The following is a 54,868-nucleotide window of genomic DNA, read 5'->3' as shown; positions in this document are numbered from 1 at the left end:
CTCGGCGTCGAAGCCGGGGGCGATCACGCCGCCGTCGCGCACCAGCGCGGCGGGCTCTTCCAGCAGCGCGGCGCGCAGCAGGGCCGCGCAGTCCACGGGCGGGTGCAGGTCGCTGAAGATTTGAGCCAAAAACGGCTCCGGCGCTTGTGTGGAAAGCGCGAGCAGCTCTGCTTTTCGTAGCGTCTGGCCCAGCGCCACCAGCTCGCGCGGGCGCACCTGGCGCAGGGCGATGCGGGCGGTGATGCGCTCCACGTCGCTCACGCCGCGCAGCTCGCCGCGCAGCACCTGCCACGGCCCCTGGCCGCTGCCCGCGCCACGCAGGGCGGTGGTGGCGGACAGGCGCTGGCGCGCATCCGCGCGGTCGCGGCGGGGCTCCAGCAGCCAGGTCTTGAGCAGGCGGCTGCCCATGCCGGTCATGCAGGTGTCCAGCAGCGAAAAGAGCGTGGGCGCGTCCTCGCCGCGCAGCGTCTTGACCAGCTCCAGGTTGCGCCGCGTGGCCGCGGGCAGGTGGATGAGTTCATCGCTCTGCTGCACGCGCACGCCGTGCAAGTGGGTGAGGGCGCGGCCCTGCGTGTGCTCGGCGTACTGCAGCAGCGCGGCGGCGGCGGCGTGCGCGTGCTGCAGGCCCTCGGCGTTCCAGGCCTGCAGGCTGGCCGCACCCAGGTGTTCGAGCAGCTTGCGCTGGCCCAGGGCGCCGTCGAATTGCCAGTCGGGCCGCAGGCTCAGGGGCAGGCCAGCAGGCCGCCCTGGCGCAGCGCGGTCAGCTGCTCCTCGAAGCGCTGGGTGACGCCCGCGCTGTAGAGCACCTCGCTGGGCGCGATGCGCGCCAGCCAGCCGCCCACCTCGTCGTGCGCGCACTCGGCCAGGTGCACCACGCCCTGCGTGACGGACAGCCACGCCAGCCCGCAGCGCGCCCGCGCGCCCTGGTGCAGGGCGAGCAGCATGGATTCGCTCTTGTCCGAAAGCAGTTCGCTGTCGGTCAGCGTGCCGGGCGTGACCACGCGCACCACCTTGCGCTCCACCGGCCCCTTGGCCGCGCCGACCTCGCCCACCTGCTCGGCGATGGCGACCGACTCGCCCATTTTGATGAGCCGGCCCAGGTAGTTCTCCAGCGCATGGAAGGGCACGCCCGCCATCACCACCGGCTGCCCGCCCGACTGGCCGCGCTGCGTGAGGGTGATGTCCAGCAGGCGCGCGGCCTTCTCTGCATCGGCGTAGAACAGCTCGTAGAAGTCGCCCATGCGGTAGAGCAGCAGCGTGTCGGGGTGCTGGGCCTTGAGGGACAGGTACTGCTGCATCATCGGCGTGTGATGCGAGAAGTCGGCGGGCGCCGCCGCCTGGCCCCTGGGCGGGCGGGGGGCGGGGCTGGAGGGGGAGGGTGCTGGATTCGTCCACTGTCATTCTGGCCTTCACTGGGCGCGCACAGGGGCTGCCGGGGAGAGAGGGGCCACATTATCAAAGGTATCGCGGCCCCGGGCGCTCAGCGCATGCGCCGCCACACGGCCCACGCCGTGGCGAGCAGCAGGCCGGTGGCCAGCAGCAGCACGGCGGCAAAGCCCTTGTCGAAGGCCGCGCCGGCCGCCTGCGTGAGCGCGTGCGCCGCGGGCGGCGGCAGGCTTTCGGCGGCGCGCAGGGCCTCGTCCAGGCCGTCGCGCACCTGCAGGGGCAGGAGCGCCGCATCGGGCAGCGCCAGCGTGCGGGTGTAGACGGCCGAGAGCAGGCTGCCCATCACCGTCACGCCCAGCGCGCCGCCCAGCTCGTAGGAGACTTCTTCCACCGAGGCGGCCATGCCCGCGCGGTCGGGCGGCGCACTCGTCAGCAGCGTGGCCGAGGCCGCCGTCATCGCGGCGCCCACGCCCGCGCCCAGCAGCGCCAGGCTCGACGCCTGCCATAGGACCGGGGCCTGGTGCAGCGCCAGGTAGCCGCCCATGCCCAGGCCCGAGGCCAGCAGGGCGACAGCCAGCAGCCGCGCGCTGCCCCAGCGCGGCAGCAGCCGCCCTGCCACCGGCCCGGCGACGAAGGCCGCCAGCGGCAGCGGCAGCATCGCCCAGCCGGCGGCCAAAGGGCTGCGGCCCAGCACGAGCTGCAGGCGCTGGGTGAATACCAGCTCCATGCCCAGCAGTGCGGCGGAGGCCACGAGGGCCGACACCACGGCCATGCGGAAGCCCCGGTGCCTGAACAGCTCCAGATCCAGCAGCGGATGGGCGCTGCGGCGCTGGCGGCGCACGAAGACCCACAGGAAGATCGCGCCCGCCGCCAGGGCCAGCGCGGCCAGCGGCCAGTCGGGCGAGGGCTTGCCCAGTTCTTTTACGGCGAAGGTGCAGGCCACCAGTCCCACCATCACCTGGAGCGAGCCGGCCAGGTCCCAGGGCCGCGCGCCGTGGCCGGCGCTGGCAGGAATGCAGCGCCAGGCCAGCGGCAGGGCGACGAGCACGATGGGCACGTTGATCAGGAACACCGACCCCCACCAGAAATGTTCCAGCAGCACGCCGCCCACCACGGGGCCGAACGCCGCACCGCCGGAGGCCACCGAGGCCCAGATGCCGATGGCCAGCGCACGCTCGTGCTCGTCGTGGAAGCTCAGGCGGATCAGCGACAGCGTGGCCGGCATCATCATCGCCGCGCCCACGCCCAGCAGGGCGCGCGCCGCGATCAGCACACCGGTGGCCGGCGCGAAAGCCGCCGCCAGCGACGCGGCGCCGAACACGGCCAGCCCCGCCATGAAGAGGCGCTTGTGGCCCAGCCGGTCGCCCAGCGTGCCCATGCCCAGCAGCAGCCCCGAGACGACGAGCGAGTAGATGTTGATGATCCAGAGCTTGGCCGAGGCGCCTGCGGCCAGGTCGTGCGTGAGGCGCGGCAGGGCGGTGTAGAGCACTGTCATGTCGATGACGATGAGCAGCAGCGCGACGGACACGATGCCCAGCACCAGCCACCGGCTGGCCGGTGCGGCCGCAGACGGGGTGTGGCAGGGGGCGGCGGGGGTGTGCATGGAACTTCTCTTGGGTTGTAGACAGGCCGATGATCGATCTATTTTCAAGTTGATAAAAGTTCAGGCTAATCAATAAAATGGATGAATGGAGTGGACGCTAGACCGCCTGACCCAATTCGTCGCCGTGGCCGACTGCGGATCGATGACGCAGGCCGCCCGCCGGCTGGGCCGCGCACAGTCGGCGGTGAGCACGGCGGTGGGCCTGCTGGAGGCTGACCTGGGCCTGGCGCTGTTCCACCGCGTGGGGCGCTCCGTGCACCTCACCCCGGCGGGCGAGGTGATGCTGCTGGAGGCGCGGTCCCTGCTCCACCAGGCGCGGGCGCTGGACCTGCGCGCCCAGGCCCTGGCGGCGGGTCAGGCCGCGAGGCTGTGCATGTCGGTGGACGAGGCGCTGCCCTACCAGCCCGTCGCCCGCCTGCTGCGGGAGCTGGCGGGGCGGTTTCCCGCGCTGGAGCTGACCCTGCTGGGCGGCACGGCGGCGGAGGTCGCGCGCGACGTGGAGACCCGGCGCGCGCAGCTGGCCTTCCAGTTCGACCGGGGCACCGCCGACGCCTGCTTCGCCCAGAGCTACGTGGCCTCCGTGCCGCAGATGGTGTGCGTGGCGCGCGACCACCCGCTGGCGGGCCGTGCGCGCACCACGCGTGAGGACCTGGCCGGCCATCGGCAGCTGCTCATGCACATCGAGGGCGTGGAGGAACTGGTGCTCAGCCCCAGCGTCTGGCGCACGGACGGCTTCTACGTGCTGGCCGAAATGCTGGCGGACGGCCTGGGCTGGGGCATCCTGCCGCGCAACATCGCCCAGACCCCGGACATCGAGCGGCGCATCCTGGCGCTGGACTGCCAGGACCTGCGCCTGCCTCCGCTGGCCGTGCGCATGCTGAGCCTGCAGGGCGCGGTGCTGGACGACACGGCCCTGTGGATCCAGGCGCGGCTGGCGCAACTGCTGACGCAGGGGGAGTGAGCCTGCCCGTTCTGCTACGCTTTCCGCCACCATGCGCAACCTGATCGATTTCAGCTCCTGGCAGGGCATGCTGTCCACGCTGCTGGGGCTGGTGCTCGTCACGCTGGTGGCCGTGGGCATCCGGCTGCTGGTGATGCAGCGCATCCAGCAGCGCCGCGAGCGGCAGAACCGCCAGATCAACGAGCGGCTGAAAACGCTGATCGCCGCCTACAAGACGCTGGGCGGTTCCTTCACCGGCAACCTTGCCGTGGACCCCCGCCACCTGCGCGACCTGCGCACGCATGCCGCCGCGGCGGACGGCGCGCCCGGCGAGGCGGCGCCGGAGGAAGGCAACTCCGAGCGCCGGCGCCGCATCCGCGACGCGGTCGAGGCCGCGCTGTCCGACGTGGTCCTGCTGGGTACGGCCGAGCAGGTGCGGCTGGCAGTGCAGGCCGCCAACGACATGGTGGCCGGGCGCCAGGTAGAGACGGCCGCGCTGGTGGTCTCGCTGCGCGACTTCATCCGCGAGGTGCTGGAGCTGGAGGCCGTGCCGGCCGACCTGCCCATCCCCAAGCAGGGCCCGGTGCGCAGCCCGGCGGCGGGCGGGCGGGGCGGCGCCGCGAATGCGGGAGGCCGGGGCGGCGGCGGTGGCGGTGGGCAGGGCGGCGGTGTCGGCATGGCGGCTGGTGGCGCCCTGGGGCTGGGCGCGGGCCGGGCGTCGCAGGACGAGGGCGCTCCTCTGGTACCGGACGCGCGCGAACCCTGAGTTCGATATAAAAATAGCCGCTAGCGCTTATACAGCAAGCGCGAGCAGCTATCAAAATAAAAGCGGGGTGAACCCCGCCGGGCGCTCAGCCCTTGGCGATGAGCGCGGCGATGGCCTCGCCCATCTGCGTGGTGCTGGCCGTGCCGCCCAGGTCGGGCGTGCGCGGGCCGTTCTTGATGGCTTCCTCGATGGCGGACACGATGGCGTCGTGCGCGGCGCGGCCGGCGCCCTGGCCTTGGGTGAGGAAGTCCAGCATCAGCGCGCCGGACCAGATCATCGCGATGGGATTGGCGATGTTCTTGCCGTAGATGTCGGGCGCCGAGCCATGCACGGGCTCGAACAGGCTGGGGAAGGTGCGCTCGGGGTTCAGGTTGGCCGAGGGGGCCAGGCCGATGGTGCCGGTCGTCGCGGGGCCCAGGTCGGAGAGGATGTCGCCGAACAGGTTGGTGGCCGCCACCACGTCGAAGCGGCCCGGCTGCAGCACGAAGCGTGCGGTGAGGATGTCGATGTGCTGCTTGTCCAGCGCCACGCCGGGGTAGTCCTTGGCCACTTCTTCGGCGCGCTGGTCCCACCAGGGCATGCTGATGGCGATGCCGTTGCTCTTGGTGGCCAGGGTCACGTGCTTGCGCGGACGGCTGGCGGCCAGGTCGAACGCGAACTTCAGCAGGCGCTCGGCGCCCTTGCGCGAGTAGACCGATTCCTGGATCACGATCTCGCGGTCGGTGCCCTCGTACATGATGCCGCCGAGCGAGGTGTATTCGCCCTCGGTGTTCTCGCGCACGACGTAGTAGTCGATGTCGCCGGGCTTGCGGCCCGCGAGCGGGCAGGGCACGCCCTCGAACAGGCGCACGGGGCGCAGGTTGATGTACTGGTCGAACTCGCGGCGGAACTTGAGCAGCGAGCCCCAGAGCGACACGTGGTCCGGCACGGTGGCGGGCCAGCCCACGGCGCCGAAGAAGATGGCGTCCATGCCCTGCAGTTGCGCCTTCCAGTCGTCGGGCATCATCTTGCCGTGCTCGGCGTAGTAGTCGCAGCTCGCCCATTCGAAGTGGTGAACGTCGAGCGTCAGGCCGAAGCGCTGGGCGGCGGCCTGCACGGCGCGCAGGCCCTCGGGCATGACTTCCTTGCCGATGCCGTCCCCGGCGAGGACGGCGATTTTTTTCGTTTGGGACATGGTTGGCTTTCGGGTTGGTAACTGTTGGCCGGCATTGTCGATCCATTGTGGATTGAAGACAATCATGGTTACGTAGTGCTATTGTTCACAGATCGTGTCTAAAAACCTGTCGCCCGAGGATTTGCGCGTCTTCCTCTCCGTGGTGCGCCGCGCGGGCTTCGCGGCGGCGGCGCAGGAACTGGGCGCCTCGCCTGCCTACGTGAGCAAGCGCATTCGCCTGCTCGAAGAGGAGCTGGGCGTGAAGCTGCTGCACCGCACCACGCGGCGCGTGACCGTCACGCAGGAGGGCGAACGCGTCTTCCAGTGGGCGCAGCGCATCCTCGACGACATCGACCATCTGGTGCAGGAAGTGAGCACCGCGCAGGGCGAGCCGCGCGGCCTGCTGCGGGTGAGCAGCAGTTTCGGCTTTGGCCGCAACGTGGTGGCGCCCGCCATGTCGCAGCTGGTGGCTCGGTATCCGGGGCTGCAGGTGAGGCTGGACGTCTTCGACCGGCTGGTCGACGTGGCGGCGGAAGGCTTCGATCTGGACGTGCGCGTGGGCGACGAGATCGAGCCGCACCTGATCGCGCGCCAATTGGCTGAAAACCACCGCGTGCTGTGCGCGGCGCCCGCCTACCTCGCGCGCAAGGGCATGTTGCGCGGCATCGACGAGCTATCCGCGCACGACTGCCTGGTCATCAAGGAGCGCGACCATCCGTTCGGCGTCTGGAAGCTGCGCGCCGGCGCCGAGGAGCGCACGGTGAAGGTTACCGGGCCGCTGTCGGCCAACAATGGCGAGATGGCGGTGCAGTGGGCGGTGGACGGGCATGGCATCGTGCTGCGCTCGGTCTGGGACGTGGCCCGGGAACTGCAGACGGGCCGTCTGGTGCAGGTGCTGGCGCCGTGGGGCCAGAAGGCGAACATCTGGGCCGTGTACCCGGGCCGCCTGAGCCGTTCGGCGAAGGTGCGGGTTGCCGTGGAGTTCCTGCAGAATCACTTTGCCCGTCTGGGCGTGGCCGGGTCCGCCGAAGGCTGGAGCGCCGGACCCCTGCGCCGCCCGCCGGCGCTTTCCACCAGCAGGTCGTAGAAAAGCCGCGCCGCTGGCGCCAGCGGCTTGCCCCGGCGCGAGATCAGCCCCAGCGTGCGGGTGACCTGCGGATCGGTCAGGCGGATGGCATGCAGCCGGCCGTCGCCGTCGCCTGGCGGCAGCGCCATGCGCGGCAGCACGCCGATGCCCAGCCCCGCCTCGACCATGCTGACCAGCGCAGGCACGTGGTTGACCTCGCAGAACCATCGCGGGCGCCGCTCGCTGTGGGCCAGCGCCTGGTCGATCAGGAAGCGGTTGCCGCTGCCCTGGGCCAGCGTGATGTAGGCGTGGCCGGTCAGCTCATCCCAGCGCACGCGCTTCCTGCGCGCCAAGGGGTGGGCCGAAGTGCACGCGGCGACGAAGGCGTCCTCCATCAGCGGGCGGAACTCGATGTCCGCCTCCTGCGTGCCGATGTAGGTCACGCCGAAGTCCGCATCGCCACGCGTGACGGCCAGCAGCACGTCGCTCGACGCTTCGTCCAGCACGCGGATGCGGATCTGCGGGTAGCGCTGGTGATAGCTGCCGATGGCGGCGGGCAGGAAGTGCCCCACGGCCGAGGGCACGCAGGCCAGCGTCACCTCGCCGGACAGGCGCTGCGCCACGTCCTGGATGCCGAGCAGCGCGCTTTCCAGCTCGCCCAGCACGTTGCGCGCGCGGTGCACGAAGGCCCGGCCCACGGTCGTCAACTCTACCTTGCGTGTGGTGCGCGTGAACAGTTGCACGCCCAGCGCGTCCTCCAGCTTGTCCACGCGTCGCGACAGCGCCGATTGCGACAGGTGCAGCGCTTCGGATGCGGCGCGAAAGCTCGACAGATCGGCCACCGCGAGAAAGGCGCGCAAGTCGGCAAGGTCGAAATTCATGAGCTCGGCGTGGTCCGGATTGTTGTGGAAGACGCAATTATTCATCGAATATTTGCGCTTTACCTATGTAATGCCTGCGCCGATCATCCGCTCCATCCAAAGGAGACGACCGATGAACACACCACAACCGCAGCGCTTCTTGCGCTCTTTCTCACGCGTGGCCTTGCGCCGTCTGGGCGCGCCGCTGGCCGTGCTGATGATGGCCGCCGGGCTGGGAGCGGCCCATGCCGCGCGGGACTGGGAGCCCCAGCGCCCGATCCGCCTGATCGTGCCCTACGGGCCGGGCGGTAGCTCCGACGTGATTGCCCGCGCGCTGGCCGTGGAGATGGGCCAGAGCCTGGGCCAGACCGTGTTCGTGGACAACAAGGCCGGCGGCCAGGGCGCCATCGCCATGCAGGATGCCGCTCGCGCCGCGCCCGACGGCTACACCATCGTGCTGGGCCATGTGGGCACGCTGGCTGTCAACCCGGCGATGATGCCCAGGCTGCCCTACGACCCGCTCAAGGACTTCGCCCCGGTGGCGCTGCTGACCAAGGTTCCGATGCTGTTCGCCGTGGGGCCGGCCGACTCCTCAACGTCGTTGGCGCAGTTCGTGGCCCGGGCCAAGGCCGCACCAGGCCAGCTCAACTACGGGTCGGCCGGCAACGGCAGCGCGGGCCATCTCGCCTTCGAAATGCTGAAGCTGGCCGCCGGCATCAATGTGACCCACGTGCCCTACAAAGGCACTGGCGCGCAGATGACCGATCTGCTCGCCGGCAACATCGACGCCGCCGCCGCGGGCCTGCCGGGTTTCCTGCCGCACGTGAAGGCGGGCAAGCTGCGCATCCTGGCCGTGGGCGCGGCCCAGCGCCTGCCCGCGATTCCCGATGTGCCGACCGTGGCGGAAAGCGGCTATCCCGGCTTCGAAAGCTCGCAGTGGTTCGGCCTGCTCGTACCCGCCAAGACTCCGGCGGCCGTGGTCGAGCGCCTGCACGCCGAGGCGGTCAAGGCGCTGCAGTCGGCCTCGGTGCGCCGCCGGCTGGAGGAAGACTCCAGCACGCCCGCCCCCCTGGGGCCGAAGGATTTCTCGGCCTTCATCGTCGCCGAACAAAAGCGCTGGGGCGAGGTGGTGCGCCACGCCCGGCTGAGCGCGAACTGAGCCTGCCGCTTCTTCATCTCACGAACCGAGGGAAAACACACCATGAGCACTTCCTCCAAGACTCTCATCGCAGAGCCCGAACTGCAGGCCCTGGGCCAGCGCGCCTTCGAGGCGCTGGGCCTGCCGCCCGGCGATGCCGGCGATGTAGTGCAGGTCCTGCTGCTGGCCGACCTGTTCGGCCTGTCCACGCACGGCCTGAGCCGAATCGAGTCCTACGGTGAGCGCCTGGACATGGGGGGCATCTGCAAGACTCCCCGCATCGCCATCGAGCGTGCCGCACCGGGACTGGTTAAGGTCGATGGCGGGAACGGCGCCGGTCCGCTGGTGGGCATGCATGGCCTGCGCGCAGCGATGGAAGTGGCGCACGAATGCGGCATCGGCGCGGCCTTCGTTCGCGGCAGCAACCACTTCGGCCCCGTCTCGCCCTACAGCTACCTGGCGGCCGAACAGGGCTTCGCCAGCATGATCGGCAGCAACGCCACCACCACCATCGCCCCTTGGGGAGGGACCGATGCGCGCCTGGGCAACAGCCCGCTGGGCTTCGGCGTACCAGGCTCCCAGGGCGCGCACTTCATGCTCGACATGGCGATGAGCGTGGTGGCGCGCGCCAAGATCCGCAATGCGCTCAAGGCCGGCCAGCCGATCCCCGACACCTGGGCCACCGACAGCACTGGCCGCGCCACCACCGATCCCAAGGCGGCGCTCGACGGCTTCCTGCTGCCGATCGGCGGGCACAAGGGGTATGGATTGGCGCTGCTGGTCGATCTTTTCGCCGGGCTGCTGTCGGACGCCGCGTATCTGACGCACGTGAAATCCTGGGTCGATGCGCCCGACGAACCGCAGAACCTGGGCCACTTCTTCGTGCTGATCGACACGCGCCGGCTGGGCAGCACCGCGTGGCTGGCCGCACGCATGGCCGACTTCGCCGCCATCCTGCACGGCAGCACGCCCGCGCAAGAGGAGCGGCCGGTGATCGTTCCCGGCGAGATCGAACTGCGCAACATGGCACGCCAGCGCACCGCCGGCATCGAGTTCGACAACGCCACGCTGGCCCTGCTGCGCCAGCGTGCCGGCCTGTGAACCGCGCCGTGGCGAAAGGAGATACTTCCACCATGCAGAACATCGACAAGGACGCCGCCGCCGCGTTCACTCCAACGGGCCGGCTGCGCGCCTCCATCAATCTTGGCAATCCCATTCTTGCCGGGCGAGACGCGGCAGGCGCACCCTGCGGTGTGTCGGTCGATCTGGCGCGGGTCTTCGCAAAGCGGCTGGGCGCGGAGTTGGAGCTCGTGGTGTTCGACGCCGCAGGCAAATCGGTCGAGGCCGTGACCGGCGAGGTGGCGGACATCGGTTTCTTCGCCATCGACCCGCTGCGTGGCGCAGGCATCGCATTCACCGCGCCCTATGTGCTGATCGAAGGCGCGTACTTGGTGCGCGGCGATTCCCCCTTGCAAAGCAACGACGAGGTGGACCGCGCTGGCACCACGGTCACCGTCGGGCAGGGCAGCGCCTATGACTTGTATCTGACGCGCGCGCTGAAGGCTGCACGGATCGCGCGTGCGCCGACCTCGCCCACGGTGGTGGACGTATTCGTGCGCGAAGGGCATGGCGTGGCGGCCGGCGTGCGACAGCAGCTCGAGGCCGACGCCGCGCGCCTGGGCGGCCTGCGCCTGTTGCCGGGGCGCTTCATGGTGATCGAGCAGGCAATGGGCTTGCCCAGGAGCCGGGGCGAAGCGGCAGCGGCCGCACTGCGCGCCTTCGTCGAGGAGATGAAAGCCAGCGGATTCGTCGCCGATGCGCTGGCGCGCCATGGCATCCAGGGCGCTTCGGTGGCGCCTGCGGCGCATTCCTGACTGCAGCAGGCCCTGCGGGAGCCTCAGCCCGCCAGCGCGGCCTTCACGGCGGCGGAGACCTGGCCCATGTCGGCCTTGCCCGCCAGGCGTGTCTTGACCACGCCCATCACCTTGCCCATGTCGCCGGGGCCCTTGGCGCCCACCTCGGCCACGATGGCCTTCACCGCTTCGGCCACCTCGGCCTCGGACATGCGCTCGGGCAGGTAGGCGGCCAGCACCGCCATCTCGGCCTTTTCCTTGTCGGCCAGGTCCTGGCGGCCCGCGCCCTCAAAGGCGGAGATGCTGTCCTTGCGCTGCTTGATGAGCTTGTCCACGATGGCGACGACGGCCGCGTCGTCGAGCGTGATGCGCTCGTCCACTTCCTTTTGCTTCATCGCGGCCTGCAGCAGGCGGATGGTGCCCAGGCGCTCGCTGTCCTTGGCACGCATGGCGGTCTTCATGTCTTCGGTGATCTGGTCCTTCAGGCTCATGGCTTCTTCCTTCGGATGAAAAACAAAAAACCCGCGCTCGGCGTCCCTAGCGCGGGTTTTGCGGGCGTCGGTGAAACGCCGGGCTGCGATCAGTACAGCTTCTTGGGCAGTTGCATGCTGCGCACGCGCTTGTAGTGGCGCTTGACGGCAGCAGCCTTCTTGCGCTTGCGCTCGGCGGTGGGCTTCTCGTAGAACTCGCGGGCGCGCAGGTCGGTCAGCAGGCCCAGCTTCTCGATGGTGCGCTTGAAGCGGCGCAGGGCCACGTCAAAGGGTTCGTTTTCTTTTACACGGATGGTGGTCATTAGCTAATGTTTTCCAAATGTGCCCGCAGAGGGTTCCCGGGAAGATCGGGCCCGAAAGCCGTGCGCGGCGGTTTTCCCCGTCTGTAACTAGTATCCGGCCGACGGGGCATGCCAGCAGAGCCCGACATTATAGCGAGTTCATGTCGGGAGGCAATGCGGGGTGCGCATGGCTGGCGCGCGATTCGGCGGGCGCCTCGGTGCGCTCGTTCAGCCCGTAGTCGCGTAGCACGGTGGCCACGCGCAGCCGGTAGTGGGAGAACACGCCTGCGCGTCCTGCCGTCTGCGCCGCGCGGTGCTGCGGCAGCGCGCGCCAGCGGGCAACGGCCGCCTCGTCGCGCCAGAAGCTCAGCGACAGCAGCCGTCCGGGCGTGGACAGGCTCTCGAAGCGCTCCACGGAGAGAAAGCCGTCCATGGCCTGCAGTTGCTCGTACAGGCCGGCGGCGATGTCCAGGTAGGCCTGGCGCTGGCCGGCGGCGGGATCCACCTCGAAGATCACGGCGATCATGGCTGTGCGGGGCGGGCGAGGGTGCCGTCCACCACCTCGGTGAAGCTGCGCTGCTCGCGCAGGATGAAGCGCTGCCGCTGCGCCCGCTCGAAGTTGGCGCGGCCCTCCGGGTCGGCGCGCAGGCGGGCGCGGTAGGCCTCGTAGGCGGCCAGGCTGTCGAAGGCGATCAGGCCCCAGGCCTCGTAGCTGGTGCCTTCGCTGGGCAGGAAATAGCCGACGAGGTGGCCGCCGCAGCGCGGGATGATGCGGCCCCAGGCCTCGGCATAGGCGCGAAAGGCTTCGCGCTGGAATGGGTCGATCTCGTAGCGGATGAAGCAGGTGAGGGGCATGGGGTGGGGCTCCGGTGGTGGCGAATGCCGCCATCGTGCACCGCAGCCGGGGACCGATGCTTCGCTCTGAAACGAAGCACGGGCCATGCACATTCCGGCACACTGCCGGCATGAATACCAACCAGATCGCGCGCATTGCCGCCCTCGTGGGCGAGCCCGCCCGCACGGCCATGCTGCTCGCGCTGATGGACGGGCGGGCGCTCACGGCGCGCGAACTGGCCGAGGCGGGGTGCGTGTCGGCCGCCACGGCCAGCCGCCACCTGGGCCTGCTGGTGGAGGCGGGGCTGCTGGTGCAGGACCGGCAGGGACGCCACCGCTATCACCGCCTGGCCTCGGCCGAGGTGGCGCGCCTGCTCGAAGGGCTGATGCAGTTGGCCGTGCGGCAGGCGGACGCGCCTCGTCCCATGGCCTTGGGGCCGCGCGACGCCGCACTGCGCAGGGCGCGCACCTGCTACGACCACATCGCGGGGCGTCTGGGCGTAGCCATCGCCGCGCACTTGCTGGAAGAGGGCGCGATCGCGTTCGACGACGAGGCCGGTGGCCGTGTTACCGCGCGCGCAGCGGCCGTGCTGCGGCCGCTGGGGCTGGCCGTGCCGCAGGCCGGACCCGCGCGGCGTCCGCCGTGCCGCCCCTGCCTGGACTGGAGCGAGCGCCGTCCGCACGTGGCCGGGCGGCTTGGGGCCATGCTCTGCGTGCATTGCGTGGACAGCGGCTGGCTGCGGCGCGTGCCGGGCTCGCGCGCGCTGGAGGTCACGCCGCAGGGCGCCGTGGCGTTGCGTGACTGGCTCGGCATGGAGCGCTGGAGCGCCGTGGCGGGCGCTTGAGTGCGGATCAGCCGCAGCAGGCGCCGCCGGAGCAGCAGGAGTCTTCGGCCTGGGCCTGGGTGGCCTTCTTGGTGATCTCGATCTGCCACAACTGCGGGCCGGACTGCAGGTAGGTCCATTGGAACTGGCCCGGGGCGCGGCCTTCGAGCTGTATGTGCAGCGGCACGGGGTCGTGGTCGTTGACGATCTGCAGCGACTGGCCGGCATCCAGCGCGTCCAGGCGGCCGAAGATCAGCGCATGGCGCTCGAAGGGCACGATGGTGCGCACGTCGATCACGGAAACGGCTTGGCTCATGGTTCAACCTTTCAATAAGGGGAGTGGAAAAGGGGGAAGGGGCAGGCCGTCAGCCGTCCTTGCCGTCCAGGCGGGTGCGCATCAGCCAGGGGGTGTAGATCGCCAGGTAGATCGCGAAGGCGATGGCCCACAGGCAGGCGGCACCTTCCAGCGCCCAGGCATACCAGGCCGGCTGTACGGCGGGCACCAGCACGCGCAGCACGGCGGCAGCTATCACCAGCGCGTAGGCCGCCATCTCGCCGCGCGAGGCCTGCAGCAGCCTCCCGGTGTGGCCGCGCGCCGTGCGCGTGACCATGCCGATGATGAGGCCGCCGATCACGCCCACGGCAAAGGCATGTACCGCCAGGGTCGGCGGCACCCAGGCCAGTTGGGCCAGCGCCAGCAGCGCGAAGCCCACCGGCAGCCACGCATAGGAGGCATGCAGGATCCACAGGATGGGGCGCTTGCGGGTGACCAGCGGGTGCCAGCTCCACAGCCGCACGGCGTGCAGCACGGCGGCGGCCAGGCTGGCTGCCAGCACCACGGGCGCTGGCGCGGACAGCACCCACAGTGCCAGGGCCAGGGCTGTGCAGGCCAGCAGCGACAGCTCAAACCGGCGCGACACATGGATGACCAGGCCCGGCGTCACGTTGCGCGTGAACATGGGGACCACCCGGCCGGTGATGACGCACACCACCATGAGGATGAGCGCCAGTTCCGCGTACAAGGCCGTCATGGCGGGCAGGGCGATGGCGCCGAGCACCGACAGGTGGAACGCCAGGTTGGCCGCCGCCATCATCAGCAGCAGCGAGACCAGGGGAATGTTGCGCTTGTTGCCGGCCTTGAGCAGCACGCGCAGCAGCACGGCCGCCGCGGCCGGCAGCAGCGCCATGTCCAGCGCCGCGTAGACGGGATAGGGCGCGACCAGCGCCGCCAGCCGCGCCGCGAGCCAGAGCAGGGCCAGCGCCCCCAGCAGCGGGCCGCGTGCGGTCTCGAGCCCCGTCCAGGCCTTCACGGCAGTGAGCAGGAACCCCACCACCACGCCGGCGGCAAAGCCGAACAGCATCTCGTGCGCGTGCCACAGCAGCGCAGGCACCGGGAACTGCCATGACACGTGGCCCAGGAACACGGCGATCCACAGCGGCACCGAGAGGCAAGCCAGCAGGGCCGTGCCCAGGTAGAAGGGCCGAAAGCCCAGGCGCAGCAGCGGCCAGCCCTGGAGCGCCACGGCCGGCTGGGCTGTGGAAGAAGCGGAAACGAGTGGGGACGGGGTCATGGGGAAGCCTGTCTAAAAGGGTGTCAGCGGCTTAAGATTCATTTTAAATGAATATTTAAAATCCGCAAAAAGCAGCCATGGGCTGCTTTGCATGAGGGGATGGCGGCTTCAGCGCTGAGCGCAAAAGCCGAATTCCGCCGTCGCGCCGGGTGCCAGGGTCTTGTTCCAGTGCAGGCCGGAGGCCGTGAGCTGGCTGCCCTGCTGCGTCCACTGCGCGTTCCACAGGTTGTTGATGGTGCCGCTGACCTGGGTGGTGACCGTCCATTCGCCCGGCGCTCCGCCCATGTTGACGACGTTCACGCGCTGGCAGTAGCCGCTGGTCCAGTCGGTATAGATCGTCGCCATGACCGCAAAATTGGCGGCTGGTGGCGGTGGCGGTGGCGGTGGCGGTGGCGGTGGCGGTGGCGGTGGCGGTGGGTTCGTGGGCTCCGTGCCATCGCCCCACAGGCGCTGCAGCAGGCGCACCTTGTCGCTGCGCACGCTCTGCCAGTCGTCCTGCAGGATGCCGCCGGTGTCGCCGCTGTTGGGGTTCCACGACCAGTAGAAGCCGTTGCGCATGTCCTTGGCGATGAGGTAGTCCACCAGCGCGTCCTGCCAGGCCACGTCGTGTGCCAGGCCCTGTCCGTACTTGCCGCCGAATTCGCCCAAGGCCAGGGTATAGCCCTTTTGCACGAAGCGGCCGAACTGCTGTTCCCAGATGGCGGGCATGTTGGCGGGGAAGCCGGGCGCGTTGAAGTAGCTCTGCTCGTAGACGTCCGGGCCGTAGACGTGCGGCGACAGCAGCAGCCGGTTGGCGGGAATGTCCAGGGGCGTGCATTCGAGCGGCTCGATGTTGCCGCCCCAGAAATGGCCGCCCTGGCTGGAGCAGGTGTTGCTGGCGCCGATGCCTTCCACCGCGATCAGCCAGTGCGGCGCGGCCTGCAGCACGGCAGCCGCCGCGCGCTCGGCCGCGCGGTTCCAGTCGGTGGCGGGGTTGCCAGCGCCCCAGGTGGCGGCGCCGTGGGGCTCGTTCTTGATGTCGAGGCCGATCACGCCAGGCACCTGGGCATAGCGCTGGGCCACGAAGACCAGGTCGCTGATCCACTCCTGCTCGCTGTAGTTGGGCGTGTACCAGAGCTCGCTGATGTTCTGGCAGTCGGGCGTGTGGTGGTCCAGCAGCACGTACATGCCCCGGCCGCTGAGCTCATCGACCACGCGGTCCATCAGTTCGAGGGAATTGAGGCCGCGCAGGTCGGGGTTGCGGTAGTAGTCGATGCCGCCCGGGGTGACGCCGTCCAGCGTGGCGGGGCAGAAGGGCAGGCGCACGGCATTGAAGCCCAGCCCCTGCATCTGGTCGATCATGTCCTTCCAGTTGCGCGTCCACAGCCCGTGCACCACCTTGATGTCGGTGCCGAAGCCGAACCAGTTCACCCCGCGCAACTGCACGGTGCGGCCCGCGCCATCGAGGATCTTGCCGGCCTGCACTTCATAGGCCGAGGCAGGCAGGCTGGCGGCCAGCAGGCTGGCGGCCAGGGCCAGCGGGGGCAGGAGTTTTTTCTGCGCATTGGATCTCGCTGAAGGAATGTCAAACACCGTTAATGGCGGATAGGCGATTCTTGAACAAAAAGTCCGCTTTCTGACGTAACGGCCCGTTTTTTATTTGATACGCGTCAACTGAGCGGATTCAGGCCTGCATCGGAAGTGCCTGTGCACAGGCATGGGCGCTGGCCCAGGCCCACTGGAAGTTGTAGCCGCCCAGCCAGCCCGTCACGTCCACCACCTCGCCGATGAAATACAGGCCCGGCTGGGTTTTGCATTCCATGGTCTGCTGCGAGAGCGTTCGCGTGTCCACACCGCCCAGCGTGACCTCGGCCTTCTTGTATCCCTCGGTGCCCGTCGGCGTGATTTCCCAGCGCGCCAGCCGCTCGGCTAGGCGTGCGAGGGCCTTGTCCGAAGCCTCGTTGATGGGGCGCTGCCATTCCGGACTCTGGCCAGCCCAGGCATCGGCCAGGCGGCTGGGCACGAGGGTGGCGAGCTCGTTGGCAATGCGCTTCTTCGACCGTGCCTTGGCCTGGGCCAGCGCGGAGGGGAGTTGAACGCCAGGCGCGAGGTCGATGGCGATGGGCGTGCCCGGCTGCCAGTAGCTGGAAATCTGCAGCACGGCCGGGCCGGACAGGCCGCGGTGCGTGAACAGCAGGTCTTCGTGGAAGGCCATGCGCTCCTTCCTGGCGCCGGTGCTGATTTCCACCGGCAGTGCCAGGCCCGCGAGCTGGGCATAGGGCGCCCAGGCCTCACCGTCGAACGTGAGCGGCACCAGCCCCGGGTGCCTCTCCACCAGCGGCAGGCCGAACTGCTGGGCCAGTCGATAGCCGAAATCCGTCGCGCCGATCTTGGGAATGGACAGCCCGCCCGTGGCGATGACTAGGCTGCGTGCCTCCACCTGCCCCCGGTCGGTATCGATTTGATAGCTTCTGGCGCTTGGCTGGCAAGCGCTGGAGGCTGAAAAGGCTATGTTTTTCACGCCGCAGGGCTGCCAGCGCTCCACGCGCCCCTCGGCGCATTCGGCGAGCAGCATGGTGATGAGGTCCTCGGAGGAGCGGTCGCAAAACAGCTGGCCCTTGTGCTTCTCGTGGAAGGCGATGCCGTGCCTCTGCACTAGGGCGATGAATGTGGCGGGTGTGTAGCGCGCCAGCGCCGAGCGGCAGAACTGCGGGTTGCTGCCCACGAAGTGGCGCTGCGGCGCGCGTGGGTCGAGCTCGCGGTTGGTGAAGTTGCAGCGTCCGCCGCCGGAGATGCGGATCTTCTCGGCCACCTTCTCGGCATGGTCGATCAGCAGCACCTTCAGCCCGCGCTGGCCCGCCTGGGCGGCGCAGAACAGGCCGGCGGCGCCGGCGCCGACGATGACGGCATCAAAGCAGGGAGTGGACACGGGCAGGAGTTGCGGCGGGGCAAAGCCGCCGATTGTCGCGCACCCGTGCGCCAGCGCCTGTGCTCCTCAGCGCACCACCTGCGCCCGGTCCACGATGGCGCGCGCCTGCGCGGCGCGGGTGTTAGGCCCCAGCGTGCCCAGCAGCGTGCCCCAGTGGGTGCCGTTGCCGCCCAGGCGGGTGTGCATGAAGGCGTCCACGACCTCGGGCGTGGAGTGGCGCAGCAGTTCGGCGCCCTGGACGAGGCGCGCGATGGCCTCGCTGGCGGGGCGGGCGAGGTATTCGTCGTCCACCATGGCCTGCACGAGCGTGGCCACCTCGCCGGCGAAACGGTCGAAGCCCGCGTGCTGGCCGCGCACGTCGCGCGCGTCGGCCATCAGGGCCTCCAGGCAGTGCGCGTCCTTGCGCAGGGCGCGGCGCACGTCCATGCACATCATGTTGGCCGCGCCTTCCCACACGCTGTTGAGCGGCGCCTCGCGGTACACGCGGGCCATGGGGTTCTCCTCGATGAAGCCGTTGCCGCCGTGGCACTGCAGCGCCTCGTAGGCGATGGCGGGCGCGCGCGAGCAGTTGAAGAGCTTGGCCACGGGCGTGGCCACGCGGGCGAAGGCGGTTTCGCGCTCGTCCCGGCCGATGCCGTCGGTGGCTCGGGCCACGCGCAGCGCCAGCAGCGTGGCGGCCTCCACCTCCACCGCCATGTCGGCCAGCACGTTGGCCATCATGGGCTGGTGGGCCAGCGCGCCGCCGAAGGCAGCGCGCGTGGCGCAGTGGTTGAGCGCCAGCGTGAGCGACTGGCGCATCAGGCCTGCCGAGCCCACGGCGAAGTCCAGCCGCGTGAGGTGCGCGTGCGACAGGATCTCGCGGATGCCCTGGCCCTCGGTGCCGACGCGGATGGCCAGCGTGCCGCTGTATTCCACCTCGCTCGATGCGTTGGAGCGGTTGCCGCTTTTGTCCTTGAGCCGCTGGATGAAGAAGCGGTTGTGGCTGCCGTCGGGCAGCGTGCGCGGCAGGAAGAAGCAGGTCACGCCGCCCGCCACCTTGGCCAGGGTGAAGAAGCCGTCGGACTGGGGCACCGAGCAGAACCACTTGTGGCCCGTGAGCTCGTACCAGTGCGCCACCGCGCCGTGGTAGTCGGCCGCGTGCGAATAGGTGGCGGTCGTCTGCGTCTCGCGCAGGTCGGAGCCGCCCTGCTTCTCGGTCATGGCGTAGCCAATCACCACCGAAGGCTTGTGCGCCACCTCGGCGCGGCTGAATTCGTAGCGCGTGCCGCGCACCTTGTCCGCCCAGATCTTCAGGGCCGGCTCGGCCTGGAAGCCGGCGTAGGCGGCATAGGCCATGCCCGTGGGGCAGCCCACGCCGTGCTCCACCTGGTTCCACAGGTAGGACTGCACGGCGCGCGCGAGGTGAGGGTGCGCGCCCGTGGCGTTCCAGGCGAGCGAAGGCACCTCGTGTTCCCAGGCCAGGCCCATCAGCGTGTGCCATGCGGGGTGGAAGTCCACCCAGTCGATGCGGTTGCCGTAGCGGTCGTGCGTCTTCAGCTCGGGCGTGTGCTTGTTGGCCAGGCGCGCCAGCTCCTGCACGCCTTCGTCGCCCGCCAGCCGGCCCAGGCGGGAGGCGCCTTCGGCGGCCCAGGGCGCATGGCGCGCGACGGCGGCGGTGAGCACGGCGTCGCCGTCGAAGGCGTTGAAGCCAGTGGCGGGCGCGGCCTGGTTGCGCACCTCGTGGGTGGCGTAGCGGCTGGCGGAGGGCTGCAGTTGCTGGGCGGTGGCGGGGGCGTTCATGGGTGTGTCTCCTCGGGTGGGTGGTAAAGAAGGGCCGCGCAGCACAGCGCGGCGATCTGGCCGGCCAGGCCGCGCACGGCGGCGGCGTCCTGCTGGCCCGCGGGGCCGAAGTCGGCGTTCAGCGGCGACAGCGGGCCGATCAGCGCCTCCATGAAGCCGCCGACGATGACCGTGGCCGCGATGGCCGGATCCAGGGCGCGGGGGAAGTCGCCCGTCTCCTGGCCCGCGCGCACGATGCGCACGATCTGCGCGCTGATGGCGTGGCGGTAGGTGAGGCGGGCCTGGTCGATCTCGGGTTCGCAGGGTTCGGCAATGAGCGCGTAGGCCAGGCGCCGGTGGCGCATGGCGCGCTCCACGAAGGCGGTGACGGCCGATTGCAGGCGCTGCGCGGGCGGCTCGGTGCCGCTGGCGATGGCTTCGAGCACATCCACCTCGCGCTGCGACACGGCAGACAGCACCTCCACGCACAGGTGCGCCTTGGAGGGGAAGTAGCGGTACACGGTGCCCGTGGCCACGCCCGCGGCGGCGGCCACGTGGCTCACCTGCGCCTCGGGCCAGCCGCCCTCGCCGATGAGCGTGCGCGCGGCGTGCAGGATGCGGTTGCGGTTGTCCGCCAGCCGGGCCTCGACGCCCTCGGTTCTACGGTAGGCCATGAAGGAATGAATAGAGGTTCACTGCGGTGAACTCTAGTTCATTCCTTGGTGCCCCGCAAGCGGGAGGGTGCTGGAGGGGAAAAAGGCTGCGGCTCAGGCGCCAGCCGCGCGGGCCGGCGCATCGGCCTGTTCCAGTGCCGCCACGCCGCGCACCACGTCGCCCACGACGATCACCGACGGGCTGCCCAGGCCTTCGCGCTCCACGGTGGCGTGGAACTGGCCCAGCGTGGTCCGCGCGTGGCGCTGCGTGGGCAGGCTGACGTGCTGGATCACCACGGCCGGGGTGTGTGCGGGCAGGGCGGCCAGCAGGCCGTGCTGGATGTGCGCGCAGTGGGACATGCCCATGTAGATCACCAGGGTGAGGTGCGCATCGCGCGCCGTGGCCGCCAGCAGGGGCCAGTCGGTGGCGCCGCCGCCGGGCTGCTGGTGGCCGGTGACGAACACCACGCCCTGGGCATGCGCACGGTGCGTGAGCGGCGCGCCCAGCAGCGTCATGCCCGCCAGGCCGGCGGTGATGCCGTTGACCACCCGCGCCTCGATGCCGGCCGCGCGCAGGTGCTCCACCTCCTCGCCGCCGCGCCCGAAGATGAACGGGTCGCCGCCCTTGAGGCGCACCACGTGCTCGCCCTCGCGCACGGCCATGACCATGAGCTTCTCGATAAAGGCCTGCGGCGTGCTCTTGCAGCCGCCGCGCTTGCCCACGTGCACCACGCGCGCCGTGGCAGGCGCCAGCGCCACGATGGCGTCGCTCACCAGGTCGTCCACCAGCAGCACCGTGGCGGCCTGGATGGCCTTGACCGCCTTCACGGTGAGCAGTTCAGGGTCGCCCGGGCCGGCTCCGACCAGGGTGCAGGTGCCAATGTGGCGGGAGGCAGCAGTGTGGCTCATGGATTGGGCTCCTCAGTGATCTGACGGCTCAAACGCAAGATATGTTCCACCTGCCGCTGCAGGGCTTGCGGCACGGGAGCCTCGCCCGCCAGCACGCGGCGCGTGTAGGCGGCGGTGGCGTCCACGCCGATGTCCGTGGGCAGGCCCGGCACCTCGTCGGCGGTGCCGGGGCGCTGCTCCTCCAGCACTTGGTGCGCGCCGCAGACGAAGGCGTCGTAGCGCGGCGCGCGGCGCGGGTCGGCCGCGGCCTCGCCCTCCAGCCCGCGCGAGAGCAGCGCGTGCATGCCCCGGGCGGCGAAGGTGGCGCACAGCAGGTCGAAATACTCGGGGTGCGTGTAGCTCGTCACCACCAGCGCCGGGCCGGCGCATGGGGCCAGCAGCTTCACCACGCTGTGGGCCGGGTTGCGCAGGCCCACCACCTCGCGCACCGAAAGCAGGCGTGCCAGGCCGGGGTGCAGTGTTTCGGTGCGTAGGTGCGCCACGGTACCGGGCGCTATCGTTTGGGGAGCTGCCAGCGCTGGTGTACCCAGCGCTTCGAGCACATCTGATGCCAGAACGCGGCGCGCCTCGGTGCGCATGCCGTGCAACAGCACGGGCAGGCCCTCGCGCGCCAGCAGCAGCGCCAGCAGCGGCGTGAGCACAGGCAGCTTGCGCGCCCCGTTGTAGCTGGGCAGCACCACCAGGGGCGGGCTGCCGGCGGGGCCTGCAGGCACGGCGGCCACGCGCGCGTGGGTCGCGTCGAGGAAGCCGCACATCTCGTCAGGCGTCTCGCCCTTGATGCGCATGGCGACGCAGAAGGCGCCGACCTCCAGGTCCGTCACCCGTCCGTCGAGCACCTGGCCGAACAGGTCCGCCGCCTGCGCGCGGTCCAGCGCCTTGGCGCCGCGCGCGCCGCGGCCGATTTCCTTGATGTACTGGCTGATGCCCATGGCGTTGGCTGTTCGGTCGGAGAAAGGTCGGATGCATATTCTCCGGTAAACTTGATAACGATAGGTTATATGGGTGTGCCCCCGGGCGGCAGGGCCGCGCAGCACTGCGCGGGCAAACCCAGCCAGCGCTGCGCCGCCGCCTGCAGCGCGGCCAGTTGCCCGGTGGTATAGAGCGCCACGCGGCCCGGCGCGACGGGCGTGTCGCCCGCATCCGATTCGGGTGCCAGTGCGCCCGCCTGCGCCAGGATGCGCCGTGTCTGCCGCGCCACGGCGGCTCCGGTGTCGACGATCTGCACGTCCGGACCCACCAGCGCGCGTAGCGCCTCCTTGGCGAACACGTAGTGGGTACAGCCCAGCACCAGCGTGTCGATCTCGCCCGTTTTCAAGCCAAAAGTGCCCAGGGCGCCCGTATAGCGAGCGCAAAGCGCTCCTATTTTTGTAGTGGATGCGGCGGCCGGCAGCGGCTCCTCGGTGCTCTGCTCGATGGCATGGGCCAGCCCGTCGCAGGCCTGCACGGAAAAGCGCGTGCCGTCCTCGTGTTCGCGCCGCAGCCGCTCGAACCGCGTGCTGGTCACCGTGCCGCGCGTGCCCAGCACGCCCACGTGGTGCGTCTGGCTGCCGCGCGCGGCGGGCTTGAGGGCAGGTTCCACGCCGATGGTGGGCAACTGCGGCATGGCCGCGCGCAGCGGCTCCACCGCCGCTGCCGTCGCCGTGTTGCATGCCACCACCAGCGCCTTGATGCCGTGCTGGCGGTGCAGGAAATCGGCAATCGCCAGCGTGCGGCGCTGCACGAAGGCATCGCCCCGCTCGCCGTAGGGCGCGTTGCCGCTGTCGGCCAGGTAGACGAAATGCTCGTGCGGCAGCTCGTGGCGCAGGGCCTGCAGCACGCTCAGGCCACCGACGCCGCTGTCGAAAACGCCAACGGGCCGGGTTGCGGGGGAAGAAGGCATGGTTTGCTGGGGTGAAAAATCAAAATCCGTGGCCTTGCCGTCAGGTCAAACGGGAAGCCAGCGCCACCAGAATGGCTGGCGACGCTCTTGCGCGCCAAGGCCGCGCAATAGCGCGACGAACTCATGGCGGCCATGCTGCCTGGCCGCCTGGAGGGGGGCGAGGTTGTCCAGTTCCGACACGAGGCTGGGATCCGCACCGTGGGCGAGCAGGTAGCGCGCCACTTCCAGATGGCCCTCGACCAGGCTGGCAACGAGTGGGGTGCGGAGAATCTCGGGATGCTGGTAGTTCGGGTCGACGCCTTCGCTGATGTGGTGCTGCACGAGCGCGAGGTCGCCATCTACCGCGGCCTGGTACAAATCCTTCCAGTCTCCTGCTGACATCCTGAGCCTCTCGTGGTGCGAAGAGCATGGAATATAGGCCCGCCGCCGGCGCCGCGGTTCCATGAAAGAGAAAACCGCCCGAAGGCGGTTTTCCATCAGGGGCGGCGAGGGCTTACGCCGTCGCCAGCTCGATGCCCTTGAACTCCCCGCTGGCGATGCGCTTGCTCCATTCCGCTGGGCCCGTGATGTGGGCGCTGGTGCCGCCCGCGTCCACGGCCACGGTGACGGGCATGTCCACCACGTCGAACTCGTAGATGGCTTCCATGCCCAGGTCCTCGAAGCCGACCACTTTCGCCTGCTTGATGGCCTTGCTGACCAGGTAGGCGGCGCCGCCCACGGCCATGAGGTAGGCGCTCTTGTGGTTCTTGATGCTCTCGATGGCCACGGGGCCGCGCTCGGCCTTGCCGATCATGGCGATGAGGCCGGTCTGCTCGAGCATCATGTCGGTGAACTTGTCCATGCGCGTGGCGGTGGTGGGGCCGGCGGGGCCCACGGCCTCGTCGCCCACGGGGTCCACGGGGCCCACGTAGTAGATGACGCGGTTGGTGAAGTCCACGGGCAGCTTCTCGCCCTTGGCCAGCATGTCCTGGATGCGCTTGTGCGCGGCGTCGCGGCCGGTGAGCATCTTGCCGTTCAGGAGCAGGGTGTCGCCGGGCTTCCAGCTCGCGACTTCTTCCTTGGTGAGGGTGTTGAGGTCGACGCGCTTGGACTTGTTGTAGTCGGGCTCCCAGTCGATCTTGGGCCACAGGTCGAGGCTGGGCGCTTCGAGGTACACGGGGCCGCTGCCGTCCAGCACGAAATGCGCGTGGCGCGTGGCGGCGCAGTTGGGGATCATGGCCACGGGCTTGCTGGCGGCGTGCGTGGGGTACATCTTGATCTTGATGTCCAGCACGGTCGCCAGGCCGCCCAGGCCTTGCGCGCCGATGCCCAGCGCGTTGACCTTCTCGTACAGCTCCAGGCGCAGCTCTTCCACCTGGTCCAGCTTCTCGCCGCGCGCGGCCTTGGCCTGCAGCTCGTACATGTCCAGGTCTTCCATCAGGCTTTCCTTGGCCAGCAGCACGGCCTTCTCCGCCGTGCCGCCGATGCCGATGCCCAGCATGCCGGGCGGGCACCAGCCCGCGCCCATGGTGGGCACGGTCTTGAGCACCCAGTCCACCAGGTTGTCGCTGGGGTTCATCATGACCATCTTGGACTTGTTCTCGCTGCCGCCGCCCTTGGCGGCCACGGTCACGTCCACCACGCTGCCGGGCACGATCTGCACGCTGATGACGGCGGGGGTGTTGTCCTTGGTGTTCTTGCGGGCGAACTGCGGGTCGGCGACGACCGAGGCGCGCAGCGTGTTGTCCGGGTGGTTGTAGCCGCGGCGCACGCCTTCGTTGATGGCGTCTTCCAGGCCCAGGCCGGTGGGAAAGCCTTCCCAGCGCACGTCCATGCCCACCTTCAGGAACACGTTGACGATGCCGGTGTCCTGGCAGATAGGGCGGTGGCCCGTGGCGCTCATCTTGCTGTTGGTGAGGATCTGCGCCATCGCGTCCTTGGCCGCCGGGCTCTGCTCGCGCTCGTAGGCGCGGGCCAGGTGCTGGATGTAGTCGGCGGGGTGGTAGTAGCTGATGTACTGCAGGGACGCGGCAATGGATTCCACGAGGTCGTGGTACCGGATGGTGGTGCTCATGGTGGGGTCGTAGTTGCTATGGAACGGAACCCTGGGATTATCGCCCTTGGTCCCGCGCGAGCCCTGGCAGGCTCACTCGCCCATCAGCGAGGGCGCGAAGTCGCCGGTGACGGTGCCGTCGGGCGCATTGCCGCGCGTCCACTCGAGCAGCGTGTCGGCGGGCAGCGGGTGGGCGTAGAAGAAGCCCTGCAGCTCGTCGCAGCCCATGGCCATCAGGATGTTGTGCTGGCCCACGGTTTCCACGCCTTCGGCCACCACGCGCAGGCCCAGGGCGTGGGCCAGCCGCACGACGGCGTCGACCACGGCGCGCGCGTCCTGCTTGTGCTCGATGTCGCAGACGAAGCTGCGGTCGATCTTGAGCTGCCGCGCGGGCAACTGGCGCAGGTAGTTGAGGCTGGAGTAGCCGGTGCCGAAGTCGTCGATGGACAGGAAGACGCCGATGCGCGCCAGCTCGTCGAACGTGTGCTGGGTGGCCTGGATGTCCTCCATGGCCACGGACTCGGTGATCTCGCACAGCAGTTGGTCGGGCTCCACCGCGTGGCGCCGCAGCGCCGCGGCGATGCGCTCGGCCAGGCCGCTTTCGCGCAGCTGGTGCACGGACAGGTTGATCGCCACGCGCATGCGCACGCCGCTTGCGCGCCACTCGGCGATCTGGCGGCAGGCCTCGTCGATGACCCAGTTGCCCAGCCGGTTGATGAGGCCGAAGCGCTCGGCCAGCGCGATGAACACCGTGGGGCTCACCATGCCGCGCGTGGGGTGGTTCCAGCGCAGCAGCGCCTCCACGCCGCTGATGCAGCCGCGCGTGCTGTCGATCTTGGGCTGGTAGTGCAGCGCGAGCTGCCCGCGCTCCAGCGCGTGGCGCAGGTCGCTCTGCAGCCCGAGCTGGTCGGCCGCCTCGCTGCCCATGTGCGGCTCGAACAGCACGTAGCCGTTGCCGCCCGCGCGCTTGGCGGCGTACATGGCGGCGTCGGCATGGGCGACGAGCTTGTCGCGCTCGCCGTGGTCCGGGTGCACCACCACGCCGATGGAGCAACTGATCTCCACGTCCTTGTCCTCGATGCAGAAGGGGCGCGTGAGCGTTTCCAGCACGCGCCGCGCGATGGCGATGGCGTCGGCGGTGCTGGAGATGTCCTCGAGCAGCAGCAGGAACTCGTCGCCGCCCACGCGGGCGATGGTGTCGCACTCGCGCGCCTGCGCGCGCAGCCGGTCGGCCGCCTCCACCAGGATGACATCGCCCGCGGCGTGGCCGAAGGAGTCGTTCACGGGCTTGAACCCGTCCAGGTCGATGAACAGCACGGCCAGGCGGTCCTCCACGCGGTGGTGGTTGGCGCGCTCCAGCCGCAGCAGGGCATGGTTGAGCCGGTCCTCGAACAGCAGGCGGTTGGGCAGGCCGGTGAGCGCGTCGGCATAGGCGCGCTGCTGCAGCTCGGCGTTGGCGTGCTGGAGCTTGGCGTTGCTCTCCTGCAGCGAGCGGGTGAGGTGCAGGGCCGTCTGCTGCAGGCGCGCATCGAGGATGGCGGTGAACAGCGTGCTGACCAGCAGCATGCCGCTGGCCATCAGCACCAGGGCCGTCAGCCCGGGGCCGCCCAGCTCCTTGGCGCTCAGGCAGACGGCGCCCGCGGGAAAGTGGGCCGCGGCCATGCCCGTGTAGTGCATGCCGCAGATGGCGGCGCCCATGACCAGCGCAGCCACCGCCTGGTAGCGCGGGCGCTGGGCGCGCGGCACACGGTGCATGGCCTGGAAGATGAACAGCGCGGCGGCCGACGCCGCCACGGCCACCACCAGTGAGGCCGCCACGAGCCAGCCATTCCAGACGATGCCCAGCGTGAGGTCGATGGCGGCCATGCCCAGGTAGTGCATCGTCCCAATGCCGCCGCCCATCGCCAGCGCGCCCAGCGCCAGATGGGCGCGGCGGTAGCCGCCGTGGCTCGCCAGCCCCAGCGCCACGCCCGAGGCGGCCACCGCCGCGGTCCAGGACAGCAGCGTCAGCCCGCCCCGGTAGCCGAGCGGGATGGACAGCTGGAAGGCCTGCATGCCGACGAAATGCGTGGACCAGATGCCCGTGCCCATCACCAGCGCGCCGGCGAGCCACCAGGCCGCGCTGGCGAAACCGCGCGTGCTGCGCACGCGGCGTGCGAGGTTGATGGCGACGAACGAGGCCAGCGTGGCAACGAGGAACGAGGCCGTCACGGCCCAAGTGCTGTAGCTGGGAGTCAGGAAGCCGGTGGGAACAGCGGACGCAAGAGGCATGGAGGACAGGGCGGACCGGTTTTGGCGGGGCGTGTGGCGCCGCTCCGGCTGCGAGGGATCGAGAAGCGAAGACAGCGGGAGCAATGACTGTATCTGTATGTAAACAACTTGATCCGGCTCAACCCTTCATTTGTGAAAACCATTGTCAAATGAGAATGGTTTCCATTTGATGTAGGCTTGTGCCCCGCAACCGCCCGATCCATGATGCGGCTCGCGCCTCCGCGACGGCCGCGGGCGGGCGCCCACCGTTTTCCCTTCAACGCATTCCGCATTCGCCATGACCATCCGCATCGAACACGACACCTTCGGCCCCATCGACGTGCCGGCCGACAAGCTCTGGGGCGCGCAGACACAGCGCTCGCTGCAGAACTTCGACATCTCGGGCGAGCGCCAGCCGCGCGAGCTCATCCGCGCGCTGGCGCTGGTCAAGCAGGCCTCGGCCACCGTCAACCATGCGCTGGGCCTGCAGGACGAGGCCAAGACCCAGGCCATCGTCGCCGCCGCGCAAGAGGTGGTGGACGGCAAGCACGATGGCGAATTCCCCCTCGTCGTCTGGCAGACCGGCTCGGGCACGCAGACCAACATGAACGTCAACGAGGTGCTGGCCAACCGCGCCAGCGAACTGCTGGGCGGCGCGCGCGGCGAGGCCCGCTTGGTGCACCCCAACGACGACGTGAACCGCAGCCAGTCCAGCAACGACGTGTTTCCCACCGCCATGCACGTGGCAGCGGTGGAAGCGATCACGCACCGCCTGCTGCCCGCCATCGCCAAGCTGCGCGGCACGCTGGAGGGCAAGGCGCGCGAGTTCGACGGCATCGTGAAGATCGGCCGCACGCACCTGCAGGACGCCACGCCGCTCACGCTGGGGCAGGAGATTTCCGGCTGGGCCGCGCAACTCGCGCAGGGCGAGAAGCATGTGCGCGCCGCGGTGCCACACCTGTGCGAGCTGGCCCTGGGCGGCACCGCCGTGGGCACCGGCCTGAATGCGCCCAAGGGCTATGCCGAAGGCGTGGCGGCCGAGCTGGCCCAGCGCACCGGCCTGCCCTTCGTCACCGCGCCGAGCAAGTTCGAGGTCATGGCTGCGTGCGATGCCTTCGTCGCCGCCCACGGCGCGCTCAAGACCCTGGCCGCCAGCATGAACAAGATCGCCAACGACGTGCGCTGGCTCGCCAGCGGCCCGCGCAGCGGCATCGGCGAGATCAGCATCCCCGAGAACGAGCCCGGCTCGTCCATCATGCCCGGCAAGGTCAACCCCACGCAGTGCGAGGCGGTGACCATGCTGGCCGCGCAGGTCATGGGCAACGACGTGGCCATCAACATCGGCGGCATGTCGGGCAACTTCGAGCTGAACGTGTTCCGCCCCATGGTGGCGCACAACTTCCTGCAGAGCGTGCGCCTGCTGGCCGACGGCATGGTGAGCTTCAACGACCACTGCGCCGTGGGCATCGAGCCCAACCGCGAACGCATCGCCGAACTGGTGGACCGCTCGCTGATGCTGGTGACCGCGCTCAACACCCACATCGGCTACGACAAGGCCGCCGCCATCGCCAAGAAAGCGCACAAGGAAGGCACCACGCTGCGCGAGGCCGCGCTGGCGCTGGGGCACGTGACGGGCGAGCAGTTCGACCAGTGGGTCGTGCCCGGCAACATGGTGGGCCGCTGAACGTCAGCCCCGGCCGCGTCGGCGCTGCGGCTGGCGCAGAAAGGCCAGCAGCCGCCGCTCCGCAGCGCTCAGCACCCGGGGCGATGCGGCGCCGCCGATGCGCTCCCAGATGCGCTGCATGCCAGGCCCGGCATCGGACGCCAGGCGCTCGCCCAGCGCCAGCACCGTGGGGTGGATGTACGACTTCCTGCACACGGCCGGCGTGTTGCCGAGCTGGCGCGCCACTTCCACCACGATCTGCCGCGCCGCCGCTGCATCGGCCTGCGGCAGCGTGCAGGCCTGGCGCGTCAGCTCCAGCGCCTGCACCGTGCCATGCCAGGTGCGGAAGTCCTTGGCGGTGAAGCGCTCGCCGCCCCCGCCCGCGATGCCGGCCAGGTAGTCGTTCACGTCGCCCGAGCCCACGGTGTGCAGGGCGCCGTCGCCGTCCTCGTACTGGAACAGCTCCTGGCCCGGCAGCTGCTGGCAGCGGCGCACCACGCGCGCCACGCGCGGGTCGTCCAAATGTGCTTCCTGCTGCACGCCGCTCTTGCCGCGAAAGCGCAGCGTGATGCGGCTGCCGCGCACGCCCGCGTGGCGGCTGCGCAGCGTGGTGAGGCCGTAGGAGCCGTTGCTGGCCGCATATTCCTCGTTGCCCACGCGCAGGTAGGTGGTGTCCAGCAGGCGCACGATGGTGGCGAGCACCACGGTGCGCGCGAGCGGCGCGCCGCTCGCCGCGAGGTCGCGGGCCACACGCGCGCGGATGCGCGGCAGCGCGCGGCCGAACGCCAGCATGCGGTCGAACTTGGCCTCGTCGCGCACTTGGCGCCACTGGGTGTGGTAGCGGTACTGCAGGCGCCCGCGCGCGTCGCGCCCCGTGGCCTGCAGGTGGCCTTGCGGCAGCGGGCAGATCCACACGTCGGTGTAGGCAGGCGGGATGGCCAGGCGGCGGATGCGGCCGATCTCCTCGTCGTCCGTCAGCCACGCGCCGTCGGGCGTGCGGTAGCGAAAGCTCTTGCCGCTGCGCACGCGGCTGTGGCCGGGCATGCGCCGGTCCACGTAGAGCAGGCCGCCGGGCAGGCGCTGCGGCGGGGCGGGGGTGGCGGTGGCTGCGGACATGCGCCCGATCAGACTGCGGCGCGGGGCCGCAGCCTGTCGGCGGAGGCTGGCGGTTGGCGTGGGATGGTTTCCAATGAAATTGGCTGCCAGCGCTTATGCAGCAAGCGCAAGCAGCTATCAAAAGAATAGTTCAGCCCCTCGGCGGGTCGAACGCGAAGCCCACGCCGTAGACCGAGCGGATCCAGTCGTGCTCGCCGTCGCCCGCGGCCTTGAGCTTCTTGCGCAGGTTCTTGATGTGGCTGTCGATGGCGCGCTCGTTCACGTCCAGCGTGTCGCCGTAGGCCAGGTCGAGCAACTGCGCGCGAGAAGATGCGCCCGCTCTGGCGCGTGAGCGCCTGCAGCAGCCGGAATTCGCGCCGCGTGAGGGCCAGGGGCTGGCCGTGCAGGCGCGCCTGCCACAGCGTTTCGTCCAGCGCCAGGGCGGGAGCATCCTGCACGGAGGCGCCGAGCAGGCCGCCGCGGCGCAGCACGGCCTTGACGCGCGCCACCACTTCGCGCGGCGAGAAGGGCTTGCAGATGTAGTCGTCGGCACCGAGTTCCAGGCCGATGAGGCGGTCCACCTCTTCCACGCGCGCGGTGAGCATGATGACGGGGCTGTGCAGCGTGCGCCGCATCTGGCGCAGCACCTCCAGCCCGTCCAGGCCGGGCAGCATGATGTCGAGCAGCGTCAGGTCGGGCGGCGCCTCGCGGATGCGGGCGAGGGCCGTGCGGCCGTCGGCGATGTGTTCGGCGGCGTAGCCGGCGTGGCGCAGGTAGTCGAGCACCACGCTGGCGATGTCGGCCTCGTCTTCGACCACGAGGATGCGGGCGGGGGCGGTCATGGCAGGTTCTCCAGCAGCGGCAGCAGCAGCACGATGCGCAGCCCGCCCAGCGGCGAGGCCTGGGCCGCGATGCGCCCGCCGTGCGCCTGCACGATGGCGCGGCAGATGGCCAGGCCCAGGCCCGAGCCGCCGGCGTCGCCGCCCGTGCGCGTGCGCGCGCTCTCGGCGCGGTAGAGGCGCTCGAACAGGTGCGGCAGTTCGTGCGCGGCCACGCCGGGGGCGCTGTCGTCCCACTGCAGGCGCAGCCAGGCGCGGCCGTGTTCGCGCTCGGTGCTGGCGGCGATGTGCAGCTGGCCGTCCGCGTGCGTGTAGCGCAGCGTGTTCTCCAGCAGGTTGCTGAAGACCTGGTGCAGCTGCTGCGCGTCGCCCAGCACCAGGGGCTCGGCGCCGGGCCAGGGCAGGCCCGGGGTCTGCACCTGGATGCGGGCCTGTTCCAGGCGCGGGCGCATGCCGGCCAGGGCCTCGGCGACCAGCGCCAGCGGATGCACCGGCACGTGGCTGGCGGCGGGTGCGGCGGCGGCGCCGTCCAGGCTGGCGCGCAGATCGCCCACGAGCTGGATCAGGCGCATCACCTGGCGGTGCAGGCGCAGCGCGGTCTTGTCGTCGAAGGTGCGGATGCCGTCCTGCAGCGCCTCGATCTCGGCGCGCATCGCAGCCAGGGGCGTGCGTAGCTCGTGGGCCACGTCACCTAGCCACTGGCGGCGCGAGGCCTCCAGCCCGGCGAGCTGGCCGGCCATGTCGTTGAAGGTGCGGGCCAGCTGCGCGAGCTCGTCGTCGCCCGCGGCCTGCACGCGCGCATCCAGCCGGCCTGCGGCGATGGCGCGCGCGCCTTCGGCCAGCGCATGCACGGGCGCGAGCCAGCGGCGCGCGAGCCAGGCCGACAGCGCCAGGGCCAGCGCCAGCCCGGCCAGGCCCGTCCAGACGGCGAAGCCCAGGTGCTCGCGCAGCACGGCGCGGTCGGCCTCGCCCTGCAGTTCGTCAGGCGCGGAGAGCACGAGGTGGCCGATGACGGCGCCGTCGGCCCCTTTCAGCACCTGCCGCGCGGCGCCCGTGTGCGGCGGGCTGCCGGCGACGGGCCGGCCGTCTGCATCCAGCAGGCCCAGGCGGCCGCCATAGGCCGGCGAGGGACCGCCCGGCCCGCCGTCGGGCGGGGGCGGCGGCCGGTCGGGCGGCTCTCGGAAGTCGCCGGGCATGCCGGGCGGGCCGTCGCCTCCGCCGGGACCGCGCTGGCGCAGCTGGCGCCACAGGCCAGGGCGGCTGCGCAGTGTGTCCCAGCCGCCGGCTTCCTGGTAGTGCCTTTGCAGGCGCTCGACCAGCCAGTCCATGCGCGCCAGCTCGATGCTGGCCACGTAGGAGCCCAGCCCGCGCTGCAGCGACCAGCGCGAGAAGCCGGAGAACAGCAGCACCAGCACCACCAGCATGGCCGCGAGGGCGATGAAGGCTTTGCTTTGCAGGGTGAGGCGGGGCAGGCGCAAGGCGGTGGATCCGGATCAGCTCATCGGAGGCGGGGGCGGGCGGTGGCCGCCGGGGTGCCCGTTGGGCATGGCGGCGAGGGCGGAGCCCGAGGACGTGGGGATTGTGCGGCAGGTGCCGTCCAGGGTCTTGCCGCCGGGCAGGGCGATGGTGACGGCGTCGCCCTCGGCCTTGCCCTGGCAGGCCGTGAAGGCCTCGGGCGGCGGCGGGGGCGGTGCGTGGCGCTGCCCGTCCTGCGCCAGCGCGGGCGCCAATGCGACGCACAGCAGCGCGGCGAGGAGGGAGGGGAGAAGGTGCTTCATGGCGTGCTCTCTTTCGTGCAGGAGGGGGTGGATCGGTTCAGGCGGCGATGGCGATGGTGATCGCGGCGGTGTAGCCGCCGCTGGCATCGGCCTGCATGGACGTCATTTCCAGCGCGTAGCCGTCGCTGAAGACGTTGTCGGTCTGGAAGCTGATCGACGCCAGGTTGCGCACGCTGTTGCTGTAGCCCGCGTTGGCGTTGTAGATGGCGCCCATGACGTCGGTGGGAAAGGCGAGCTGCGTGGTCTTGAGCGCGTTGCTCGCGGTGGTGGCGGCGGCCAGGCTCGGGTAGATCTCCAGGTGCATGTGCGGCATGCGGCCGGCGTAGCAGCCGGGCACGACGGTGGTGAAGGTGGCCGTGCCGCCGGCGTCGGTGGCCTGCACGCCGCGCAGGTAGTTGGCGGCGATGGTGCCTTCGGTGTAGACGGAGTAGTCGCCCTCCTGCGTGCAATGCCATAGGTAGATGGCGTAGCCCGACAGCGGCGCGCACGCGGTGCGCGTGCCGGTCAGCGTGATGGTGAGGGTGAGCGGCACGCCCGCCACGGGCGTGGAGGAGCCGATGCTGTAGCGGATGTCCGAGCGCACGATGCCGCTCAGGGCGAGCACGTTGTAGCTGCGGTTGCTGGCGCTGGAACCGTCGGCGGGGTAGGGGCCGGCGGTTTCCTGCGGCACTTCGGTGCAGGTGCCCGCGGCGGCGCCGGTGTCGGTCGCGCCGCTGGCGTCATCGCTGCCGCCGCCGCAGCCCACCAGGGGTGCGAGTCCGAGCGAGCCCAGGACGCCCAGCGCCAGCCGGCGCCGGGCCTGCATGTCGGAGCGGGAGGAGGGGGATGCGGGGCGCATGGCGTGGGTCCTTTCGTGGTGAGGACGCCACTGTGCCGGGCAAGATGGGAGAAATTGTGGGCAGGCCGGGCCTGGCGCCCGGGGCGTGCGGGGCGCTCAGTCCTGCGCTTCGGCCGCGGCGCACTGGACCACGAGGGCCTCCAGGCGCTGCACGTCGTGCACCTCGATGCCGCGCGGGCGCACGCTGATGAGGCCCTCGCGCTCCATCCACTTCAGCTCCACGTTCACGCGCTGGCGCGAACCGCCCAGGAGCTGGGCGAGCTCGTCCTGCGCCAGCGACAGGCCGATGGAGCGTGGCTCGCCGGGCTCCACGCCGCGCGGCCCGAAGCGGTGCAGCAGGTGCAGCAGGCGCTTGGCCAGCCGCGCGCGCAGCGGCAGCGTGGCGATGTCTTCCATCAGGCCGTAGATCAGGCGCATGCGCCGCGCCTGCAGTGTGAGCAGCGCGGTGCCGAAGGAGGGATGCTCCAGCAGTAGGGCGCGCAGGGTGTCCTCGGGCACGCTCAGCAGCGTGGTGGGGCCGTGGGCGTGGGCGTCCGACGTGTTGGGGCCGCGCTGCAGCACCTCGGCCTCGCCCACCCAGATGCCGGGCTCCGCATAGGTCAGCGTGACCATCTTGCCCTCGGGCGTGGTGCGGCGAAACCGGATGGCGCCGCTTGCGCAGGTGAACCATTCGCGCGCGGTCTGGCCCTGCTCTGCGATGAGGTCGCCGTGCGCGTAGCGCGTGACCTGGCCCAGGCGCAGGATGTCGTGCCGCAGCGAGGCCGACAGCGACGCGAACCAGCGGCCACGGTTGATGGCCTCGCGCTCCTGCTGCGTGAGCAGGGGGCGTTGGAGGGAGCGGTCGATGCAGAGGCGCAGGGGTGCGTTCATGAAGATCGGAACGAAGCGATCAGGCTGGCGCTGGGGGGAGCGGAACATTCTAGGGGCGGGGTGCCCAGGGGCCAAGCGCGCAAAGGCGCCTTCGCGACAGGGTTTTGGCTAGTCGCCGCCATCTGCCTGCGCGTCCGGCGGGTCGAAGGCGAAGCCCACGCCGTAGACGGAGCGGATCCAGTCGTGCCCCGCCGGGTCGGCCGCGCGCAGCTTGCGCCGCAGGTTCTTGACGTGGCTGTCCACCGCGCGCTCGCTCGGGTCCTGCGCGGCGCCGTCGCCGGCATGCTCCAGCAGGTGTGCGCGCGAGAGCACGTTGCCGTGCCGGGCCATGAGGGCGCGCAGCAGGTGGAATTCGCGCGGGGTGAGCGGCACCGGCGTGCCGTGCAGCGTGGCCTGCTGCTGGGCTTCGTCGAGCAGCAGTGCGCCAGGGACTGCCTCGGGGGGCGGTGGCGGCGTGCGCCGGCGCAGCACGGCCTTGACGCGCGCCACCATTTCGCGCGGCGAGAAGGGCTTGCAGATGTAGTCGTCCGCGCCCAGCTCCAGGCCGATGAGGCGGTCCACCTCTTCCACGCGCGCGGTGAGCACGATGACGGGGCTGTCGGTGTGGCGGCGGGCGCGCCGCAGCACCTCCAGGCCGTCGATGCCGGGCAGCATCACGTCGAGCACGGTGAGATCGGGCGGGTGCGTGCCCGTCAGGTGCGCGAGGGCGCTGGCACCGTCGACGGCGTGCTCGGTGTCGAAGCCCGCGTGGCGCAGGTAGTCGAGCACGATGCCGGCGATATCGGGTTCGTCCTCCACGACGAGGATGCGCGCGGTCATGCGGATTCCTCCAGCAGCGGCAGGGTGAGGGCGATGCGCAGGCCGCCCAGCGGCGAGGCGCTGGCCTCGATGTGCCCGCCGTGCGCCTGCACGATGGTGCGGCAGATGGCCAGGCCCAGGCCGGAGCCGCCCAGGTCGCCCACGGCGCGGTGGCGCGAGGCCTCGGCGCGGTACAGGCGCTCGAACAGGTGCGGCAGCTCGTGCGGCAGGGCGCCGGGCGCGGTGTCGTCCAGGCGCAGCTGCAGGCGGCCGCGCTGCACGCTGGCCGAGATCTCCAGCCGGCCGCCGGGGTCGGTATAGCGCAGGCTGTTTTCCAGCAGGTTCAGGAACACGCGGTGCAGCTGCTGCGCGTCGCCGCGCACCCGCGGCCCGCCCTGCGCGGCGGCCAGCGCCGCCAGGTCGGGCAGTGCGTGCAGGGCGACGCCTGCTTGGTCGAAGCGCGACTGCATGGCGGCCATGGCCTCGCGCAGCAGCGCAAGCGGCCGCACGGGGGCCAGCGCGGCGGGCGGCTCGCCGCCGGCCATGTCCACGCTGGCGCGCAGGTCGCCCACCAGGTGGATCAGGCGCATTACCTGCCGGTGCAGGCGCTGCGCGGTGCGGGCGTCGAAGCGGCGCACGCCGTCCTGCACGGCCTCGATCTCGGCGCGCATGGCGGCGAGCGGGGTGCGCAGCTCGTGCGCCATGTCGCCGATCCACTGGCGGCGCGAGGCCTCCATGCTGGCGAGCTGCTCGGCCATGTCGTTGAAGGTGTGGATGAGGCGCGTGAATTCCTCGCTGTCGGCCTGCTCGGGCACGCGCGCCTGCAGGCGGCCGGCGGCCAGCGCCTGGGCGCCTTGCACCAGCGCCCCGATGGGCCGCAGCCAGCGCCGCGCGAGCCACCACGACAGCAGCAGTGCCAGCGCCAGGCCGGCCACGCCGGTCCAGGCCACGAAGCCGAGCTGCTTGGCGAGGAAGGCCCGGTCGGCGTCGCGCTCCAGCCCGTCGGGCGGTGCCAGCACGAGGTGGCCGACGGTGCGGCCCTCGCCGTCGCGCAGCGCCGTGCGCGCGCCACCGGGCCGCGGCGGCGCGCCGGCCACCAGCGCGCCGCGCGCGTCCACCACGCCCAGGCGGCGCGAGAGCGCGTCCACGGGCTGCTGCGCGGAGGGTTCGGGTGTGCAGCAGCAGCGGGTCCGGCGGGGGCGTGGTGGGGCCGATGACGGGCATGTGCAGGTTGCGCGGGCGCCGCAGCTCGCGCCACAGGCCGGGCTGGCCGTGCAGCGTCTGCCAGCCGCCGTGCTGCACGTAGATGGCTTGCAGCCGGTAGGCCAGCCAGTCCATGCGGGCCAGCTCGATTTCGGCCACGTACGGCCCCAGGCCGCGCTGCAGCCCGATGCGCGAGAAGCCCACGAAGATCAGCAGCATGACCACCAGCAGGGCGGAGAGTGCGGCGAACGCCTTGCCTTGCAGGGTGAGGCGGGGAAAAGAAGGCACCCCGCGAGGATGGCATGGCCCCGCCCGGGCCATGCAACCAGTTGCTACGCTATCAATAGCTGCCAGCGCTTTATGGGAAAGCGCTGGAGGCCAATTTGATACATATCTTTCAGATCACTTGGCGGCTTGCAGCGCCTGGCCGATCCAGCCGTCGAAAGCCTTCTGGTGGGCCTTGATCCAGCCGTCCACGTGGCGTTCGATGTCGGCGGGCTTGTTCTGGCCCTGGCTCATCAGGTGGTTCTGGGCGTTGATGTCGCCCACGGGCAGCTGCATCACCTCGAACAGCTTGGCGGCGGCGGGGTTCTTCTCGGCCCAGGCCTTGTTGGCGACGATCTGCTGGTTGTTCACTACGAAGCCGTAGTTCTTGCCGTTGGGCAGCTTGGTGTCCATGCCCTTCTGCTCGCCGGGCAGCGAGGAGAAGGGCACTTCGAGCCACACCACGTCCTTGCCGGGCTTGAGCTCGTTGCTCACCCAGTAGGGCGTCCAGGTGTAGTAGAGCACCGGCTTGCCTGCGCGGAAGCGCGTGATGGTGTCGGCGATCAGCGCGGAGTAGGTGCCCTGCTGGTGCGTGACGGTGGGACGCAGGCCGTAGGCGTCCAGGTGGTGCTCGATCATGGCCTCGCAGCCCCAGCCGGGGTTGCAGCCGGTCAGGTCGGCCTTGCCGTCGCCGTTGGTGTCGAACAGCTTGGCGATCTCGGGGCTCTTGAGCTGGTCGATGCGGGTGATCTTGTGCGCGTCGGCCGTCTTCTTGTCGATCAGGTAGCCCTGCGCGGCGTTGCCCGAGTAGATGCCCTTGCGGTAGAGCTTGGCGTCGCCGCCCGCGTTCTTGTAGTAGTCGGCGTGCAGGGGGTTCCAGTGGTCGGCCATGAAGGTCGCGTCGCCGTTGGCGATGGCGACGTGGGCGGTGGGATATTCCACTTCCTTGATGGGCTGCACTTCGTAGCCGAGCTTTTGCAGCGCCTTCATGACGAGCAGGGTCTGGAAGGTTTCCTCGGCGATCGAGCTCTTGAGCGGCAGCACCTGCACGCCTTTGCCAGGAAGGTCGGCAGCCATGGCGCCGGCGCAGGCGAGGGCGGCGGCGGCCGCGCCGGCGCGCAGCCATGCCAGGCGCCAGGTGGTGGTGTGATGGGTCATGGGAAAGCTCCTTTCGTTGTGGTGGATCGGGTTCAATGCGCGGTGGATTCGCGCGCGGCCGGCTGAGCGGCCTCGGTGGGGGGCGCCGCGGGGCGGCCGCTGCGCAGAAGGCGCACCACCAGCCCGGCCGGGCCGGTCTGCCACCAGCGCACGCTGGCGCGGCGCGGCTCGCCCATGGCCTGGGTGATGCGGTCGAGCACGATGGCCAGCAGCACGATCCCCAGGCCACCCACGGTGGCCAGGCCCATGTCCAGGCGGCCGATGCCGCGCAGCACCATCTGGCCCAGGCCGCCCACGGCGATCATCGAAGCGATGACCACCATCGACAGCGACAGCATCAGCGCCTGGTTGATGCCCGCCATGATCGAGGGCATGGCCAGCGGCAACTGCACCTTCCAGAGCAACTGCATGGGCGAGGCGCCGTAGGCGCGGCTGGCCTCGATCAAATCGGGCCGCACCTGGCGGATGCCCAGGTTCGTGAGACGGATGAGCGGCGGCAGTGCGAACACGATGGTCACGATCACGCCCGGCACGTTGCCGATGCCGAACAGCATCACCACGGGCACGAGGTAGACGAACGCGGGCGTGGTCTGCATCGCGTCGAGCAGCGGGCGCGTCCAGCGCTGGGCGCGGTCGCTCGCGGCGAGCACGATGCCCGCGGGCAGGCCGATCACCACGCAAAACAGCAGCGAGGTGAGTACCAGCGCCAGCGTGACCATGGCGTCGGGCCAGATGCCCAGCAGCGCCACGAACGCCAGCGACGCCACCGTGCCCACGGCCAGCGCGCGCCCGGCGAACTGCCAGGCCACCAGCGCCAGCAGCATCGTGAGCACGGGCCAGGGAACGGCCAGCAGCAGATCGGTCACGCCCATCAGCGTGGCGTCGATGGGCGCGCGCACGGCCTGGAAGAAGGGGCGGAAGTTGTCCACCACCCAGTGCAGGCCGTCGTTGATCCAGCCCTGCACGGGCAGGCCGTCGGTGGTGATCTGGTGCCACAGGGTGGCGAGACTGCCGTCGTCGGCGGGCGCGGTCACGGCATTGCCGCCGCCGAGCCAGTCGGCGCCGGCCTGCGCGGCGTCGGTCGCGGAGGCATCGCTGCCGCTCCAGGGGTCGCCGGGGACGGCTGGCGAAGGCGCGGCCTCCGCGGCGGCCGCGCCCCATGGGTCGCTGGCGGGTGCGTCGGCCGCGGGAAGGCCTTGCAGGCTGCCTGCGTCCATGGGCGCGCCCTCGGGCGCCTGCACGGGCTCCCAGGGGGTGGGGGCCGTGCTCTCGCGGGTCATGTCGTCGTTCATGCGGGTTCTCCTGTCGGTGGTGCCGTTCAGCCCGCGGCGTGCAGTTGCACGGGGGGCGTTCGGCCTGCGGCGGCGGCACGGGCGGCGTGTCGCGGTCGAGGAACTTCATCAGCGTGGTGCGGCTGACCACGCCCACGTACTTGCCGGCCTCGTCCACCACGGGCAGCGGGCAGGGCGCGGTGGACATGGGCCCGAACAGCTCGGCCACGGGTGTGCCGGCCGCGAGCGGAGGGGCGTCCGGCAGGAACGCGTGCTGCAACCCCAGCGGCCCCTGGTGGCCGCGCAGCGCATCGCGCAGCGACTGCGAGGACACCACGCCCAGGTAGCGCTTGTCGGCGGTGAGCGCGTAGGCGTGGTCGCGGTCGGAGTCCTCCAGCAGCTTGAGCGCGGCGCGGCAGCCGCGGTCGTCGCGCTCGGAGACGACGGTGAGCGCCTGTCGCGCGATGTCGGCGGCCTTGAACACGGCCGCTGCGTCCACGCCGCGCACGAAGCTGCGCACGTAGTCGTCGGCCGGGTTGCGCAGGATCTCGTCGGGCGTGCCCACCTGCACCACGTGGCCGTCCTTCATGATGGCGATGCGGTCGCCGATGCGCATGGCCTCGTCCAGGTCGTGCGAGATGAAGACGATGGTGCGGCGCTTGACCTGCTGCAGGCGCAGCAGCTCGCTCTGCATTTCGGTGCGGATGATCGGGTCCAGCGCCGAGAACGCCTCGTCCATCAGCAGGATCGACGGATCGCTCGCCAGCGCCCGTGCCAGGCCCACGCGCTGCTGCATGCCGCCCGAGAGTTCGTCGGGGTAGCTCGCGCCCCAGGCGCCCAGGCCCACCTGCTCCAGCGCTTCCTGCGCGGCGCGGTTGCGCTCGGCGCGGTCCACGCCGGCCAGCTCCAGGCCGAAGGCCGTGTTGTCCAGCACCGTCATGTGCGGCATCAGCGCGAACGACTGGAACACCATGCTGATGTCCTTGCGGCGCAGGGCGCGCAGCGCCTTGTCGGAGAGCTGGTTGATGTCCTGGCCGTCCACCAGGATGCGGCCGTCCGTGGGTTCGATCAGCCGGTTGAGCATGCGCACCAGCGTGGACTTGCCCGAGCCTGACAGGCCCATGACGACGAAGATTTCTCCGGCCTCGATGGTGAAGCTGGCGTCGAACACGCCGATGGACTGGCCCGTGCGCTCCAGGATCTCCTGCTTGGCGCAGCCCTGGCGCACGAGCTGCAGCGCCTCCTGCGGCGCGTCGCCGAAGACCTTGAACACATGGTCGATGATGATTTGCTTGGCCACGTCGTGGGTCCTCCCTCGAATCGGTTGAACGCTCGCCCCGGCCGCCCGCGAGCGGGCCGGAACACGAAGGCCGAAGCACATGCCTACACAAGAGAAACCCCGATGCGGCGGCCGTGCCGGCGTACTCGCCAGGGGCGAGCACGGCCGTCAAGCCGGTAGGAGGGTGGTCACGCGATGTGGCCAGATCGGCCCGAATGGCACGCGAAGGGGTGCGCAAGGGCCTGGGTGCGCGGCGCGGCAGGCCGCGCCCACGCGGGAGCCAGAAAAGCCGCACGGCGGCGGCAGGGCTCCCTCGGGCATCAGGGCCGGAACTTCGGCCACTAGCGCCGCAGGCCGGCCTCAGAAGGGCGCAGGCCTCGGCAAGGGGATCCGCCGCTGATGAAAGGGCGGATTACCTGCATGGCAGGTTGTAAAACACGCTAAAAGTATATTTATTGTGTTTTTTTGAGTCAAAAAACAGGTTTTTTGCGATGTGGTATATGCGCCGGCCGCTCAATCAGTGGTCGCCATGCCCATTGCCGAGCAGCTTGTCGGTCAGCGCGATCGCCAGTGCGCTGAGCAGGAAGGTGATGTGGATGATGGTCTGCCACATCAGCACCTTCTCGCTGTAGTTGCCGGCATTGATGAAGGTCTTGAGCAGGTGGATGGAGCTGATGCCGATGATGGACAGGCCCAGCTTCACCTTCAGCACCGAGGCATTCACGTGGCCGAGCCATTCGGGCTGGTCCGGGTGGCGCTCCAGGCCGAGCCGGCTCACGAAGGTCTCGTAGCCGCCGACGATCACCATGATGAGCAGGTTGGAGATCATCACCACGTCGATCAGCGCCAGCACCACGAGCATGATCACCGTCTCGTTGAGCGAAGCGACGGCGGCCTCGGGCTTGTAGCCGATGCTGGTGGTGAGCGCGTGCAGCGCTTCCTGGCTGCCGAAGGCGGCTTCTATCAGGTGCCACAGCTCGAGCAGGAAGTGCCATACATAGACGCCCTGGGCGGCGATCAGGCCCAGGTACAGCGGAAGCTGCAGCCAGCGGCTGGCGAAGATCAGGGCCGGCAGCGGGCGCAGCGGCGTGTTCGCCGCGTCGACGGAAGGGGGGAGTTGGGAGGCCATGGGGGGACTGCAGGAAAAAACGGGTGCGCGATTGTAGGGACTGCGCGCGCCGCATCCATGCCGGTGCCATGGGCGTGGAACGTGTTTACGATCGTGCCTGCCGCCGTCAGTGGCTTGTAAGTACGGCGGGCCACAGTACCGCCCAGAATTCTTAGCTTCAGGAGACAAACCCATGAGTGCTTCCACGTCTGCGATCGAATCCGTGCTGGTGGAAAACCGCGTCTTCCCGCCCGCCGACAACGTGGTGAAGGCCGCCCGCGTGTCGGGCATGGCCGGCTACGAGGCCCTGTGCGCAGAGGCCGAGAAGGATTTCGAAGGCTTCTGGGCGCGCCTGGCGCGCGAGCAGCTGCAATGGACCAAGCCGTTCACGCGCACGCTGGACGAGTCCAACGCGCCGTTCTACAAGTGGTTCGACGACGGCGAGCTCAACGCCAGCGCCAACTGCCTGGACCGGCACATGGGCACGCCGGTCGAGAACAAGACGGCCATCCTGTTCGAGGCGGACGACGGCACCGTCACCCAGGTCACCTACAAGGAGCTGCTGGCCCGCGTGGCCCAGTTCGCCAACGCGCTCAAGGCCCAGGGCATCGCCAAGGGCGACCGCGTGGTGATCTACATGCCCATGACCATCGAGGGCGTCGTGGCCATGCAGGCCTGCGCGCGCATCGGCGCCACGCACAGCGTGGTGTTCGGCGGCTTCTCGGCCAAGGCGCTGCAGGAGCGCATCATCGACGCGGGCGCCGTGGCCGTGATCACGGCCAACTACCAGCTGCGCGGCGGCAAGGAGCTGCCGCTCAAGTCCATCGTGGACGAGGGCATCGCCATGGGCGGCTGCGAGTCGGTCAAGACCGTGCTGGTTTACGAGCGCACGCCCACTGCCTGGAACCGCGTCGCGGGCCGCGACAAGACCTTCGCCGAGGCGCTGGCCGGCCAGCCGACCGAATGCGCACCCGTGCCCGTGGGCGCCGAGCACCCGCTCTTCATCCTCTACACCTCGGGCTCCACCGGCAAGCCCAAGGGCGTGCAGCACTCCACCGGCGGCTACCTGCTGTGGGCCAAGCAGACGATGGAGTGGACCTTCGACATCCAGCCCAGCGACACCTTCTGGTGCACCGCCGACATCGGCTGGGTCACGGGCCACACCTACATCGCCTACGGCCCGCTGGTCGCGGGCGCCACGCAGGTCGTGTTCGAGGGCGTGCCCACCTACCCGAACGCAGGCCGCTTCTGGCAGATGATCGAGCGCCACAAGGTCACCGTGTTCTACACGGCGCCCACGGCCATCCGCTCGCTCATCAAGGCGGCGGATTCCGACGCAGCGGTGCACCCGAAGAACTGGGACCTGACCTCCCTGCGCATCCTGGGCAGCGTGGGCGAGCCCATCAATCCCGAGGCGTGGATGTGGTACTACCGCCACGTGGGCGGCGAGCGCTGCCCCATCGTGGACACCTTCTGGCAGACCGAGAACGGCGGTCACATGATCACGCCGCTGCCGGGCGCCACGCCGCTGGTGCCGGGCTCGTGCACGCTGCCGCTGCCGGGCATCGCCGCGGCCATCGTCGACGAGACGGGCAAGGATCTGCCCAATGGCTCGGGCGGCATGCTGGTCGTCAAGCGCCCCTGGCCCAGCATGATCCGCACCATCTGGAACGATCCCGAGCGCTTCAAGAAGGCCTACTTCCCCGAGGAGATGGGCGGCACGATCTACCTGGCCGGCGACGGCGCGGTACGCGACGCCAAGACGGGCTACTTCCGCATCACGGGCCGCATCGACGACGTGCTCAACGTCTCGGGCCACCGCATGGGCACGATGGAGATCGAGTCCGCCCTGGTCGCCAAGACCGACCTGGTGGCCGAGGCCGCAGTGGTGGGCCGCCCCGACGACCTGACGGGCGAGGCCATCTGCGCCTTCGTGGTCCTGAAGCGCCCGCGCCCCATGGGCGACGAGGCCAAGCAGATCGCCAAGGAATTGCGCGACTGGGTGGCCAAGGAGATCGGCCCCATCGCCAAGCCCAAGGACATCCGCTTCGGCGAGAACCTGCCCAAGACCCGCAGCGGCAAGATCATGCGCCGCCTGCTGCGCTCCATCGCCAAGGGCGAGCAGATCACGCAGGACACCAGCACGCTGGAAAACCCGGCCATCCTGGACCAGTTGGCGCAGTCCAACTGACCCCCAGTCTTTCTGGACGAAGGCCGCCCCGGGGGCGGCCTTTTCGTTTGTAGGATCAGCGCGCGAATACGCCAGCGTGCCGTGAAAAGCGGCCTAGCCTGGGGTACAACCGGGGCTTCACCGGGAGTCCACCATGCATTTCAGAACCATCATCCTGACGCTCATCGTGCTGGCCATCGGGGCGCTGGCGGCGCTCAACTGGACCACGCTGGCGGCGCCTACGACCGTGTCGCTGGGCGTGTCCACCGTGGAAGCGCCGCTGGGCCTCGTTATGCTGGCGCTCACCGTGCTGCTGGCGGTTTTCTTCGTGGCCTACGTGCTGACGCTGCAGGGCTCCGTGCTCATGGAGACGCGGCGCCATGCCAAGGAAATGACAGCCCAGCGCGAGCTGGCTGACCGCGCCGAGGCCTCGCGCTTCACGGAGCTGCGCGCCTTCCTGGAAACCCAGCACCGCACTTCGCACGATGCCCTGCTGGCGCGGATCGATGCGCTGGAGGCGCGCATGGCGGCGCGCGCCCAGGAGTCCGAGAACGTCACAGCGGCCTACGTGGGCCAACTGGAGGACCAGTTGCACGCACGCGGCAGGGCGCCGCTGCCGCAGGACCGCAAGGAGCCCGGCCTGCTCTGAAGCCGGCGCTCCAAAAACAAAGGCCGCAGCGCGTGAACGCTGCGGCCTGCCAAGTGCCTCGCCCCGCATGGCGGGGCGGCGCCATCACTTCATTGCCAGAATCCAGTCGGCCAGCTTCTTGGCATCGGCTGCATTGACCTGCGCGTTGGCTGGCATGGGCACGGGGCCCCACACGCCGGAGCCGCCCTTGATGATCTTCTCCGCCAGCTTGTCGGCAGCGCCTGCCTGGCCGCGGTATTTGGCGGCCACGTCCTTGTACGACGGGCCCACCAGCTTCTTGTCCGTGGCATGGCAGGCCATGCAGTTCTTGGAGGTGGCGAGGGCCTGGTCGGCGAGCGCGGGCGCTGCAACCGACAGGGTCATGGCCAGGGTGATCAGGGTACGCTTCATGGTGGGGTTCCTCTAGGGGGTGGAGTACATTTATCCTTCAATGTCATTGTAGTGTTGGGGGTTGACGGGCCTGGCACGAAAGTGCGCGCCACATCGGGGAATGAACCATGTACACACTGCTTTTGGGCCTCTTGTTGATACTTCTCAAATACCTGGAAATCGGGCCCGTCGCCACCTGGTCCTGGTGGTGGGTGCTCTCGCCGCTGGCCGTCACCGCGGCATGGTGGGCATGGGCCGATGCCACGGGCTACACCAAGCGCAAGGCCATGGAGAAGATGGACAAGCGCAAGATGGACCGCGTCAACAAGCACAAGGAAGCCCTGGGCATGGGGCAGCGCAAGCGGCGCTGACAGGCCTTCAAAAACACGCCCGCAGCCGGGAGCGGCTGCGGGCTTTTTTTATGCACCTGCGCAGGGGAGGTGGCTATCTTTGTGATAGCTGCTTGCGCTTGATGGGCGGGCGTTTGTAGCGGTTTTACTTGAAATCGTCCAGCACGGCACCTTTGCTGGCGCTGGCTGCGTTGAAGGCGAACTTGGCCTGCACGCCGCGCGTGTAGCGCGGCGCGGGCGGCTGCCACTGGGAGCGGCGGCGGGCCAGCTCGGCATCGTCCACATGGAGCTGCAGCAGGAGCTGGTGCGCGTCGATGGTGATGCTGTCGCCCTCGTTCACCAGGCCGATGGTGCCGCCCGCGGCGGCCTCGGGCGCCACGTGGCCCACGACCATGCCCCAGGTGCCGCCGGAGAAGCGTCCGTCGGTGATCAGGCCCACGCTCTCGCCCAGGCCCGCGCCGATCAGCGCGCCCGTGGGCGCCAGCATCTCGGGCATGCCGGGGCCGCCCTTGGGGCCCAGGTAGCGCAGCACCATCACGTCGCCGGCCTGGATCTTCCCATCCAGGATGGCCTGCAGCGCGGACTGCTCGTCGTCGAACACGCGCGCGGGGCCGGTGATCACGGGATTCTTCAGGCCGGTGATCTTGGCCACGGCGCCCTCGGGGCTCAGGTTGCCCTTGAGGATGGCCAGGTGCCCCTGCGCGTAGAGCGGCTGGTCGATGGAGCGGATCACGTCCTGGTCGGCGCGCGGCGCATCGGGCACGTCGGCCAGGGTTTCGGCGATGGTCTTGCCGGTGATGGTCAGGCAGTCGCCGTGCAGCAGGCCGGCGTTCAGCAGGATCTTCATCACCTGGGGGATGCCGCCCGCGTTGTGCAGGTCCACCGCCAGGTACTTGCCGCTGGGCTTCAGGTCGCAGATCACCGGCACCTTCTGGCGCATCCGCTCGAAGTCGTCGATGGTCCACTCCACGCCCGCCGCGTGGGCGATGGCCAGGAAGTGCAGCACCGCGTTGGTGGAGCCGCCCGTGGCCATGATGACGGCCACCGCGTTCTCGATGGATTGGCGGGTGACGATGTCGCGCGGCTTCAGGTCGCGGCGGATGGCCTCGATGAGCACGCGGGCCGATTCCTTGGCCGAGTTCTGCTTCTCGTCGTGCGGGTTGGCCATGGTGGAGGAGTAGGGCAGGCTCATGCCCAGGGCCTCGAACGCGCTGGACATGGTGTTGGCCGTGTACATGCCGCCGCACGAGCCCGTGCCGGGTATGGCGTGCTGCTCGATGTTCTTGAGCTCCTGGTCGCTCATCTTGCCCGCCGCGTTCTGGCCCACGGCCTCGAACACGCTGACGATGTTCAGGTCCTGCCCGTTCCAGCGGCCCGGCAGGATGGTGCCGCCGTAGACGTAGATGGCCGGCACGTTGGCGCGCAGCATGCCCATCATGCCGCCGGGCATGTTCTTGTCGCAGCCGCCCACGACGAGCACGCCGTCCATCCACTGGCCGCCCACGCAGGTCTCGATGCAGTCGGCGATCACCTCGCGGCTCACCAGGCTGTACTTCATGCCCTCGGTGCCCATGGCCATGCCGTCGCTGATGGTGGGCGTGCCGAAGACCTGGGCGTTGCCGCCGGCCTCCTCGATGCCGGCGATCGCCGCGTCGGCCAGCTTCTGCAGGCCGCTGTTGCAGGGCGTGATGGTGCTGTGCCCGTTGGCCACGCCCACCATGGGCTTGGCGAAGTCGCCTTCCTGGTAGCCCATGCCGTAGAACATGGAGCGGTTGGGGGCACGGGACTTGCCCTGTGTGATGTTGGCGGAGCGGCGGTTCAGGGGGAGAGAGTTCGTCATGGCAATCCTGGCTTCGGTGGGGAAGAAGGGGGCTGGTGCAGCCGCCAGGGAGTGTAGTGCGCAGGTGGATAATCCGCCGGTTTGTCCGGACGCGGCTCAAGAGGCCGCGCCCCGGCGCGCCGGCCCCACAAGCGCACGGGCCTTCCCCTTCTCCGAGACACCCCACAACCACTATGCCCGCATACCGTTCCAAGACCTCCACCGCCGGCCGCAACATGGCAGGGGCCCGCTCCCTGTGGCGCGCCACCGGCATGAAAGACGACGACTTCAGCAAGCCCATCATCGCCGTCGTCAACTCCTTCACCCAGTTCGTGCCGGGCCACGTGCACCTGAAGGACCTGGGCCAACTCGTCGCGCGCGAGATCGAGGCGGCGGGTGGCGTCGCCAAGGAGTTCAACACCATCGCCGTGGACGACGGCATCGCCATGGGCCATGACGGCATGCTGTATTCGTTGCCCAGCCGCGAAATCATTGCCGACAGCGTGGAGTACATGGTCAACGCGCACTGCGCCGATGCCATGGTCTGCATCAGCAACTGCGACAAGATCACCCCCGGCATGCTGATGGCCGCGATGCGCCTGAACATCCCGGTGATCTTCGTCTCCGGTGGCCCGATGGAAGCGGGCAAGGTGCGCCTGGCCGTGCCCGGCACGGCCACCGTCCAGTTCAAGAAGCTCGACCTGATCGACGCCATGGTGATGGCCGCCGACGACAAGGTGAGCGACGCCGACGTGGCCGAGGTGGAGCGCTCCGCCTGCCCGACCTGCGGCTCTTGCTCGGGCATGTTCACCGCCAACTCCATGAACTGCCTGGCCGAGGCGCTGGGCCTGGCGCTGCCGGGCAACGGCACCGTGGTGGCCACGCATGCCGACCGCGAGCAGCTCTTCAAGCGCGCGGGCCGCCGCATCGTGGAACTCGCCCGCCAGCACTACGAGCAGGACGACGATTCCATCCTGCCGCGCTCGGTCGGCTTCAAGGCGTTCGAGAATGCGATGACCCTGGACATCGCCATGGGCGGCTCCACCAACACCATCCTGCACCTGCTGGCCATCGCGCAGGAGGCGCAGATCGACTTCGGCATGGCCGACATCGACCGTCTTTCGCGCACCGTGCCGCAGCTGTGCAAGGTGGCGCCCAACACCAACAAGTACCACATCGAGGACGTGCACCGTGCGGGCGGCATCATGGCCATCCTGGGCGAGTTGGAGCGCGCCGGCAAGCTGCACACCGACGTGCCCACCGTGCATGCGAAGACGCTGGGCGAAGCGCTGGAGCAATGGGACGTCACCCGCACCCATGACGAAGCCGTGAAGACCTTCTACATGGCCGGCCCCGCGGGCATTCCCACCCAGGTCGCGTTCAGCCAGGACACGCGCTGGCCCAGCCTGGATCTGGACCGCGCCGAGGGCTGCATCCGCTCCTACGAGCATGCGTTCTCGAAGAGGGAGGACTGGCCGTGCTCACCGGCAACATCGCCAAGGACGGCTGCGTGGTCAAGACGGCGGGCGTGGACGAATCCATCCTCGTCTTCGAAGGCCCGGCCCATGTCGTCGAGAGCCAGGACGAGGCCGTGGAGCACATCCTGAACGACGAGGTGAAGGCGGGCGACGTGGTCGTCGTGCGCTACGAAGGCCCCAAGGGCGGCCCCGGCATGCAGGAAATGCTCTACCCCACGAGCTACATCAAGTCCAAGGGCCTGGGCAAGGCCTGCGCGCTGCTGACCGACGGGCGCTTCTCGGGCGGCACCTCGGGCCTGTCGATCGGCCACTGCTCGCCCGAGGCGGCGGCGGGCGGCGCCATCGGCCTCGTGCGCAACGGCGACCGCATCCGCCTCGACATCCCGGGCCGTACCATCAACGTGCTGGTGAGCGACGAGGAACTCGCCCGCCGCCGCGAGGAGCAGGCGGCGCTGGGCTGGAAGCCCGCCAAGCCGCGCCCGCGCAGGGTCTCGGCCGCGCTCAAGGCATACGGCAAGCTGGTGACCTCGGCCGACAAGGGCGCCGTGCGCGACCTGTCGCTGCTCGATTGAGCGCCGCCGCCCACGCGCCTGTCGCGCTGGTCACCGGCTCCACCTCGGGCATCGGCGCGGCCATCGCACGGCGCCTGTCGCAGGAGGGGTACGCGGTCGTCCTGCATTCGCGCAGTTCCGTAGACACCGGCCGTGCCATGGCCGCCGAGCTGGGCCGGGCGGCCTACGTGCAGGCCGACCTGGCCGTGGACGCGGATCGCGTGCGCCTGGTGCGCGAGGCCGTGGCGTGCTGGGGCCGGCTGGATCTGCTGGTGAACAACGCCGGCATCAGCCGCGTCGTGCCCCATGGGGATCTGCACGCGGCCACGCCCGAGATCTGGCGCGAACTACACGAGGTCAACGTCATCGCCCCCTTCCGCCTGATCGCCGAGGCCCGGCCCGCGCTGGAGGCAGCGGGCGGCTGCGTGGTCAACGTCAGCTCGCACGCGGGCGTGCGGCCCAAGGGCGCTTCGATCCCCTATGCGGCCAGCAAGGCCGCGCTCAATCACATGACGCGGCTGCTGGCGCTCTCGCTCGCGCCGCGCATCCGCGTGAACGCCGTCGCGCCGGGGCTGGTGGACACGCCGCTCACGGCCGACTGGACGGCCGCCCAGGCGCTGTGGCGCGAGCGCTCGCCCATGCGCCGCGCCGCGCAGCCGCAGGACATCGCCCAGGCCGTCGCCCTGCTGGCGGCGAGCGGCTACATGACGGGCGAGATCCTGTTGCTGGACGGCGGGCTGAACCTCACATGACCCCAGGAGAGACCATGGACGAACTTCAGCAACGCATCGTGGGCAGCTTCGCCGCGCAGGGCCTGATGGCCACGCTGGGGGCGCGGCTGGCGCTGGTGCAGGACGGCGAGGTGCACATAGAGATGCCGTTCTCGCCCGCCTTGTCGCAGCAGTACGGCTACGTGCACGCGGGCGCCGTCACCAGCATCGTGGACAGCGCCTGCGGCTACGCGGCGCTGACCCAGGCGCCGCCCGGGCACGAGGTCGTCACGGCGGAGTTCAAGACCAACTTCATGCGCCCCGCGATCGGCCGGCGCTTCGTGGCCGTGGGCAAGGTGCACAGCGCGGGCCGGATGCTGGCCGTGTGCACTGGCGAAGTGCGCGCCTTCGCGGACGAGGGCGGCGACTACAAGGTCGTGGCCTTGATGCAGGCCACGGTGGTCTTCGTGCAGCGCTGATGTAACCCTGGCCCCCAAAGAAAAACCGCGCCATGAAGGCGCGGTTTTGCTATCTAAAAAGTAGCTTCCGGCGCTTGTCAGTCAAGCGCTGGAGCCGTTTTTCATTCAAAACGCATAGCGCGCCGTCAGCATGGCCGACCGCGGCGCGCCGGGCAGCAGCGAGTTGGCGACGCTGCCGTGGCGGTGGCCCGGCCGCCCAGCAGGTCGAGCTTGGCGCCGATTTCCTTGTTGGTGGTCTTCTGCGGGTCGGTCGTCGCGTTGCCTGCCGTCAGGTTGAAGTTCTCGCCCACGGGCTGGAATGAGCGGCTCTGCGGAATGTCGCGCAGCGGTGCGTAGATCTTGGTGGCGCTGGTGGTATCGACGGGGTTGTAGGCGGCGTCTTTGTTCCGCATGAAAACTTCATCAGCTATTGTAGTAATAGCTGCCAGCGCTTGATGGACGGGGGTTTCAGGCCATTTTTGCTTGAGACTTCCATGCCGATGGCGTGTACCCCATCGCCTGCCGGAACATGTGGCTGAACGCCGCGGGCGAGGCATAGCCCAGATCCAGCGCCACCCCGGTGACGCAGCGGCCTGCGCACAGCCATTGCAGCGCCAGGAACAGCCGCAGCCGGTATCGCCACGCGCGCAGGCCCATGCCCACCTCGCGCTCGAAGCGGCGCGCCAGCGTGCGGGCGGAGGCTCCCAGCGCGCGCCCCCATTCCTCCATGCCGCGCGGGTCGGCGGGCTGCTCCAGCAGGGCCTCGCAGATGCGGCAGAGCATGGGGCTGGCTGGCCAGGGCAGGTGGAAGTCCTGCGCCCGCAGGCGGCGCAGCTGCGCCAGCACCAGGGCGCGCAGCTTGTCCGCGTAGGCCTGCTCGCCGTCGTGCGTGCCCACGGCCTCCAGCTCCACGATCAGCGCGCGCAGCAGCGGGGTGACGGCGTACACGGTGCAGACGCCGGGCATGCCCAGCCCCGGCGCGTCGTCGATGTACAGGTTGCGGAACGCCGCGCCGTTCAGCGCGCCCGTGGTGTGCGGCACGCCGGTGGGCGCCCAGATGGCCTGCTCGGGCGTGATGACGTAGCGCGCCCCGGCCACGTGCACCGTCATCGTGCCGGCGGTGGCGTAGACGAGCTGGTTCCAGCGGTGCGTGTGCAGCGGGAAGATCTGCCGCCCCCCAGATCCTGCGAGCGTGAGAACACAGGCACGGGCAGCGCCGCGAGATCCAGCACGTCAATGGTGATCCAGGCGTCCGTCGGGGGCATGTGGCGGGTGGTCGATGAACACTGTCGCATTATCGAAGGACGGCCACCGCGCGGCTCCCTAGCATCCGGCGCATGCCTGCCATTCCTCGTTCCACCCCCGGTGCCGCCCGCCTGCGCGTGATGCTGGCGGGCGTTTGCGCCCTCATCCTCACCGTGGGGCTGGCGCGCTTCGCCTACACGCCCATGCTGCCCGTGATGCGCGAGCAGGCCGGGCTGTCGTACCTCGCGGGCGGGTGGCTGGCCACGTTCAACTACGCGGGCTACATCGCCGGGGCGCTGATCGCGGCGCTCACGCGCGATCTGGGGCGCAAGTTCCACTACTACCGCATCGGCCTCGTGGCCGCGGTGCTCACCACCGCTGCGATGGGGCTGACGCAGGACGCGGTGCTGTGGGCGCTGCTGCGCTTCGTCTCCGGCATGTCCAGCACGGCGGGGCTGCTGCTGGCCTCGGGGCTGGTGCTGGACTGGCTGGTGCGCCAGGGCCACCGGCCGCAACTGGGGCTGCACTTCACGGGCATGGGGCTGGGCATCGCCCTGTCGGGCATCGCGGCGGTGGCGATGGCCAGGCGGCTGCCGTGGGACGGGCAGTGGCTGGCGCTGGGCGCGCTGGGGCTGGCCTTCTTCATCCCCGCGTGGATGTGGATGCCCGCGCCGGCCGCCGTGGGCCAGGGGGCCGCTGGCGGCGCTGCCGCCGCCGCGCCGCCGCCTTCGCGGCGCTGGCTGGGGCTGATGGTGGCGGCGTATTTCTGCGCGGGCTTCGGCTACGTGGTCAGCGCCACCTTCATCGTGGACATCGTTGGCGCGATGCCGCTGCTGGCGGGCCGGGGCGCGCTGGTGTGGATCGTGATCGGCGCCGCCGCCATCCCCTCGACGGTGGTGTGGGACCGCATCGCCGCCGCCCTGGGGCCGGTGCGGGCGCTGCTGCTGGGCTACGGCCTGCAGATCGTCTCCATCGTGCTGCCCGCCGTCAGCGGCAGCCCGGTGTGGAACCTGGCGGGCGCGCTGCTGTACGGCGGCACGGTGATCGGCGTCGTCAGCCTCACGCTGACCCTGGCCGGCCGCCGTTTCCCCGCCAACCCGGCCAAGGCGATGGCGCGGCTCACGCTGAGCTACGGGGCGGCGCAGATCATCGCCCCCGCCCTGGCCGGCTACATCGCCACGGCCAGCGGCAGCTACCAGGGGGCGCTGGTGGTCGCCGCCGCCGTCATAGGCGTGGGCATGCTGCTGCTGGCCGCGCTGCAGGCAGGGGAGGGCGGAAAAGAAAAACCGCGCCGTGAAGGCGCGGTCTGCTATGTGATTGATAGCAGTCAGCGCTTGTCTGACAAGCGCTGGAGGCCATTTTGGCTTATGAAGACTGGGTTTGCAGGTAGTTCTGCAGGCCGATCTTCTCGATCAGGCCGATCTGCTTCTCCAGCCAGTAGGCGTGGTCTTCCTCGGTGTCGTGCAGCTGGGCCAGTAGGATGTCGCGGCTCACGTAGTCGCTGTGGCGCTCGCACAGGGCCATGGCGTCCTTGAGGTGCCTTTGCACGCTGTACTCGGTGTCCAGGTCCTTGTGCAGCATCTCCTGCACGGTGTCGCCGGGCGTGAAGGCGTGGGGGCGCATGTCGGGCTTGCCGCCCAGCATCAGGATGCGGCGCAGGATGGCGTCGGCGTGCGCGGTTTCCTCTTCCATCTCGTGGCCGATGCGCTCGAAGAGGCGCGTGAAGCCCTGGTCCTCGTATTGGCGCGAGTGGATGAAGTACTGGTCGCGCGCGGCCAGCTCGCCGCGCAGCAGGTCCTTGAGGCAGTCGATGACTTCGGGATGGCCTTGCATGTTGTTGTTCTCGTGTGGATTGCGAAGCCTGGAGTATCCGGCGCCTTGCGCGCGGGCTCAATGCGGGCCGTCAATTCCCGGGCATTTGCGCTCTGGATGCAGGCCGTAAGCAGGCGCATTCTCATCCGGGACTGTCATGGCCCTGCGGCACAATGCCCGCCATGCTGACGTACCCGCACATCGACCCCGTGGCCCTGCAGATCGGGCCGCTCGCCATCCACTGGTACGGCCTGACCTACCTGGCCGGCTTCGCGCTGTTCCTGTTCCTGGGCACGCGCCGGCTGCGCCACGAGCCCTATGCCTCCCTCACCGGCGACCAGGCGTGGTCGCGCAAGGACGTGGAGGACATCCTCTTCCTGGGCGTGGTGGGCGTGGTGTTGGGCGGGCGGCTGGGCTATTGCCTGTTCTACAAGCCGGGCTACTACCTGGCGCACCCGCTGGAGATCTTCGCCATCTGGCAGGGCGGCATGAGCTTCCACGGCGGACTGCTGGGCGTGATCGCCGCGATGCTGTGGTTCGCGCACTCGCGGCGCCGGCCCTGGCTGCAGGTGGCCGACTTCGTGGCGCCGTGCGTGCCCACGGGGCTGGCGGCCGGGCGCATCGGCAACTTCATCAACGGCGAGCTGTGGGGACGCTTCAGCGCGCCCGATCTGCCTTGGGGCATGGTGTTCCCGCAAAGCGGTTCCCTGCAGCCGCGCCATCCGTCGCAGATCTACCAGTTCCTGCTCGAAGGGCTGCTGCTGTTCGTGCTGCTGTGGCTGTATGCGCGCCGCCCGCGCAGGCGCGGCGAGGTGGCCGCCGCGTTCCTGGTGGGCTACGGCGCGCTGCGCTTCACGGCCGAGTATTTCCGCGAGCCCGACAGTTTCCTGGGCCTGCTGTCGCTGGACATGAGCATGGGGCAGTGGCTGTGCGTTCCCATGGTGCTGGCGGGTGTGGGCCTGTGGTTGTGGGCGCAGCGGCAGCCCCTGCCGGGAAAAAGCGTCAAAACGGCCTGAAAGGCTTTCCAGTCAAGCGCTGGCAGCTATTGTTATTGACAGCCTGCTGACGGGGTGGCTGCGCTGCCACCCGCAGCGGACCGTTGCAACTTCGCATCATTTGGCCTGGTTGGGTGTTTCCCCCAACACGGCCGCAGGCGAAATCTTCATAATTATCGAAAATTATGAAAGTTGCCGCGTCTTCCCGCCGATTTGCCTGCCATTGATGCCCAGATAACCCAGCACGCCATGCGCCCCACCGCCAATTCCATGCACGACCAGGCCGCCGAGCGGCTGCGCGAGCAGATCTTCGCGGGAGAGCTGGCGCCGGGCGCGTTCCTGGACGAGGCGGCGCTGTGCGAGCGGCTGGCGGTGTCGCGCACGCCGCTGCGCGAGGCGCTCAAGGTGCTGGTGGCCGAGGGGCTGCTGCGCCACGAGCCGCGCCGGGGCTGCTTCGTGGCCGAGATCACCGAGCGCGACGTGCAGGAGATCTTCCCCGTGATCGCGTTGCTGGAGGGCCGCGCCGCCTACGAGGCCACCGAGCGCGCGGGCGCGGCCGACATCGCCGCGCTGGAAGTGCTGCACCGGCGCCTGCGCGAGCACGCCGAGGCGGGCCGCATCACCGAGTACTACGAAGCCAACTACGCGATCCACGAGGCCTTCATCACCCTGGCCGACAACCGCTGGCTGGCCCAGGTGATCGGCGACCTGCGCAAGATCCTGCGCCTGGCGCGGCACCAGACGCTGCACCTGCCCGGCCGCCTGCAGCAAAGCCTGTCCGAACACCTGGCCATGTTCGCCGCGCTCAAGCGCGGCGACGCTCCCGACGCCGAGCTGACCATGCGCAACCACGTTCTCGCGCAGCGCGATGCGCTGCGCGAACTCGCCCGCAACCACCCCTCCCGGATAGCACCATGAACGCCGCCTCCACCTGGATCTCGCG

At 69.9% G+C, this 54,868-nt stretch carries 49 protein-coding genes and 6 pseudogenes (2 of these 55 only partly in view); 18 read left to right on the top strand and 37 right to left on the bottom strand.

Annotated features, from left to right (window positions below):
- Together mutS and AAG689_RS14670 are read right to left on the bottom strand one after the other, a co-directional pair.
- Window positions 1-1,301, bottom strand: a pseudogene (mutS, locus tag AAG689_RS14675) (DNA mismatch repair protein MutS); it reaches 1,281 nt to the left of the window's first position.
- 179 nt (window positions 1,302-1,480) lie between these two features.
- Entirely contained in the window at window positions 1,481-2,989 is a 1,509-nt protein-coding gene (locus AAG689_RS14670; RefSeq protein WP_406622657.1) for an MFS transporter, read from the bottom strand.
- A gap of 85 nt (window positions 2,990-3,074) precedes the next feature.
- Here AAG689_RS14670 and AAG689_RS14665 point away from each other — a divergent pair, with 85 nt between their 5' ends.
- Complete coding sequence (locus AAG689_RS14665; protein WP_406622656.1) at window positions 3,075-3,950, top strand: LysR family transcriptional regulator; 876 nt, start codon at window positions 3,075-3,077, stop codon at window positions 3,948-3,950.
- Between the two features lie 31 nt (window positions 3,951-3,981).
- The gene (locus AAG689_RS14660) at window positions 3,982-4,695 is read left to right on the top strand and encodes a hypothetical protein (RefSeq protein ID WP_406622655.1); all 714 of its coding nucleotides are present in this window, start codon (window positions 3,982-3,984) and stop codon (window positions 4,693-4,695) included.
- A gap of 85 nt (window positions 4,696-4,780) precedes the next feature.
- Here AAG689_RS14660 and AAG689_RS14655 read toward each other — a convergent pair whose 3' ends face one another.
- Complete coding sequence (locus AAG689_RS14655) at window positions 4,781-5,869, bottom strand: tartrate dehydrogenase (protein WP_406622654.1); 1,089 nt, start codon at window positions 5,867-5,869, stop codon at window positions 4,781-4,783.
- A gap of 94 nt (window positions 5,870-5,963) precedes the next feature.
- Between AAG689_RS14655 and AAG689_RS14650 the strand changes: the two genes are divergently transcribed.
- The gene (locus AAG689_RS14650; RefSeq protein ID WP_406622653.1) at window positions 5,964-6,935 is read left to right on the top strand and encodes a LysR substrate-binding domain-containing protein; all 972 of its coding nucleotides are present in this window, start codon (window positions 5,964-5,966) and stop codon (window positions 6,933-6,935) included.
- Here AAG689_RS14650 and AAG689_RS14645 read toward each other — a convergent pair.
- On the bottom strand, window positions 6,842-7,795 hold the full coding sequence (locus AAG689_RS14645; protein WP_406622652.1) for a LysR substrate-binding domain-containing protein: 954 nt from the start codon (window positions 7,793-7,795) through the stop codon (window positions 6,842-6,844). The genes AAG689_RS14650 and AAG689_RS14645 overlap by 94 nt on opposite strands.
- 112 nt (window positions 7,796-7,907) lie before the next feature.
- Here AAG689_RS14645 and AAG689_RS14640 point away from each other — a divergent pair, with 112 nt between their 5' ends.
- From AAG689_RS14640 to AAG689_RS14630, 3 genes are read left to right on the top strand one after another with little or no spacing between them, the layout of a single operon-like run.
- On the top strand, window positions 7,908-8,933 hold the full coding sequence (locus tag AAG689_RS14640; RefSeq protein WP_406622651.1) for a Bug family tripartite tricarboxylate transporter substrate binding protein: 1,026 nt from the start codon (window positions 7,908-7,910) through the stop codon (window positions 8,931-8,933).
- Between the two features lie 42 nt (window positions 8,934-8,975).
- Window positions 8,976-10,013, top strand: coding sequence for an Ldh family oxidoreductase (locus tag AAG689_RS14635; RefSeq protein WP_406622650.1), 1,038 nt, complete (start codon window positions 8,976-8,978; stop codon window positions 10,011-10,013).
- A gap of 32 nt (window positions 10,014-10,045) precedes the next feature.
- Complete coding sequence (locus tag AAG689_RS14630) at window positions 10,046-10,786, top strand: transporter substrate-binding domain-containing protein (protein ID WP_406622649.1); 741 nt, start codon at window positions 10,046-10,048, stop codon at window positions 10,784-10,786.
- A gap of 23 nt (window positions 10,787-10,809) precedes the next feature.
- On the opposite strand, the gene AAG689_RS14625 is transcribed toward AAG689_RS14630, so the two are convergent.
- The 4 genes from AAG689_RS14625 to AAG689_RS14610 all read right to left on the bottom strand — a co-directional run bounded on the left by AAG689_RS14625 (window position 10,810) and on the right by AAG689_RS14610 (window position 12,392).
- Complete coding sequence (locus AAG689_RS14625; RefSeq protein WP_406622648.1) at window positions 10,810-11,256, bottom strand: GatB/YqeY domain-containing protein; 447 nt, start codon at window positions 11,254-11,256, stop codon at window positions 10,810-10,812.
- 89 nt (window positions 11,257-11,345) lie between these two features.
- Window positions 11,346-11,558 (bottom strand): 30S ribosomal protein S21, encoded by a 213-nt coding sequence (gene rpsU, locus AAG689_RS14620; protein ID WP_007833691.1) that lies wholly within the window; start codon window positions 11,556-11,558, stop codon window positions 11,346-11,348.
- Between the two features lie 127 nt (window positions 11,559-11,685).
- Window positions 11,686-12,063, bottom strand: a complete 378-nt coding sequence (locus tag AAG689_RS14615) for an antibiotic biosynthesis monooxygenase family protein (protein WP_406622647.1) — start codon at window positions 12,061-12,063, stop codon at window positions 11,686-11,688.
- Complete coding sequence (locus tag AAG689_RS14610; protein WP_406622646.1) at window positions 12,060-12,392, bottom strand: NIPSNAP family protein; 333 nt, start codon at window positions 12,390-12,392, stop codon at window positions 12,060-12,062. Before AAG689_RS14610 ends, AAG689_RS14615 begins: the two co-directional genes overlap by 4 nt.
- A gap of 110 nt (window positions 12,393-12,502) precedes the next feature.
- On the opposite strand from AAG689_RS14610, the gene AAG689_RS14605 reads away from it, so the two are divergent.
- Window positions 12,503-13,216 carry an ArsR/SmtB family transcription factor gene (locus AAG689_RS14605; protein ID WP_406622645.1) on the top strand — a complete coding sequence of 238 codons (714 nt, stop codon included), beginning with the start codon at window positions 12,503-12,505 and terminating at the stop codon, window positions 13,214-13,216.
- 7 nt (window positions 13,217-13,223) lie between these two features.
- Here the strand turns inward: AAG689_RS14605 and AAG689_RS14600 are convergent, their stop codons facing one another.
- The 12 genes from AAG689_RS14600 to AAG689_RS14545 form a co-directional block, all read right to left on the bottom strand.
- Window positions 13,224-13,511 carry a DUF2249 domain-containing protein gene (locus AAG689_RS14600; RefSeq protein ID WP_406622644.1) on the bottom strand — a complete coding sequence of 96 codons (288 nt, stop codon included), beginning with the start codon at window positions 13,509-13,511 and terminating at the stop codon, window positions 13,224-13,226.
- 49 nt (window positions 13,512-13,560) lie between these two features.
- A complete protein-coding gene (locus tag AAG689_RS14595; protein ID WP_406622643.1) occupies window positions 13,561-14,766 on the bottom strand; it encodes an NnrS family protein in 1,206 nt (401 codons plus the stop codon).
- A gap of 108 nt (window positions 14,767-14,874) precedes the next feature.
- Window positions 14,875-16,338 (bottom strand): cellulase family glycosylhydrolase, encoded by a 1,464-nt coding sequence (locus AAG689_RS14590; protein ID WP_406622642.1) that lies wholly within the window; start codon window positions 16,336-16,338, stop codon window positions 14,875-14,877.
- A gap of 91 nt (window positions 16,339-16,429) precedes the next feature.
- On the bottom strand, window positions 16,430-17,674 hold the full coding sequence (locus AAG689_RS14585; RefSeq protein ID WP_406622641.1) for an NAD(P)/FAD-dependent oxidoreductase: 1,245 nt from the start codon (window positions 17,672-17,674) through the stop codon (window positions 16,430-16,432).
- Between the two features lie 66 nt (window positions 17,675-17,740).
- Entirely contained in the window at window positions 17,741-19,453 is a 1,713-nt protein-coding gene (locus tag AAG689_RS14580) for an acyl-CoA dehydrogenase family protein (RefSeq protein WP_406622640.1), read from the bottom strand.
- The gene (locus tag AAG689_RS14575) at window positions 19,450-20,106 is read right to left on the bottom strand and encodes a TetR/AcrR family transcriptional regulator (protein WP_406622639.1); all 657 of its coding nucleotides are present in this window, start codon (window positions 20,104-20,106) and stop codon (window positions 19,450-19,452) included. The genes AAG689_RS14580 and AAG689_RS14575 overlap by 4 nt, the downstream gene beginning before the upstream one ends.
- Before the next feature lie 93 nt (window positions 20,107-20,199).
- Window positions 20,200-20,994, bottom strand: coding sequence for a uroporphyrinogen-III C-methyltransferase (cobA, locus tag AAG689_RS14570; protein WP_406622638.1), 795 nt, complete (start codon window positions 20,992-20,994; stop codon window positions 20,200-20,202).
- Window positions 20,991-21,923, bottom strand: coding sequence for a DNA-binding protein YbiB (gene ybiB, locus AAG689_RS14565; protein ID WP_406622637.1), 933 nt, complete (start codon window positions 21,921-21,923; stop codon window positions 20,991-20,993). Before ybiB ends, cobA begins: the two co-directional genes overlap by 4 nt.
- A 65-nt stretch (window positions 21,924-21,988) precedes the next feature.
- Window positions 21,989-22,873, bottom strand: a complete 885-nt coding sequence (gene murI, locus AAG689_RS14560) for a glutamate racemase (protein ID WP_406622636.1) — start codon at window positions 22,871-22,873, stop codon at window positions 21,989-21,991.
- A 45-nt stretch (window positions 22,874-22,918) separates the two neighbouring features.
- Window positions 22,919-23,254, bottom strand: a complete 336-nt coding sequence (locus AAG689_RS14555) for an ankyrin repeat domain-containing protein (RefSeq protein WP_082176350.1) — start codon at window positions 23,252-23,254, stop codon at window positions 22,919-22,921.
- Between the two features lie 112 nt (window positions 23,255-23,366).
- On the bottom strand, window positions 23,367-24,926 hold the full coding sequence (locus tag AAG689_RS14550; protein WP_406622635.1) for a fumarate hydratase: 1,560 nt from the start codon (window positions 24,924-24,926) through the stop codon (window positions 23,367-23,369).
- A 72-nt stretch (window positions 24,927-24,998) separates the two neighbouring features.
- Window positions 24,999-27,176, bottom strand: coding sequence for a putative bifunctional diguanylate cyclase/phosphodiesterase (locus AAG689_RS14545; RefSeq protein ID WP_406622634.1), 2,178 nt, complete (start codon window positions 27,174-27,176; stop codon window positions 24,999-25,001).
- A gap of 277 nt (window positions 27,177-27,453) precedes the next feature.
- Between AAG689_RS14545 and fumC the strand changes: the two genes are divergently transcribed.
- A complete protein-coding gene (fumC, locus tag AAG689_RS14540) occupies window positions 27,454-28,839 on the top strand; it encodes a class II fumarate hydratase (protein ID WP_406622633.1) in 1,386 nt (461 codons plus the stop codon).
- Window positions 28,840-28,842: 3 nt separating this feature from the next.
- On the opposite strand, the gene AAG689_RS14535 is transcribed toward fumC, so the two are convergent.
- The 12 genes and pseudogenes from AAG689_RS14535 to AAG689_RS14480 form a co-directional block, all read right to left on the bottom strand.
- Complete coding sequence (locus AAG689_RS14535; protein ID WP_406622632.1) at window positions 28,843-29,934, bottom strand: DNA topoisomerase IB; 1,092 nt, start codon at window positions 29,932-29,934, stop codon at window positions 28,843-28,845.
- A gap of 130 nt (window positions 29,935-30,064) precedes the next feature.
- A pseudogene (locus tag AAG689_RS14530) lies at window positions 30,065-30,755 on the bottom strand (response regulator).
- Entirely contained in the window at window positions 30,752-32,176 is a 1,425-nt protein-coding gene (locus tag AAG689_RS14525; RefSeq protein ID WP_406626345.1) for an ATP-binding protein, read from the bottom strand. The pseudogene AAG689_RS14530 and the gene AAG689_RS14525 overlap by 4 nt, the downstream one beginning before the upstream one ends.
- 69 nt (window positions 32,177-32,245) lie before the next feature.
- Window positions 32,246-32,530, bottom strand: a complete 285-nt coding sequence (locus tag AAG689_RS14520) for a hypothetical protein (protein ID WP_406622631.1) — start codon at window positions 32,528-32,530, stop codon at window positions 32,246-32,248.
- 37 nt (window positions 32,531-32,567) lie between these two features.
- Window positions 32,568-33,368, bottom strand: a complete 801-nt coding sequence (locus tag AAG689_RS14515; protein WP_406622630.1) for an intradiol ring-cleavage dioxygenase — start codon at window positions 33,366-33,368, stop codon at window positions 32,568-32,570.
- Between the two features lie 96 nt (window positions 33,369-33,464).
- Window positions 33,465-34,238 (bottom strand): Crp/Fnr family transcriptional regulator, encoded by a 774-nt coding sequence (locus tag AAG689_RS14510; protein ID WP_406622629.1) that lies wholly within the window; start codon window positions 34,236-34,238, stop codon window positions 33,465-33,467.
- 108 nt (window positions 34,239-34,346) lie between these two features.
- Window positions 34,347-35,057, bottom strand: coding sequence for a response regulator (locus tag AAG689_RS14505; RefSeq protein WP_406622628.1), 711 nt, complete (start codon window positions 35,055-35,057; stop codon window positions 34,347-34,349).
- Window positions 35,054-36,458 (bottom strand): annotated as a pseudogene (locus AAG689_RS14500) (ATP-binding protein). The gene AAG689_RS14505 and the pseudogene AAG689_RS14500 overlap by 4 nt, the downstream one beginning before the upstream one ends.
- Window positions 36,459-36,641: 183 nt before the next feature.
- Window positions 36,642-37,661 carry a glycine betaine/L-proline ABC transporter substrate-binding protein ProX gene (proX, locus tag AAG689_RS14495; RefSeq protein WP_406626344.1) on the bottom strand — a complete coding sequence of 340 codons (1,020 nt, stop codon included), beginning with the start codon at window positions 37,659-37,661 and terminating at the stop codon, window positions 36,642-36,644.
- 32 nt (window positions 37,662-37,693) lie between these two features.
- Window positions 37,694-38,953 carry a glycine betaine/L-proline ABC transporter permease ProW gene (gene proW, locus AAG689_RS14490; protein WP_406622627.1) on the bottom strand — a complete coding sequence of 420 codons (1,260 nt, stop codon included), beginning with the start codon at window positions 38,951-38,953 and terminating at the stop codon, window positions 37,694-37,696.
- A gap of 49 nt (window positions 38,954-39,002) precedes the next feature.
- Window positions 39,003-40,232, bottom strand: a pseudogene (gene proV / locus AAG689_RS14485) (glycine betaine/L-proline ABC transporter ATP-binding protein ProV); the annotation flags it as partial.
- 496 nt (window positions 40,233-40,728) lie between these two features.
- Window positions 40,729-41,340 carry a TIGR00645 family protein gene (locus AAG689_RS14480; protein WP_020230461.1) on the bottom strand — a complete coding sequence of 204 codons (612 nt, stop codon included), beginning with the start codon at window positions 41,338-41,340 and terminating at the stop codon, window positions 40,729-40,731.
- 172 nt (window positions 41,341-41,512) lie between these two features.
- On the opposite strand from AAG689_RS14480, the gene acs reads away from it, so the two are divergent.
- A complete protein-coding gene (gene acs / locus AAG689_RS14475; RefSeq protein ID WP_406622626.1) occupies window positions 41,513-43,510 on the top strand; it encodes an acetate--CoA ligase in 1,998 nt (665 codons plus the stop codon).
- A gap of 133 nt (window positions 43,511-43,643) precedes the next feature.
- Window positions 43,644-44,138, top strand: a complete 495-nt coding sequence (locus tag AAG689_RS14470) for a hypothetical protein (RefSeq protein ID WP_020230463.1) — start codon at window positions 43,644-43,646, stop codon at window positions 44,136-44,138.
- Window positions 44,139-44,222: 84 nt separating this feature from the next.
- On the opposite strand, the gene AAG689_RS14465 is transcribed toward AAG689_RS14470, so the two are convergent.
- Window positions 44,223-44,528 carry a c-type cytochrome gene (locus AAG689_RS14465; RefSeq protein ID WP_020230464.1) on the bottom strand — a complete coding sequence of 102 codons (306 nt, stop codon included), beginning with the start codon at window positions 44,526-44,528 and terminating at the stop codon, window positions 44,223-44,225.
- A 107-nt stretch (window positions 44,529-44,635) separates the two neighbouring features.
- Here AAG689_RS14465 and AAG689_RS14460 point away from each other — a divergent pair, with 107 nt between their 5' ends.
- A complete protein-coding gene (locus tag AAG689_RS14460; RefSeq protein WP_020230465.1) occupies window positions 44,636-44,878 on the top strand; it encodes a TIGR04438 family Trp-rich protein in 243 nt (80 codons plus the stop codon).
- A gap of 124 nt (window positions 44,879-45,002) precedes the next feature.
- On the opposite strand, the gene ilvD (AAG689_RS14455) is transcribed toward AAG689_RS14460, so the two are convergent.
- Entirely contained in the window at window positions 45,003-46,697 is a 1,695-nt protein-coding gene (gene ilvD / locus AAG689_RS14455; protein ID WP_406622625.1) for a dihydroxy-acid dehydratase, read from the bottom strand.
- Window positions 46,698-46,870: 173 nt separating this feature from the next.
- On the opposite strand from ilvD (AAG689_RS14455), the pseudogene ilvD (AAG689_RS14450) reads away from it, so the two are divergent.
- The 3 genes and pseudogenes from ilvD (AAG689_RS14450) (at window position 46,871) to AAG689_RS14440 (ending at window position 49,894) form a co-directional block, all read left to right on the top strand.
- Window positions 46,871-48,726 (top strand): annotated as a pseudogene (gene ilvD, locus AAG689_RS14450) (dihydroxy-acid dehydratase).
- Window positions 48,723-49,457 (top strand): SDR family NAD(P)-dependent oxidoreductase, encoded by a 735-nt coding sequence (locus AAG689_RS14445; RefSeq protein ID WP_406622624.1) that lies wholly within the window; start codon window positions 48,723-48,725, stop codon window positions 49,455-49,457. Before ilvD (AAG689_RS14450) ends, AAG689_RS14445 begins: the two are co-directional and overlap by 4 nt.
- A 14-nt stretch (window positions 49,458-49,471) precedes the next feature.
- Window positions 49,472-49,894 carry a PaaI family thioesterase gene (locus tag AAG689_RS14440; RefSeq protein WP_406622623.1) on the top strand — a complete coding sequence of 141 codons (423 nt, stop codon included), beginning with the start codon at window positions 49,472-49,474 and terminating at the stop codon, window positions 49,892-49,894.
- Window positions 49,895-50,019: 125 nt separating this feature from the next.
- Here the strand turns inward: AAG689_RS14440 and AAG689_RS14435 are convergent, their stop codons facing one another.
- Both AAG689_RS14435 and AAG689_RS14430 read right to left on the bottom strand, forming a co-directional pair.
- On the bottom strand, window positions 50,020-50,286 hold the full coding sequence (locus tag AAG689_RS14435; RefSeq protein ID WP_406622622.1) for a hypothetical protein: 267 nt from the start codon (window positions 50,284-50,286) through the stop codon (window positions 50,020-50,022).
- Window positions 50,287-50,341: 55 nt separating this feature from the next.
- Window positions 50,342-51,031 carry an AraC family transcriptional regulator gene (locus AAG689_RS14430; RefSeq protein ID WP_406626343.1) on the bottom strand — a complete coding sequence of 230 codons (690 nt, stop codon included), beginning with the start codon at window positions 51,029-51,031 and terminating at the stop codon, window positions 50,342-50,344.
- 179 nt (window positions 51,032-51,210) lie between these two features.
- Between AAG689_RS14430 and AAG689_RS14425 the strand changes: the two are divergent.
- A pseudogene (locus AAG689_RS14425) lies at window positions 51,211-52,431 on the top strand (YbfB/YjiJ family MFS transporter); the annotation flags it as partial.
- Between the two features lie 52 nt (window positions 52,432-52,483).
- On the opposite strand, the gene bfr reads toward AAG689_RS14425, so the two are convergent.
- Window positions 52,484-52,951, bottom strand: coding sequence for a bacterioferritin (gene bfr / locus AAG689_RS14420; RefSeq protein WP_406622621.1), 468 nt, complete (start codon window positions 52,949-52,951; stop codon window positions 52,484-52,486).
- A gap of 161 nt (window positions 52,952-53,112) precedes the next feature.
- Here bfr and lgt point away from each other — a divergent pair, with 161 nt between their 5' ends.
- The 3 genes from lgt to AAG689_RS14405 form a co-directional block, all read left to right on the top strand.
- Entirely contained in the window at window positions 53,113-53,946 is an 834-nt protein-coding gene (lgt, locus tag AAG689_RS14415) for a prolipoprotein diacylglyceryl transferase (RefSeq protein WP_406622620.1), read from the top strand.
- Between the two features lie 228 nt (window positions 53,947-54,174).
- On the top strand, window positions 54,175-54,843 hold the full coding sequence (locus tag AAG689_RS14410; protein WP_406622619.1) for a GntR family transcriptional regulator: 669 nt from the start codon (window positions 54,175-54,177) through the stop codon (window positions 54,841-54,843).
- Window positions 54,840-54,868, top strand: partial view of a malonyl-CoA decarboxylase gene (locus AAG689_RS14405; protein WP_020230473.1) — the beginning only. Its footprint extends 1,429 nt past the window's final position; 29 of the gene's 1,458 nt are visible here — the first part of the coding sequence; it begins with the start codon at window positions 54,840-54,842; its stop codon lies beyond the right edge, outside the window. The genes AAG689_RS14410 and AAG689_RS14405 overlap by 4 nt, the downstream gene beginning before the upstream one ends.

It is taken from the genome of Acidovorax sp. SDU_ACID1 (assembly GCF_045291395.1).
Taxonomy (GTDB): Bacteria; Pseudomonadota; Gammaproteobacteria; order Burkholderiales; family Burkholderiaceae_C; genus MR-S7.
This window is presented reverse-complemented; position numbering and strand designations above follow the sequence as displayed.

What these genes read in the sequence shown, in the direction of transcription:
- AAG689_RS14670 (WP_406622657.1), bottom strand. Translation starts at nt 2,989, where the DNA reads ATGCACACCCCCGCCGCCCCCTGCCACACCCCGTCTGCGGCCGCACCG.
- AAG689_RS14665 (WP_406622656.1), top strand. Translation starts at nt 3,075, where the DNA reads ATGGAGTGGACGCTAGACCGCCTGACCCAATTCGTCGCCGTGGCCGAC.
- AAG689_RS14660 (WP_406622655.1), top strand. Translation starts at nt 3,982, where the DNA reads ATGCGCAACCTGATCGATTTCAGCTCCTGGCAGGGCATGCTGTCCACG.
- AAG689_RS14655 (WP_406622654.1), bottom strand. Translation starts at nt 5,869, where the DNA reads ATGTCCCAAACGAAAAAAATCGCCGTCCTCGCCGGGGACGGCATCGGC.
- AAG689_RS14645 (WP_406622652.1), bottom strand. Translation starts at nt 7,795, where the DNA reads ATGAATTTCGACCTTGCCGACTTGCGCGCCTTTCTCGCGGTGGCCGAT.
- AAG689_RS14640 (WP_406622651.1), top strand. Translation starts at nt 7,908, where the DNA reads ATGAACACACCACAACCGCAGCGCTTCTTGCGCTCTTTCTCACGCGTG.
- AAG689_RS14635 (WP_406622650.1), top strand. Translation starts at nt 8,976, where the DNA reads ATGAGCACTTCCTCCAAGACTCTCATCGCAGAGCCCGAACTGCAGGCC.
- AAG689_RS14630 (WP_406622649.1), top strand. Translation starts at nt 10,046, where the DNA reads ATGCAGAACATCGACAAGGACGCCGCCGCCGCGTTCACTCCAACGGGC.
- AAG689_RS14625 (WP_406622648.1), bottom strand. Translation starts at nt 11,256, where the DNA reads ATGAGCCTGAAGGACCAGATCACCGAAGACATGAAGACCGCCATGCGT.
- rpsU (WP_007833691.1), bottom strand. Translation starts at nt 11,558, where the DNA reads ATGACCACCATCCGTGTAAAAGAAAACGAACCCTTTGACGTGGCCCTG.
- AAG689_RS14615 (WP_406622647.1), bottom strand. Translation starts at nt 12,063, where the DNA reads ATGATCGCCGTGATCTTCGAGGTGGATCCCGCCGCCGGCCAGCGCCAG.
- AAG689_RS14610 (WP_406622646.1), bottom strand. Translation starts at nt 12,392, where the DNA reads ATGCCCCTCACCTGCTTCATCCGCTACGAGATCGACCCATTCCAGCGC.
- AAG689_RS14605 (WP_406622645.1), top strand. Translation starts at nt 12,503, where the DNA reads ATGAATACCAACCAGATCGCGCGCATTGCCGCCCTCGTGGGCGAGCCC.
- AAG689_RS14600 (WP_406622644.1), bottom strand. Translation starts at nt 13,511, where the DNA reads ATGAGCCAAGCCGTTTCCGTGATCGACGTGCGCACCATCGTGCCCTTC.
- AAG689_RS14595 (WP_406622643.1), bottom strand. Translation starts at nt 14,766, where the DNA reads ATGACCCCGTCCCCACTCGTTTCCGCTTCTTCCACAGCCCAGCCGGCC.
- AAG689_RS14580 (WP_406622640.1), bottom strand. Translation starts at nt 19,453, where the DNA reads ATGAACGCCCCCGCCACCGCCCAGCAACTGCAGCCCTCCGCCAGCCGC.
- AAG689_RS14575 (WP_406622639.1), bottom strand. Translation starts at nt 20,106, where the DNA reads ATGGCCTACCGTAGAACCGAGGGCGTCGAGGCCCGGCTGGCGGACAAC.
- cobA (WP_406622638.1), bottom strand. Translation starts at nt 20,994, where the DNA reads ATGAGCCACACTGCTGCCTCCCGCCACATTGGCACCTGCACCCTGGTC.
- ybiB (WP_406622637.1), bottom strand. Translation starts at nt 21,923, where the DNA reads ATGGGCATCAGCCAGTACATCAAGGAAATCGGCCGCGGCGCGCGCGGC.
- murI (WP_406622636.1), bottom strand. Translation starts at nt 22,873, where the DNA reads ATGCCTTCTTCCCCCGCAACCCGGCCCGTTGGCGTTTTCGACAGCGGC.
- AAG689_RS14555 (WP_082176350.1), bottom strand. Translation starts at nt 23,254, where the DNA reads ATGTCAGCAGGAGACTGGAAGGATTTGTACCAGGCCGCGGTAGATGGC.
- AAG689_RS14550 (WP_406622635.1), bottom strand. Translation starts at nt 24,926, where the DNA reads ATGAGCACCACCATCCGGTACCACGACCTCGTGGAATCCATTGCCGCG.
- AAG689_RS14545 (WP_406622634.1), bottom strand. Translation starts at nt 27,176, where the DNA reads ATGCCTCTTGCGTCCGCTGTTCCCACCGGCTTCCTGACTCCCAGCTAC.
- fumC (WP_406622633.1), top strand. Translation starts at nt 27,454, where the DNA reads ATGACCATCCGCATCGAACACGACACCTTCGGCCCCATCGACGTGCCG.
- AAG689_RS14535 (WP_406622632.1), bottom strand. Translation starts at nt 29,934, where the DNA reads ATGTCCGCAGCCACCGCCACCCCCGCCCCGCCGCAGCGCCTGCCCGGC.
- AAG689_RS14525 (WP_406626345.1), bottom strand. Translation starts at nt 32,176, where the DNA reads ATGCTGGTGGTGCTGGTGCTGCTGTTCTCCGGCTTCTCGCGCTGGTCG.
- AAG689_RS14520 (WP_406622631.1), bottom strand. Translation starts at nt 32,530, where the DNA reads ATGAAGCACCTTCTCCCCTCCCTCCTCGCCGCGCTGCTGTGCGTCGCA.
- AAG689_RS14515 (WP_406622630.1), bottom strand. Translation starts at nt 33,368, where the DNA reads ATGCGCCCCGCATCCCCCTCCTCCCGCTCCGACATGCAGGCCCGGCGC.
- AAG689_RS14510 (WP_406622629.1), bottom strand. Translation starts at nt 34,238, where the DNA reads ATGAACGCACCCCTGCGCCTCTGCATCGACCGCTCCCTCCAACGCCCC.
- AAG689_RS14505 (WP_406622628.1), bottom strand. Translation starts at nt 35,057, where the DNA reads ATGACCGCGCGCATCCTCGTCGTGGAGGACGAACCCGATATCGCCGGC.
- proX (WP_406626344.1), bottom strand. Translation starts at nt 37,661, where the DNA reads ATGACCCATCACACCACCACCTGGCGCCTGGCATGGCTGCGCGCCGGC.
- proW (WP_406622627.1), bottom strand. Translation starts at nt 38,953, where the DNA reads ATGAACGACGACATGACCCGCGAGAGCACGGCCCCCACCCCCTGGGAG.
- AAG689_RS14480 (WP_020230461.1), bottom strand. Translation starts at nt 41,340, where the DNA reads ATGGCCTCCCAACTCCCCCCTTCCGTCGACGCGGCGAACACGCCGCTG.
- acs (WP_406622626.1), top strand. Translation starts at nt 41,513, where the DNA reads ATGAGTGCTTCCACGTCTGCGATCGAATCCGTGCTGGTGGAAAACCGC.
- AAG689_RS14470 (WP_020230463.1), top strand. Translation starts at nt 43,644, where the DNA reads ATGCATTTCAGAACCATCATCCTGACGCTCATCGTGCTGGCCATCGGG.
- AAG689_RS14465 (WP_020230464.1), bottom strand. Translation starts at nt 44,528, where the DNA reads ATGAAGCGTACCCTGATCACCCTGGCCATGACCCTGTCGGTTGCAGCG.
- AAG689_RS14460 (WP_020230465.1), top strand. Translation starts at nt 44,636, where the DNA reads ATGTACACACTGCTTTTGGGCCTCTTGTTGATACTTCTCAAATACCTG.
- ilvD (WP_406622625.1), bottom strand. Translation starts at nt 46,697, where the DNA reads ATGACGAACTCTCTCCCCCTGAACCGCCGCTCCGCCAACATCACACAG.
- AAG689_RS14440 (WP_406622623.1), top strand. Translation starts at nt 49,472, where the DNA reads ATGGACGAACTTCAGCAACGCATCGTGGGCAGCTTCGCCGCGCAGGGC.
- AAG689_RS14435 (WP_406622622.1), bottom strand. Translation starts at nt 50,286, where the DNA reads ATGCGGAACAAAGACGCCGCCTACAACCCCGTCGATACCACCAGCGCC.
- bfr (WP_406622621.1), bottom strand. Translation starts at nt 52,951, where the DNA reads ATGCAAGGCCATCCCGAAGTCATCGACTGCCTCAAGGACCTGCTGCGC.
- lgt (WP_406622620.1), top strand. Translation starts at nt 53,113, where the DNA reads ATGCTGACGTACCCGCACATCGACCCCGTGGCCCTGCAGATCGGGCCG.
- AAG689_RS14410 (WP_406622619.1), top strand. Translation starts at nt 54,175, where the DNA reads ATGCGCCCCACCGCCAATTCCATGCACGACCAGGCCGCCGAGCGGCTG.